General features: G+C 59.5%; 39 protein-coding genes, 2 tRNA genes and 1 pseudogene. 27 read left to right on the top strand and 15 right to left on the bottom strand.

Annotated features, from left to right (window positions below; all coding sequences use genetic code 11):
- A partial coding sequence (locus tag BM275_RS21145; protein WP_090523413.1) for an acyltransferase family protein occupies positions 1-948 on the top strand: 948 nt, incomplete at its 5' end.
- Positions 949-1,022: 74 nt separating this feature from the next.
- Here the strand turns inward: BM275_RS21145 and BM275_RS22355 are convergent.
- Positions 1,023-1,340, bottom strand: a complete 318-nt coding sequence (locus BM275_RS22355; protein WP_179486276.1) for an I78 family peptidase inhibitor — start codon at positions 1,338-1,340, stop codon at positions 1,023-1,025.
- 184 nt (positions 1,341-1,524) lie between these two features.
- On the opposite strand from BM275_RS22355, the gene BM275_RS21135 reads away from it, so the two are divergent.
- Positions 1,525-1,926 (top strand): PA2779 family protein, encoded by a 402-nt coding sequence (locus tag BM275_RS21135; protein ID WP_003298355.1) that lies wholly within the window; start codon positions 1,525-1,527, stop codon positions 1,924-1,926.
- Positions 1,923-2,876, top strand: coding sequence for a PA2778 family cysteine peptidase (locus BM275_RS21130; protein ID WP_090523407.1), 954 nt, complete (start codon positions 1,923-1,925; stop codon positions 2,874-2,876). The genes BM275_RS21135 and BM275_RS21130 overlap by 4 nt, the downstream gene beginning before the upstream one ends.
- A gap of 6 nt (positions 2,877-2,882) precedes the next feature.
- Here BM275_RS21130 and BM275_RS21125 read toward each other — a convergent pair whose 3' ends face one another.
- Positions 2,883-4,166, bottom strand: a complete 1,284-nt coding sequence (locus tag BM275_RS21125) for an NAD(P)/FAD-dependent oxidoreductase (protein WP_090523404.1) — start codon at positions 4,164-4,166, stop codon at positions 2,883-2,885.
- A 168-nt stretch (positions 4,167-4,334) separates the two neighbouring features.
- On the opposite strand from BM275_RS21125, the gene BM275_RS21120 reads away from it, so the two are divergent.
- The 9 genes from BM275_RS21120 to BM275_RS21080 all read left to right on the top strand — a co-directional run bounded on the left by BM275_RS21120 (position 4,335) and on the right by BM275_RS21080 (position 12,000).
- Positions 4,335-4,411: transfer RNA gene (locus tag BM275_RS21120), tRNA-Val, on the top strand.
- Positions 4,412-4,638: 227 nt separating this feature from the next.
- Complete coding sequence (gene thrS / locus BM275_RS21115) at positions 4,639-6,561, top strand: threonine--tRNA ligase (protein WP_090523401.1); 1,923 nt, start codon at positions 4,639-4,641, stop codon at positions 6,559-6,561.
- A complete protein-coding gene (gene infC / locus BM275_RS21110) occupies positions 6,561-7,112 on the top strand; it encodes a translation initiation factor IF-3 (RefSeq protein WP_172602761.1) in 552 nt (183 codons plus the stop codon). The genes thrS and infC overlap by 1 nt, the downstream gene beginning before the upstream one ends.
- Before the next feature lie 62 nt (positions 7,113-7,174).
- Complete coding sequence (rpmI, locus tag BM275_RS21105) at positions 7,175-7,369, top strand: 50S ribosomal protein L35 (RefSeq protein WP_003289526.1); 195 nt, start codon at positions 7,175-7,177, stop codon at positions 7,367-7,369.
- A gap of 27 nt (positions 7,370-7,396) precedes the next feature.
- Positions 7,397-7,753: a 50S ribosomal protein L20 gene (rplT, locus tag BM275_RS21100; RefSeq protein WP_003282569.1), complete on the top strand. Its 357-nt coding sequence runs from the start codon at positions 7,397-7,399 to the stop codon at positions 7,751-7,753.
- Between the two features lie 172 nt (positions 7,754-7,925).
- Positions 7,926-8,942 (top strand): phenylalanine--tRNA ligase subunit alpha, encoded by a 1,017-nt coding sequence (pheS, locus tag BM275_RS21095; protein WP_046619577.1) that lies wholly within the window; start codon positions 7,926-7,928, stop codon positions 8,940-8,942.
- 36 nt (positions 8,943-8,978) lie between these two features.
- Positions 8,979-11,357 (top strand): phenylalanine--tRNA ligase subunit beta, encoded by a 2,379-nt coding sequence (gene pheT / locus BM275_RS21090; protein ID WP_090523398.1) that lies wholly within the window; start codon positions 8,979-8,981, stop codon positions 11,355-11,357.
- Between the two features lie 3 nt (positions 11,358-11,360).
- A complete protein-coding gene (gene ihfA, locus BM275_RS21085) occupies positions 11,361-11,663 on the top strand; it encodes an integration host factor subunit alpha (protein ID WP_003282572.1) in 303 nt (100 codons plus the stop codon).
- Entirely contained in the window at positions 11,644-12,000 is a 357-nt protein-coding gene (locus BM275_RS21080) for a MerR family transcriptional regulator (RefSeq protein WP_003298372.1), read from the top strand. The genes ihfA and BM275_RS21080 overlap by 20 nt, the downstream gene beginning before the upstream one ends.
- Positions 12,001-12,135: 135 nt before the next feature.
- On the opposite strand, the gene BM275_RS21075 is transcribed toward BM275_RS21080, so the two are convergent.
- From BM275_RS21075 to imuA, 4 genes are all read right to left on the bottom strand, one after another.
- Positions 12,136-12,212: transfer RNA gene (locus tag BM275_RS21075), tRNA-Pro, on the bottom strand.
- Positions 12,213-12,523: 311 nt separating this feature from the next.
- Positions 12,524-15,604 (bottom strand): error-prone DNA polymerase, encoded by a 3,081-nt coding sequence (locus BM275_RS21070; protein ID WP_090523395.1) that lies wholly within the window; start codon positions 15,602-15,604, stop codon positions 12,524-12,526.
- Positions 15,601-17,013, bottom strand: a complete 1,413-nt coding sequence (locus BM275_RS21065; protein WP_090523393.1) for a Y-family DNA polymerase — start codon at positions 17,011-17,013, stop codon at positions 15,601-15,603. The genes BM275_RS21070 and BM275_RS21065 overlap by 4 nt, the downstream gene beginning before the upstream one ends.
- A 2-nt stretch (positions 17,014-17,015) precedes the next feature.
- The gene (gene imuA, locus BM275_RS21060) at positions 17,016-17,639 is read right to left on the bottom strand and encodes a translesion DNA synthesis-associated protein ImuA (protein ID WP_090523390.1); all 624 of its coding nucleotides are present in this window, start codon (positions 17,637-17,639) and stop codon (positions 17,016-17,018) included.
- A 363-nt stretch (positions 17,640-18,002) separates the two neighbouring features.
- Between imuA and mtnA the strand changes: the two genes are divergently transcribed.
- From mtnA to rpsA, 8 genes are all read left to right on the top strand, one after another.
- Complete coding sequence (mtnA, locus tag BM275_RS21055; RefSeq protein WP_090523386.1) at positions 18,003-19,079, top strand: S-methyl-5-thioribose-1-phosphate isomerase; 1,077 nt, start codon at positions 18,003-18,005, stop codon at positions 19,077-19,079.
- A gap of 134 nt (positions 19,080-19,213) precedes the next feature.
- A complete protein-coding gene (gyrA, locus tag BM275_RS21050; RefSeq protein WP_014820647.1) occupies positions 19,214-22,024 on the top strand; it encodes a DNA gyrase subunit A in 2,811 nt (936 codons plus the stop codon).
- A 102-nt stretch (positions 22,025-22,126) separates the two neighbouring features.
- Positions 22,127-23,212 (top strand): 3-phosphoserine/phosphohydroxythreonine transaminase, encoded by a 1,086-nt coding sequence (serC, locus tag BM275_RS21045; protein WP_041014296.1) that lies wholly within the window; start codon positions 22,127-22,129, stop codon positions 23,210-23,212.
- Entirely contained in the window at positions 23,212-24,309 is a 1,098-nt protein-coding gene (pheA, locus tag BM275_RS21040) for a prephenate dehydratase (RefSeq protein ID WP_023444760.1), read from the top strand. The genes serC and pheA overlap by 1 nt, the downstream gene beginning before the upstream one ends.
- Before the next feature lie 79 nt (positions 24,310-24,388).
- A complete protein-coding gene (gene hisC / locus BM275_RS21035; protein ID WP_046621884.1) occupies positions 24,389-25,498 on the top strand; it encodes a histidinol-phosphate transaminase in 1,110 nt (369 codons plus the stop codon).
- A complete protein-coding gene (locus tag BM275_RS21030; RefSeq protein WP_090523383.1) occupies positions 25,495-27,738 on the top strand; it encodes a bifunctional prephenate dehydrogenase/3-phosphoshikimate 1-carboxyvinyltransferase in 2,244 nt (747 codons plus the stop codon). Before hisC ends, BM275_RS21030 begins: the two co-directional genes overlap by 4 nt.
- Positions 27,735-28,424, top strand: a complete 690-nt coding sequence (gene cmk / locus BM275_RS21025; RefSeq protein ID WP_046621889.1) for a (d)CMP kinase — start codon at positions 27,735-27,737, stop codon at positions 28,422-28,424. Before BM275_RS21030 ends, cmk begins: the two co-directional genes overlap by 4 nt.
- Before the next feature lie 193 nt (positions 28,425-28,617).
- Positions 28,618-30,300 carry a 30S ribosomal protein S1 gene (rpsA, locus tag BM275_RS21020; protein WP_003302488.1) on the top strand — a complete coding sequence of 561 codons (1,683 nt, stop codon included), beginning with the start codon at positions 28,618-28,620 and terminating at the stop codon, positions 30,298-30,300.
- 92 nt (positions 30,301-30,392) lie between these two features.
- Here rpsA and BM275_RS21015 read toward each other — a convergent pair whose 3' ends face one another.
- Positions 30,393-30,836: a MarR family winged helix-turn-helix transcriptional regulator gene (locus BM275_RS21015; protein WP_090523380.1), complete on the bottom strand. Its 444-nt coding sequence runs from the start codon at positions 30,834-30,836 to the stop codon at positions 30,393-30,395.
- An 80-nt stretch (positions 30,837-30,916) separates the two neighbouring features.
- Between BM275_RS21015 and BM275_RS21010 the strand changes: the two genes are divergently transcribed.
- Complete coding sequence (locus tag BM275_RS21010) at positions 30,917-32,083, top strand: aminotransferase-like domain-containing protein (protein ID WP_090523410.1); 1,167 nt, start codon at positions 30,917-30,919, stop codon at positions 32,081-32,083.
- 39 nt (positions 32,084-32,122) lie between these two features.
- Positions 32,123-32,725, top strand: coding sequence for a glutathione S-transferase family protein (locus tag BM275_RS21005; protein ID WP_041014293.1), 603 nt, complete (start codon positions 32,123-32,125; stop codon positions 32,723-32,725).
- A gap of 45 nt (positions 32,726-32,770) precedes the next feature.
- Here the strand turns inward: BM275_RS21005 and folE are convergent, their stop codons facing one another.
- The 3 genes from folE to BM275_RS20990 form a co-directional block, all read right to left on the bottom strand.
- Entirely contained in the window at positions 32,771-33,316 is a 546-nt protein-coding gene (folE, locus tag BM275_RS21000; protein WP_003282585.1) for a GTP cyclohydrolase I FolE, read from the bottom strand.
- Between the two features lie 95 nt (positions 33,317-33,411).
- Positions 33,412-33,969 (bottom strand): Smr/MutS family protein, encoded by a 558-nt coding sequence (locus BM275_RS20995; RefSeq protein ID WP_090523378.1) that lies wholly within the window; start codon positions 33,967-33,969, stop codon positions 33,412-33,414.
- Between the two features lie 140 nt (positions 33,970-34,109).
- On the bottom strand, positions 34,110-34,706 hold the full coding sequence (locus BM275_RS20990) for a cysteine hydrolase family protein (RefSeq protein ID WP_014820638.1): 597 nt from the start codon (positions 34,704-34,706) through the stop codon (positions 34,110-34,112).
- Between the two features lie 312 nt (positions 34,707-35,018).
- Here BM275_RS20990 and prmB point away from each other — a divergent pair, with 312 nt between their 5' ends.
- From prmB to rluB, 5 genes are all read left to right on the top strand, one after another.
- Positions 35,019-35,942 (top strand): 50S ribosomal protein L3 N(5)-glutamine methyltransferase, encoded by a 924-nt coding sequence (gene prmB / locus BM275_RS20985; RefSeq protein ID WP_090523375.1) that lies wholly within the window; start codon positions 35,019-35,021, stop codon positions 35,940-35,942.
- Between the two features lie 236 nt (positions 35,943-36,178).
- Entirely contained in the window at positions 36,179-37,648 is a 1,470-nt protein-coding gene (zwf, locus tag BM275_RS20980; RefSeq protein WP_090523373.1) for a glucose-6-phosphate dehydrogenase, read from the top strand.
- Positions 37,635-38,348: a 6-phosphogluconolactonase gene (gene pgl, locus BM275_RS20975; RefSeq protein WP_090523370.1), complete on the top strand. Its 714-nt coding sequence runs from the start codon at positions 37,635-37,637 to the stop codon at positions 38,346-38,348. Before zwf ends, pgl begins: the two co-directional genes overlap by 14 nt.
- 17 nt (positions 38,349-38,365) lie before the next feature.
- On the top strand, positions 38,366-39,010 hold the full coding sequence (locus BM275_RS20970; RefSeq protein ID WP_090523367.1) for a bifunctional 4-hydroxy-2-oxoglutarate aldolase/2-dehydro-3-deoxy-phosphogluconate aldolase: 645 nt from the start codon (positions 38,366-38,368) through the stop codon (positions 39,008-39,010).
- A gap of 112 nt (positions 39,011-39,122) precedes the next feature.
- Positions 39,123-40,256: a 23S rRNA pseudouridine(2605) synthase RluB gene (rluB, locus tag BM275_RS20965; protein WP_090523365.1), complete on the top strand. Its 1,134-nt coding sequence runs from the start codon at positions 39,123-39,125 to the stop codon at positions 40,254-40,256.
- A 67-nt stretch (positions 40,257-40,323) separates the two neighbouring features.
- On the opposite strand, the gene BM275_RS20960 is transcribed toward rluB, so the two are convergent.
- From BM275_RS20960 to BM275_RS20940, 5 genes and pseudogenes are all read right to left on the bottom strand, one after another.
- Entirely contained in the window at positions 40,324-41,064 is a 741-nt protein-coding gene (locus tag BM275_RS20960) for a YciK family oxidoreductase (RefSeq protein ID WP_014820632.1), read from the bottom strand.
- Between the two features lie 86 nt (positions 41,065-41,150).
- Complete coding sequence (gene mupP / locus BM275_RS20955) at positions 41,151-41,822, bottom strand: N-acetylmuramic acid 6-phosphate phosphatase MupP (RefSeq protein WP_090523361.1); 672 nt, start codon at positions 41,820-41,822, stop codon at positions 41,151-41,153.
- The gene (ubiG, locus tag BM275_RS20950; protein WP_023444774.1) at positions 41,822-42,520 is read right to left on the bottom strand and encodes a bifunctional 2-polyprenyl-6-hydroxyphenol methylase/3-demethylubiquinol 3-O-methyltransferase UbiG; all 699 of its coding nucleotides are present in this window, start codon (positions 42,518-42,520) and stop codon (positions 41,822-41,824) included. Before ubiG ends, mupP begins: the two co-directional genes overlap by 1 nt.
- A gap of 146 nt (positions 42,521-42,666) precedes the next feature.
- Positions 42,667-44,004: a TRZ/ATZ family hydrolase gene (locus tag BM275_RS20945; protein WP_090523360.1), complete on the bottom strand. Its 1,338-nt coding sequence runs from the start codon at positions 44,002-44,004 to the stop codon at positions 42,667-42,669.
- Between the two features lie 246 nt (positions 44,005-44,250).
- Positions 44,251-44,523, bottom strand: a pseudogene (locus BM275_RS20940) (hypothetical protein); the annotation flags it as partial.

Genomic DNA, 44,523 nt, shown 5'->3' with positions numbered 1-44,523 from the left:
TTCAATGCCGGGTTGCCGATGGATGAGGCGCGATTCGTGCTGGTCGACAGCATCATCTACAGCTTTCACATTCCGCTGTACTTCTTCCTGTCGGGTTTATTCTTCTTCGATTCGTTGCAGAAGCGGGGCCGGGGCGGGTTGATCATCAACAAGGTCGACACAATCGTCTATCCCTTTATTGTCTGGTCTTTACTACAAGGTCTGTTCGAAGTCGTCCTGTCGAATTACACGAACGGTCAGGTCACCTTGGTTGAGGTGTTCTCGCTGCTCTGGATGCCGCGAGCGCAGTTCTGGTTCCTGTACGCTCTGTTTCTGGTGTTCGTAGTTTGTGCGTTTCTTTATGCGCGGGCAGATCGGCGCTATTTCTTGCCATTCGTGGTCCTGTTTGGCTTGCTGTATGTCTTCCAGCAGGATCTGACGGTAAACAACATGACCCGCTTTATCCTGGGCAATACCGTCTTCTTTGCATTGGGCGTCTGGTTCAACGAGGTCAAGGCGTTCTTCCTTGCGCGTTATACCCAGCTGACATTATTTTTTGGTGCGCTGTTCATCCTGGGGCAGTACCTGTTTCATGTGACCTTCGGTCTGAACTATGCCGATGGCGGCATGGCGGTACTCGCGCTTGCAACCATATCCATCTTTTTCATGATCGCGTTGTCGATGTGGCTAGGTCAGTTTCGCGTGGATTGGTTTCTGTTCATCGGCGCTTCGTCGATGACGATCTACCTGATGCATATTCTGGCCGGTAGCGGGGTGCGGGTAATACTCAGCAAATTCCTCGGTATTGATTCAATCACAGCGCATCTGATTATCGGAACGCTGATCGGTACGGCGGCTCCGTTGTTGGCGCAAGTCGTGATCAATCGTTACAAACTGTACTTCTTGCTTACCCCGCCCAAGCAGATTTCGGCATCTCAGTTCCATATGCGCAAGGCTGTTGCCCACTAGCGCGGCCCCGTCATGCACCGACGCAGATGCCGCTCAGCAGGCCATGCTTGCTGAGCGGTATCGCGCATGCGGTATTAGCCGCAGCCGATGCGCTCTATGGTCATATCCTTGTCGGTATAGATATTCAGTCTCTGCGAGTTGTATTCCAGCGTGACGATGTCGTCGGGCCGCAGGACCCGCGCGGTGATTGCCCCGGATTGCTCCCTTGCTCGTTCAAGTATTTCTGGCGTGACGGTTTGGCCCGTCAAGCTTGCCACGGAATCGGCGTTGCACCGTCCGACTGACTCAGTCGGGCTGCTGTTTGACGGTGCTGTAGAAGTCGTTTGACAGCCTGTCAGTACAAATGCGGCCGAGGCTATGGCAATTGGTAGGGCTCGTTTGATGCGCTGCACAGCGTCTCCTTTTTCGTCTGGTTTGTCGGAGCGCAACTACTATCAAAGATACGGGCATGCCGATAGGCCTCCATGCCAGTTGGAAAAAACAGCTGTGGATGGGAACCGAAGCGGCGTTGGCTCGTCTTAATGGCTGATGGCGCTTTGCAATCCCCTGGCTGCAAGAAAAATAAGGAGTTCCGCTATGTTCAATTCCCCCCTACTCAAGCGTGTCGCTACGGTGCTGGCTGCTCTGCACTTGCTTCTGGTAGCTCAAGTTCCGCTGGCGCAAGCTGCGATGATCGGCACGCCTGAGGTTGTTGCTGAACATCAGCAGCAGGTCGATCGGCAACAGTTGCTGACGATGCTGGATGATCAGGATGTGCAAAAGAAGCTGGAAGCGATGGGCGTCGAACGTGATCAGGTTGAAAAGCGCATCAACGGCCTGACGGCAGCGGAACTGGCCCAGTTCAATCAGCAACTTGATCAGGCCCCCGCAGGGGCAGGCGTTGTCGGCGTGATCGTACTGTTCCTGGTGATCTTCATCATCACGGACATGCTATGTGCCACTAATATTTTCAACTTCGTCAACTGCATCAATCGTTGAGCCAGCGGCTACTCATACTGCTCCTGATCGGTCTGCTCGGGGGCTGTGCGCGAACGACGGTTACGCTTGTCGATCATGCTCAGCTCCCGACAAGGGCCGAGTTGGTGGACGTTCCGTTCTACCCGCAGGAAGACTACCAATGCGGACCCGCTGCATTGGCAACCATGCTCGTCCAGCGTGACATCGAAGTAACGCCGGAAGCGCTTGTAGAGCAGGTCTACATTCCCAAGCGCAAAGGCAGCTTGCAGGTGGAGATGGTTGCTGCCGCCCGTTCTGCTGGGCTTCTTGTATATCCGCTGCAGCCTAGTCTCAGTGATCTTCTTGCCGAAGTCGCGGCGGGCAACCCGGTTCTGGTTCTACAGAACCTCGCTTTCGATCGTTGGCCTCAGTGGCATTTTGCCGTGGTGGTGGGCTATGACCTTGCAGGTCAGAAAATTGTGCTTAGGTCTGGTACTACCAAGCGTTTGGTGGTGAGTTTTCACGAGTTCGAGCGCTCGTGGCGCAAGGCGGAGCGCTGGGCCGTGCTTACTTTGCAGCCACAGCGGATACCACAAACTGCGCAAGAAACTGTCTGGCTGCGCAGTGCCAGCGATCTGGAAGAGGTTGGGCAATTGCGCGCGGCTCGGGTGGCGTACGAAGCCGGCGCGAAGCGCTGGAACTCGGCGCTCATGCAGTTTGCTTTGGCGAACATTCAGTATGCGGCTGGAGAAAAGGCTGCGGCTGAGGAATCGTTACGGCTCAGTGTTCGTCTCGACCCGGGCTTCGCCATTGGCTGGTTCAATCTATCGCAGGTAATGGCTGAGAAGGGTTGTGACGTGGGTGCTCGCCACGCACAGGCCTGTGCCGTGCGAATGGATCCGGATGATGATCGGCTCAGGGCGCCGCTGCCGGCCCTGGAGGGCAAGCGAGCGGCGCAATGCTTGCCGAGCCCGCCATGCGTGTCCAAGTGATTTCGGTCAGAAGCCAAGCCTGTCGCGCAGGTTGTAGTACATCGCTCCGAGAGCGCTGAGCGGTACCTGAAAACGCTGTCCTCCAGGGAAAGGGTAGTGAGGCAGGCTGGCGAGCGCATCAAAGCGCTCTGCCTGGCCGCTCAGGGCCTCGGCGATCACCTTTCCAGCAACATGTGTATAGGTGATGCCATGGCCGCTACAGCCCTGCGAGTAGTAGATGTTGCTGCCCAGTCGTCCCACCTGGGGCAGCCGTGAAAGCGTCAGCAGGAAATTGCCTGTCCAGGCAAAGTCGATCTTCACTTTTTCCAGCTGCGGAAAGGTCTTCAGCATCTTGGGCCGTATGATCGATTCGATGTCGGCGGGATCACGTGCGCCATACACTACGCCGCCCCCGTAGATGAGCCGTTTATCCGCTGAGAGCCGGTAGTAATCAAGCAGATAATTGCAGTCCTCTACGCAGTAGTCCTGAGGCAGAAGGCTGTTCGCGAGTTCATCATTAAGTGGCTCCGTCGCGACTACTTGTGTGCCGCAAGGCATGGATTTAGCGGCGAGCTCGGGAATCAAATTGCCAAGATAGGCGTTGCCTGCTACCACCACGAATCTTGCGCGCACGGTCCCCTTTGGAGTGTGCACCAGCGGTGCGTCGCCATATTCGATGCGAAGCGCGGGGGATTGCTCGAAGATGCTGCCTCCCAGTGATTCAACAGCTTCTGCTTCTCCGAGTGCCAGATTGAGAGGGTGGATATGGCCGCCTTGCTTGTCGAGCATACCTCCGGCATAGCTCTCGCTAGCGACCACTCGCTGTATGCCTTGTTTATCCAGTAGCTCAAGGTGCGGGTAGCCATATCTTTCCCACAAGGCCTTCTGTGCTTCGAGGTGGTGCATCTGCTTCTGATTGAAGGCGGCAAATACGCCGCCGTCTTTCAGGTCGCACTGAATGCCATAGCGTGCTACACGTTCACGGATAATTCGTCCGCCTTCGAATGCCATATCCCCGATCAGCTTCGCTGCCGAGGCGCTCGCGCTGCGCTCGATGCTGTCAAGGTCTCGGCTGTAGCTGTTGACGATCTGCCCGCCATTGCGCCCAGAGGCGCCGAAGCCGACCCTGGCTGCTTCCAATATGATTACGCTGAAACCCTTTTCAAGAAGAAACAGGGCCGTCGACAGGCCTGTGTATCCGGCGCCGATCACGCACACGTCGGCCTGCTTGTTTTCCTGAAGTTCTTGTCGAACACCTGTCGCGTTGGCCGTCGCTGCGTAGTAGGAAGCGGGATAATTGTTGTGCGGCATCTTGGATTCTCTGTTCTGAATTTTTTACGCATCCTAGCGCTTGACCCTGTAGCTCGCCAGCGTCGCAACATTGCAAGCAGGAATTTTCAAAATTTCCAGATATCAGTGAGTTAGAAGAAAAAACCGCTTGACTCTTTTTTTCTTGGCTTTAGAATGCGCCCCCATCGAAGGCACATAGCTCAGTTGGTTAGAGCACCACCTTGACATGGTGGGGGTCGTTGGTTCGAATCCAATTGTGCCTACCAATTCGAATAAAAGGGTCGCTTACGCGGCCCTTTTTTTTGGCTTGCTTGTCAGAGGTCAGGGTTTCTGAAAGCATCGCCAGTCTTGTTTTCCTCCAGTGACTTCGGTTCGGTCGGGTGAGCCTAAGGCTCCTGCCATTGTGCGGCAGGTGTGCTCGCCGAATCGCTTTACTGGCTCATCCCAACCCATGTGGCCTTTGGTACGGGTCACCACTAGGAGAGGAGGCGCCATGCCCACCATTACTCTTCCCGATGGCAGTCAGCGTTCGTTCGATCATCCGGTTACTGTGGCCGAAGTGGCTCAGTCCATTGGTGCTGGCCTCGCCAAGGCGACCGTTGCCGGCAAGGTCGACGGCAAGCTGGTCGATGCTTGTGATCTGATTGAAAAAGATGCAGCGCTGCAGATCATCACGCCGAAGGATGAGGAAGGGCTGGAGATCATTCGCCACTCCTGTGCGCACCTTATCGGGCATGCTGTGAAGCAGCTCTACCCGACCGCCCGCATGGTCATTGGGCCGGTCATTGATGAGGGCTTCTACTACGATATCGCCTACGAACGTCCTTTCACTCCCGATGACGTTGCTGCCATCGAGCAGCGTATGAAAGAGCTGATCGATCGCGACTACGACGTCATCAAGAAGGTGACGCCGCGAGCGGAGGTGATAGATGTATTTGCCTCGCGCGGCGAGGATTACAAGCTTCGTCTGGTCGAAGATATGCCCGACGAACAGGCGATGGGCTTGTATTACCACGAAGAGTACGTCGACATGTGCCGTGGTCCGCACGTGCCGAATACACGCTTTCTGAAGTCTTTCAAGCTCACCAAGCTGTCTGGTGCCTACTGGCGTGGGGATGCGAAAAATGAGCAGCTCCAGCGCATCTACGGTACGGCTTGGGCCGACAAGAAGCAGCTGGCTGCTTATATCCAGCGTATCGAGGAAGCTGAAAAGCGCGACCACCGCAAGATCGGCAAGCGTCTGGATCTGTTTCATACCCAGGAAGAGGCGCCTGGGATGGTGTTCTGGCATCCCAATGGTTGGACGCTGTATCAGGTGCTAGAGCAGTACATGCGGCAGGTTCAGCGCGAAAACGGTTACCTGGAGATCAGGACGCCGCAGGTGGTTGATCGCGTGCTCTGGGAGAAATCCGGGCATTGGGCGAACTACGCCGAAAACATGTTCACGACTGAGTCGGAAAGTCGTGATTACGCGATCAAGCCGATGAACTGCCCCTGCCATGTGCAGGTTTACAATCAGGGCTTGAAGAGCTATCGCGAGCTGCCCCTGCGGCTAGCCGAATTTGGCGCTTGCCACCGTAATGAACCGTCTGGTGCGCTGCACGGCATCATGCGAGTACGAGGCTTTACTCAGGACGATGCGCACATCTTCTGCACCGAAGAGCAGATGCAGGCTGAGTCGGCGGCGTTCATCAAGCTGACGCAAGCGGTGTATGCCGATTTCGGTTTTTCGGATATCGAGCTGAAGCTGTCGACCCGTCCCGAGAAGCGTGTCGGCTCCGATGAGCTCTGGGATAAGGCTGAAGCGGCGCTGGCGGCGGCGCTGGAAAGTGCTGGGCTGCCGTACGACCTGCAGCCGGGCGAGGGGGCTTTTTATGGCCCCAAGATCGAGTTCTCATTGCGCGATTGTCTGGGCCGTGTATGGCAGTGCGGTACCCTGCAGCTGGACTTCAATCTTCCGGTGCGGCTGGGCGCAGAGTATGTCAGCGAGAATAATGATCGGCAGCACCCGGTCATGCTGCATCGAGCCATCCTCGGTTCGTTCGAGCGTTTCATTGGTATTCTGATCGAGCATTACGAGGGCGCTTTCCCGGCCTGGCTTGCGCCGACGCAGGCGGTGATCATGAATATCACCGACAAGCAGGCCGCTTTTGCCGCTGAAGTCGAAAAAACGCTCGTCCAAAGCGGGTTTCGTGCCAAGTGCGACTTGAGAAACGAAAAGATCGGCTTTAAAATCCGCGAGCATACTTTGCTCAAGACTCCTTATCTCTTGGTTATCGGGGATCGGGAGGTTGAGACACGATCCGTTGCTGTGCGCACCCGTGAAGGCGTCGATCTGGGCTCTATGCCCCTCGAGCAGTTCGCGCAGATGTTGACACAGGCGGTTTCCCGGCGTGGTCGCCAAGAATTGGAGTAATGACTATTAAGCGTGAAATGAGACAGGATAAACGAGCTGCACCCAAGGCCCCGATCAACGAGAATATCTCGGCTCGTGAGGTCCGTTTGATTGGTGCTGACGGCGAGCAGATTGGCATCGTCTCGATTGATGAAGCGCTGCAAGTAGCTGAAGAAGCCAAGCTGGATCTGGTTGAAATTTCCGCCGATGCAAATCCTCCGGTCTGTCGGATCATGGATTACGGCAAGCATCTGTTTGAGAAGAAAAAGCAGGTTGCTGCGGCGAAGAAAAACCAGAAGCAGATTCAGGTTAAAGAAGTAAAGTTTCGTCCAGGGACGGAAGAAGGGGACTACCAGGTCAAGCTACGCAACCTGGTGCGTTTCCTGAGTGACGGGGACAGGGCCAAGGTATCTTTGCGATTCCGTGGCCGTGAGATGGCCCATCAGGAGCTGGGGATGGAGCTGTTGAAGCGGGTCGAAAACGATCTCGCTGAATATGGCTCGGTCGAACAGCATCCGAAGATGGAAGGACGCCAGCTGATCATGGTCATCGCTCCCAAGAAGAAAAAGTAACCCCCAGGGCACTGGCAGGCCTTGCGGTTATTTGTAATCACCCACAATGTGGAGTACCGAACATGCCAAAGATGAAGACTAAAAGTGGTGCTGCGAAGCGCTTCAAGAAGACTGCTAACGGCTTCAAGCACAAGCACGCTTTCAAGAGCCACATCCTGACCAAGATGTCCACCAAGCGTAAGCGTCAGCTGCGCGGTTGCTCGCAAGTGCACCCGTCCGACGTTGCAAAAGTGGAGCGCATGCTGCGCGTTCGTTGATCCGGTCAAGACTCAGAGGAATAACTCATGGCTCGTGTTAAGCGTGGCGTCGTTGCCCGTCGCCGTCACAAGAAAATTCTGAAACTCGCCAAAGGCTACTACGGAGCGCGTTCGCGTGTATTCCGCGTCGCCAAGCAGGCGGTAATCAAGGCTGGCCAGTACGCCTACCGCGACCGCCGTCAGCGCAAGCGTCAGTTCCGCGCTCTGTGGATCGCTCGTATCAATGCTGGTGCTCGTGTTAACGGTCTGTCTTACAGTCGTCTGATCGCCGGTCTGAAAAAGGCGGCCATCGAGATCGATCGCAAGGTTCTGGCCGATCTGGCAGTGAACGAAAAAGCGGCGTTTGCTGCGATTGTCGAGAAAGCCAAAGCTTCTCTGGCTTAAGCCCCGACAATCCGGACTCTCGGGTTCGTTGCAACGTCATCAATAGGGGAAGAGCCTTGTGCTCTTCCCCTATTTCGTATCTGGAAGGGGCTTTTGCAAAAATGCGTATGGCGGCGACCAATAAGGGCGTTTGACCGGCGCGGTTCTGCAAGAACCTCTGGAGGTTGTGTACATGGAAAATTTGGATGCACTGGTCTCCCAAGCGCTAGAGGCCGTGCAACAAAGCGAGGATATCGGTGCTCTCGAGCAGGTACGCGTTCAGTACTTGGGAAAGAAGGGCGAACTCACTCAGCTGATGCAAACGCTGGGCAAGCTTTCTGCTGAGGAGCGTCCGCAAGCCGGTGCGCTGATCAACGCGGCCAAGAGCAGTGTTCAGGATGTGCTGAATGCTCGCAAGGCTGATCTGGAAAAGGCTGCCTTGGATGCTAAATTGGCAGCCGAGCGAATCGACGTGACACTGCCTGGACGCGGCGAGGCGTCCGGCGGACTGCACCCGGTAACTCGTACCTTGGAGCGCGTTGAGCAGTTCTTCAGCCACATTGGTTACAGCGTGGCAGAGGGTCCCGAAGTCGAAGATGATTACCACAACTTCGAGGCGCTGAATATTCCGGGGCATCACCCGGCGAGGGCGATGCACGATACCTTCTACTTCAATGCCAACATGTTGCTGCGCACGCATACCTCGCCGGTTCAGGTGCGCACCATGGAATCACGTCAACCTCCCATTCGTATCGTCTGCCCTGGCCGCGTCTATCGTTGCGATTCCGATATCACTCACTCCCCCATGTTCCATCAGGTCGAAGGGCTGCTGATCGACGAGGGCGTTAGCTTTGCCGATCTGAAAGGCACTATTGAGGAGTTCCTGCGGGTGTTCTTTGAGAAGCCGCTAGGTGTTCGCTTCCGGCCTTCCTTCTTTCCGTTCACCGAGCCCTCTGCAGAAGTCGACATGCAGTGCGTGATGTGTAGCGGCAAGGGTTGCCGAGTGTGCAAGCAGACCGGCTGGCTTGAGGTAATGGGCTGCGGCATGGTGCATCCGAATGTATTGAGGATGTCTGGAATCGATCCGGAGCGTTATTCCGGGTTCGCCTTCGGTATGGGTGTCGAGCGTCTCGCTATGCTGCGTTACGGTGTCAATGACTTGCGCCTGTTCTTCGATAACGATCTGCGGTTTCTTGCGCAATTTCGCTAGTACCGCCGCCCGTCAACGAACTATTAGGAGAACAGGATGAAATTCAGTGAACAATGGCTGCGGAGCTGGGTAAATCCGCAGGTCTCCCGCGAGGAGCTGGTCGCTCGGCTGTCCATGGTCGGGCTTGAGGTGGATGCTGTTGCCCCCGTTGCTGGCAGCTTCAGCGGTGTGGTTGTTGGTGAGGTCCTTGAGACCGTGCAGCATCCTGATGCCGACAAGCTTCGGGTCTGTCAGGTCAGCAATGGAAGTGAAACCTTTCAGGTCGTCTGCGGAGCCCCGAACGTGCGGCCTGGCCTGAAGATTCCGTTTGCAATGATCGGTGCTCAATTGCCGGGCGACTTCAAGATCAAGAAGGCCAAGCTCCGCGGTATCGAATCCAATGGCATGCTTTGCTCGGAAACCGAGCTGCAGGTGGGGAGTGACGATAGCGGACTGATGGAGCTGGCCGGCGATGCGCCGGTCGGTACTGATTTTCGTGAGTATCTCGGTCTTGACGATGCAAGTATCGAAATCGGTTTGACCCCAAACCGTGGTGACTGCCTCTCCATCGCTGGCTTGGCTCGTGAAGTTGGTGCGATTTATGGCTCACTGGTCAGTCCGGTGCAATTCGCCGTGGCGCCTTTGCATCATGACGACACACGTCCAGTCGAGGTCCTGGCTCCCAAGGCATGCCCGCGTTATCTCGGGCGTGTTGTCCGTAATGTTGATCTGTCGCGCCCGACGCCGCTTTGGATGGTTGAGCGTCTGCGCCGCTCCGATATCCGGAGCATTGATGCCATCGTCGATGTAACCAACTACGTAATGCTCGAACTGGGTCAGCCCCTGCATGCCTTCGATCTTGCCGAGATCAAAGGCGGTATTCGGGTTCGAATGGCTGAAGAGGGCGAAAAACTCGTATTGCTCGACGGTCAGGAGATCACTCTGCGTGCGGATACGCTCGTTATTGCAGACCATCAGCGCGCTCTTGCCATCGCGGGTGTCATGGGTGGAGACCACAGCGGCGTAAGCACCGCTACCCAGAATATCTTCCTCGAAAGTGCCTTTTTCGACACCATTGCGTTGGCCGGCAAAGCTCGTTCCTACGGTTTGCACACCGATGCGTCCCATCGCTACGAGCGGGGCGTCGACTCGCAGCTCGCCCGTCAGGCAATGGAGCGTGCAACGAGTCTGTTACTGGATATCGTTGGCGGCGAGGCGGGGCCGATCATTGAGGTGGTCAGCGAAGACGACTTGCCGAAAGTCGCTCCAGTAACTTTGCGCGCTGAGCGCATCAACCAGATGCTGGGGCTGGAAATGGATGGCGCCGAAGTGGTGCGCCTGCTGACATCCTTGGGCTTGGTGGTTATCGAAGAGGCTAAAGGTCGCTGGCAAGTCGGTGTTCCGAGTCACCGCTTCGATATCAGTCTTGAGGTCGATCTGATCGAAGAGCTGGGTCGGCTGTATGGTTATGACCGCTTGCCCGTGCGTTATCCGCAGGCCCGGCTTGCACCTGAGGCAAAGCCCGAGGCTCGTGCCGAGCTTCCTTTGCTTCGGCGTTTACTGGTCGCCCGCGGATATCAGGAGGCGATCACTTACAGCTTCATCGATCCCAAGCTGTTCGAGCTGTTCAGTCCTGACATGAAGCCGTTGCAGCTTGCCAACCCGATCTCCGCTGATATGGCGGCCATGCGCGCATCGCTTTGGCCGGGGCTGGTCAAGGCGCTGCAGTACAACCTCAACCGGCAGCAACCACGCGTGCGCCTGTTCGAGGCGGGGTTGCGCTTTGTTGGTCAGTTAAAAGAGCTTGAGCAGGAAAGCATGCTGGCTGGCGTGTTAACCGGGAGCCGTCAGCCAGAGGGTTGGACGAACTCGCGCGAGGCGGTGGACTTTTACGACATCAAGGCAGATGTCGAAGCGCTGCTTGCTTTTGCCGGAAATGCTGGCGTCTATCGTTTCGTTGCGGGAGAACATCCGGCACTGCACCCGGGGCAGACCGCGCGTATCGAGCGCGACAGCCGACTGGTCGGATTCGTTGGGAGTCTCCATCCTGAGCTGGCAAGCACCCTGGGTATCGATCAGCCGGTCTACATGTTCGAGTTGAAGCTTAGCGAGATTGCCGAGGGGCGGATGCCTTCCTTCGCGGAGCTGTCGCGATTCCCGGAAGTCCGGCGTGACCTTGCTGTGCTGGTCGGGCGAGAGATCGCGGCCGAAGATATCCTGAGTTGCATTCGTGATGCTGCGGGCGAGAATCTGACAGACCTCAAGCTATTTGATGTCTATCAGGGGAAAGGTATTGATCCCCTTAGCAAAAGTATGGCAGTCGGCTTGACCTGGCAGCACCCATCGCGCACTCTAAACGACGATGAGGTGAACGGTGCGATGCAGAAAATCCTCACCTCCCTGGAAGAAAGGTTCAACGCCACGTTAAGGAAATAGCGTATGGGGGCTCTGACGAAAGCTGAAATGGCGGAACGTCTATATGAAGAGCTGGGCTTGAATAAGCGCGAGGCCAAGGAGTTGGTGGAGCTGTTTTTCGAGGAGATCCGTCAGGCGCTCGAGCATAACGAGCAGGTCAAGTTGTCCGGGTTCGGCAACTTTGACCTGCGCGACAAGCGTCAGCGGCCGGGTCGCAATCCGAAAACAGGTGAGGAGATACCTATCACGGCGCGTCGCGTGGTGACGTTCCGTCCAGGGCAGAAACTCAAAGCGAGAGTCGAGGCCTATGCTGGAACCAAGTCATAACGACGAGCTTCCGTCGATCCCCGGCAAGCGCTATTTCACCATTGGTGAGGTGAGCGAGCTTTGTGCGGTCAAGCCTCACGTGCTGCGTTACTGGGAGCAGGAGTTCCCTCAGCTCAATCCGGTTAAGCGGCGCGGCAACCGGCGCTACTACCAGCGGCAGGATGTCCTGATGATTCGTCAGATTCGTGCGCTGCTGTACGATCAAGGCTTCACCATCGGTGGCGCCAGGCAGCGCATGTCCGGCGACGAAGCGCGCGACGACACCACTCAGTACAAGCAGCTCATTCGGCAGATGATCTCGGAGTTGGAAGAGGTTCTTCAGGTGCTGAGAAAGTAGTCGATCTGGATGGGCTCAGGAATCCGGCTGTGACGATTCTGAGGAGGTGGGGGCGAAACAGAGCCTTCATGCTGTTCAGTCCGGAGCGGCCATAAAAAAATCCAATCACCTCGCGGTGATTGGATTTTTGTGTATTGGTCGGGACGGAGTGATTCGAACACTCGACCCCTTGCACCCCATGCAAGTGCGCTACCAGGCTGCGCTACGCCCCGACTGTCACCATCAGCATTGCTGAAAGCGAATAGGACTATACATTAAGCATCTGAAAATGTGAAAGTTTTTTCAGTCGTATCGGCATCAACCCATCTGGCTTGAAAGCACCCTTGATTCTTCGCTTTCTCGCGCCTCTCCAGTCAGTTGTTTATTCGGTCAGCGAGACATCCCATACCATTCAGCACGGCCAGGTCTTCCTCGCTAGGCTCGATCTGGTTCTGTCGTGACGTCCTCTGGATTGGCGAGAGAGAGGCACCCGATATGCTCGAGTGTTCTTTCCAATATCTGCGAAAACGCTCTCGTGTACGGATCACTGAAAATCGCGGCTGCGCACATCGAGCCCGGTGAGCAGGGGGGTGAGGTCGCTCAGGCGGCCGGCGATGACGTGGCGAACGCCGCTGGCGGATTCTAGGTGGCCGTCGATGCGAAGCAATTGGGACTGGATCAACGGCCGCCTTTGGCGCTCGGCCAAATCGCGCCATACCACTACGTTGACCATGCCGAACTCGTCTTCCAGAGTGACGAAGATGACACCGCTGGCGGTCTGCGGGCGCTGTCGGCCGATAACCAGGCCGGCGACGCTGACTAGGCGCCCATGTTCGATCGTGGCCAGTTCCCGTGAGTTCTGGCAGCGCCTGGCCTTGAGCTCATTTCGCAGCAGGCTCAGCGGATGCGGCCCCAGCGTAGTGCCGAGGGTCGCGTAATCGTTGAAAAGGTCTTCACTCACCGAAGGCAGCGGCAGGTAGATGGGCGTTTCCTCCATAGCGGGCAGGCCGTCAAACAGGGGTAACTGTGGTTCGATCCCTGCAACGGCCCAGCGCGCACGATGCCGATGACCGGCCAGACCGCGCAGGGCCCCGGCATCGGCGAGCTGCTCGCGTGCGCGCGGTTCGAGCTCGGCACGACGGCATAGGTCATGGATGTCCGTGAATGGCTGGCATTGGCGTGAGGCTTCGATGCGCTGGGCATCGGCTTCCCGAAAGCCGCGCACCATACGTAGCCCCAGGCGGATGGCCGGTTGTGCCTGGCGGCTTGGTTCGAGACTGCAATCCCAGCCGCTGTGCCGAACGTCCACCGGGCGTATTTCCAGCCCGTGGCGGCGAGCATCCTGCAGTATCTGATCCGGATTGTAGAAGCCCATTGGCCAGCTGTTGATCAGGGCGCAGGCAAACGCAGCCGGTTCGTGGCGCTTCAGCCAGCAGCTGGCATAGGTGAGCAGCGCAAAACTCGCAGCGTGCGATTCGGGAAAGCCGTAGCTGCCGAACCCTTTGATCTGTTCGAAGATCCGCGCGATGAAGTCGGGCTGGTAGCCTTTGGCAAGCATTCGCTCGGTCAGCCGCACGCGGTGGGGCTCAAGGTTGCCGTGGCGTTTCCAGGCGGCCATGGCACGGCGCAGCTTGTCGGCCTCGTCTGGTGTGTACTCGGCCGCCACGATCGCCAGTTCCATCACCTGTTCCTGAAAAAGAGGCACGCCAAGGGTGCGCTCGAACACCGGTTTCAGTTCTTCGGACGGGTAATCCACCTTTTCTTCGTGGTTACGTCGACGCAGATAGGGATGCACCATGTCGCCCTGGATCGGTCCGGGGCGAACGATGGCGACCTGGATGACCAGGTCGTAGAAGGTCTTCGGGCACAGGCGCGGCAGCATGGCCATCTGCGCCCGCGACTCGATCTGGAAGACGCCGATGGTATCGGCCTGGCTGATCATGTCGTAGGTGGGTTTGTCCTCCGCGGGCAGCGTGGCGATGGTCCAGCGCGTACCGCGATAATGCTCGATCAGGTCGAAACAACGTCGTATCGCGCTGAGCATGCCCAGGGCCAGCACGTCGACCTTGAGCAAACCGACTGCGTCGAGATCGTCCTTGTCCCATTGAATCACCGTGCGGTCGGCCATGCTGGCATTCTCGATCGGCACCAGGGTATCGAGTGGCTGCTCGGAGATCACGAAGCCGCCAGGGTGCTGGGAAAGGTGGCGAGGAAATCCGATAAGCGCATCGGTCAGCACCAGAACCCGGCGCAGAACCGGATTGTCCGGGTCGAAGCCGGCCTCGCACAGCCGAGAATCGTCGGGTATGTGTTCACTCCAGCGCCCGCAGCAGCTGGCCAGGGCGTTGATCTGGTCCGGCGGCAGCCCCAGCGCCTTGGCGACATCCCGCAGGGCGCCGGTTGCGCGGTAGCTGCTGGCGACGGCGGTGAGGGCGGCGCGATTGCGCCCATAGCGCTGAAAGACGTACTGGATGACTTCCTCACGCCGGTCGTGCTCGAAGTCCACGTCGATATCGGGTGGCTCGTTGCGTTCGCGGGATAGGAAGCGCTCGAACAACAGTTTGCTGCGCACCGGGTCGAGCTCGGTGATACCCAGCACGAAACAGACGCTTGAGTTAGCCGCTGAGCCTCGACCCTGACAGAGAATGCCCCGTTCGCGGGCGAAGCGGACTATGTCGTGCACGGTCAGGAAATAGCTTTCGTAATGCAGGTCGGCGATCAGCTCGAGCTCATGTTCGAGCTGCGCGCGGGCCTTTTTCGTGATGCCGTCCGGCCAGCGCCAGCTTGCGCCATCCTCGACCAGCTTGCGCAACCATGAGGTGGTGTCATGTCCGGGCGGGACCAGCTCGTGGGGATATTGATACTTCAACTGGTCGAGCTGGAAATGGCAGCGCTGACTGATGCGAAGGGTTTCAGCGAGCAGCTCGGCTGGATAGAGCTGGGCCAATTCGACGATCGATCTGAGGTGGCGTTCGCCATTGGCAAATAGGTGACATCCTGCTTCGGCCACTGGCAGATGGTGGCGGATGGCGGTCATGCAGTCCTGCAATGCCCGACGACCGCGGGCATGCATGTGCACATCGCCGCAGGCCACCGCGGGTATGCCCAGGCGTGAGGCCTGCGCCAGGCTTTGCCGCAGCTGCAGCGCGTCGTCCGGCCCCCGATGCAGTTCGATGCCGAGCCACAGCCGCTCGGGAAAACGCTCGCGCAGCCACTGGCCTTCGGCATCGGCGCCGGTGTGGGCGGGCAGCCAGATTGCCAGCAGACCCTCTAGTGGCCACTCGCTCAGGTCTTCGCGCAGCGCCTGGTAACGGCCTTTCTCGGCTCGTCGGCGGGCACGGGTTATCAATTGGCAGAGTGCCTGGTAGCCGGTCAGGTTTTCCACCAGCAAGACCAGCTTGGGCCCGCCCTCGATCTGCACCTCGCTGCCGATGATCAGCGGCAGGCCGGTGTCCTTCGAGGCCTGCCAGGCGCGCACGATACCGGCCAGACTGCATTCATCGGTGATCGCCAGAGCGTCATAGCCCTGGCGTTTGGCGCGTTCGAAGAGTTCGCTCGCGCTGGATGCACCCCGCTGGAAGCTGAAGTTGGACAGACAGTGCAGCTCGGCATATTCGGCGTTCATGCGAACCAGCCGTGCAGCAGCAGGGGGCCTCCGGCGAGGGCGCGAAACGCCCAACCCTGTTGGCCGGTAGCGGTTTGCACCCGGTAGTAGTCGCGTCGCGCGTCGGCACCATCCCACCAGCCGGACTCGATGCGCTCGGGGCCGGTCAGGGTGAGCAGACCCTCTTCGCGCAAGGGTTGCGGGGTACTCAGCAGCCAGCCGGGGCGCAACCCCACGTGAGGCAATGGTTCGGTGCGGGCGAGGCTGCTTTCCCGCCAGGCATATTCGGGACGGTGGTCCGCTCGTGCGCTCAGCGAGACCACGGCATCGTCGCCCAGTCGGGCGCGGAGGCGTTCGCGCAGTTGCTCCCAGGGCACATTCTGCTGCGGGCGCTCGTCGAACAAGGCCTGATGGGCCGGCGTGAAGGCTGGCAGATCACAAGCCAGCAGACGCACGGCCAGGACGGGGGCCGGCAGTTGCAGGTGCTCGAGGCGGCCACGGGTCAGTTCGAACAGCATGGCGGGCTCGCGTTCGGTACTGAGTAGGCCGACCGCTACCTCGCTGTCGGGCAGGGTGCGATGTTCCAGGTACAGGCTGAAACGCTGGACGCCGCTGTCCCGCCCGGCGAGAAAGGCGGCCAGGTCGGCGGTCAGTCTGCGCAATGGAAACAGCAGAGCCTGATGGGACTCGACCTCGAAATTCAGTTCGATGCGGGTGTCGAAGACATCCGGTGGACGGTAGAACTCCAGAGGCAGCGGCCGATGCCCGAGCAGGGTGTCGAGCTGGGCCAGCACTTCTTCCGGAAAGCGTCTGGCCAGGCTGTCGCGCGGCAGGGCGAGCAGTTGATGAAGATGGCGCAGGCCCATGCGTACCAGCGATGTGCTGACTTCTCGGGGCAGGCCGAGGCGCTCGATCGGCAGTACCCCGAGCGCCTGATGCAGCGTGGCTGTATCGGTCACGGCCAGCCCGTCATGGGCATTGGCGAGGATGCGCGCGGCCGCCGGGTTGGGCGCCAGGGTGATGCGGTGGCGGAAGCCCAGAGCCGTGAGCTCCTTGCGTAGACGCGTCTCGAATCGTGGCCAGGGGCCGAACAGGCCGAGGCTGGAATGCACCTCCAACAGCAGGCAGCGCGGGTAGTGCAGGCTGACCTGGGCGCTGTAGCCGTAACCCCAGGCCGCCAGAAACCGCTGCCAGCGTTCGATCATCAGCTGGTCGTAATCGGCGGTGGCGAAGTCGTGGGTCAATGCCTGGGCTGCGATCAGCGATTGCCCTGGCTTGAGGCCGAGCTTGCGGGCGGCTGCGTTGACGGCCTGCAGCACGCGGCGCTGTGGCGGGCCGGCGAGCAGGGCCAGCGGCGCGGCGGCATCGTCGCGGTGGCGCAAAACGCCGTCCATGGCCAGTTGCGGCAGCAGAATGCAGGCCCAAAGCATCGTCACGCCTGTTGCCAGGCGCTGACCGGGAGCGCCTGTCCTGGAGCCAGGCCGCCGCGGCACTTGATGACACGTAGCTGCGCCGGCTGGGCCTCGATGGTCAAGCGTAGTGCCGCCGGTGATGGGTTATTTGCTTCACGCAGTGACCGATAGACGAAGCCCAGGGTTTGGCCGGATTCAGCAGCAATCTGCAAGCGCCTTAAGGCACGGTCATCAGCTTGTTGCGGCCAGCACAGCACGGCGGCACAACTGCCGGAACGTAGGCATTGTTCTGCAGCCCACAGCGCATCGCGGCCCTTTGCCTGGATGATGGTCAGCCACTGCAGGTCTACACCCGCGGCCAGCCAGGCCTGGGGGTAAGGTCGATGAGGGGGCGTTATCAGCACCACCCGCTCGCCGGCGGTGGTCAGTCGTGCAAGGGTCGGCCACAGCAGATTCAGCTCGCCAATGCCCGTGGCCGCGACGAGGAGCTCGCTGATGGCCGACTCCGGCCAGCCGCCGCCGGGCAGGAACTCATCCAGTGTGGCATTTCCGGTCGGCTGGACGGCCGTGCGAGACGTTATGGCCTGACCACGCCAGACGCGACGTGTATCCAGCAGGCTATCGAGGGCGACCACTGCGGTCATGAAGAGGCATCCAAAATAACTGTATATAAATACAGTATTTGGCCTGCCGCGAGTTGGTCAAGCACGACGCGATGAGTGAGCGCGACACTTCATCTGTTCGAGCGCATGCTCTCTCCGTGGAAGGCGAGGCCAGTCTGAAAGCTGCTCGGCCATTAGGCGTCGCCAAGCCCTGATCACTGCTTGTGCTCGGAAAAACCGTCGATTAGCATTCGCGCCCGGGATAAGAGGCCGCAGTGCTCATGTTTGCTGCTTCCCGGCCATATCGAGATTGGAAAGCCCGGTTCGCCCGCGATCCGGGCTTTTTCTTTGCTGTTCGGGGCGCATGATGGTCCTGTGTCGACGAAGCTGAACGAGGGAAATGCCATGCGCGAGCGTTTGTTGGCTGCGGAAAAGGTTAAGTCGATCGAATGGCTGGACGGGCGCCTGAACCTGCTCGATCAGCGCAAGCTTCCTGTCGAAGAGATTTGGTGCAGCCATGATTCTGCGGCGTCGGTCGCTGCGGCGATTCGGGATATGGTCGTGCGCGGTGCGCCGGCAATCGGAATCAGCGCAGCCTATGGCCTGGTCCTTGCCGTGCGTGCCCGTATCGCCGACGGCGGTGATTGGAGGCAGGCCCTGGAGGAAGACTTCAAGGTGCTGGCCGATTCCCGTCCCACCGCAGTCAATCTGTTCTGGGCTCTGAACCAGATGCGCGAACGACTGGATCGCCTCAAGCCGGGTGAAGACCCGTATGCAGCGCTGGAAGCCCAGGCCATCTCCATCCATGACAGCGATCGCGAGGCAAATCTGGCGATGGCGCAGTTTGGCGTCGACCTCATCCGCCGCCATCAGGGCAATCCGCAGAACCTGCTCACCCATTGCAATACCGGCGCCCTGGCGACCGGCGGTTTCGGTACGGCGCTCGGGGTCATCCGGGCGGCGCATCTCGAGGGTCTGGTGGAGCGGGTATACGTCGATGAGACCCGGCCTTGGTTGCAGGGCTCCCGGCTGACGGCCTGGGAACTGCTCGGTGATGGCGTTCCGGCCATGGTGAATGCGGACTCGGCGGCTGCTCATCTGATGAAATCCAGAGGCATCTCCTGGGTGATCGTCGGTGCGGATCGCATCACCGCCAATGGCGATGTGGCGAACAAGATCGGTACCTACCAGCTTGCGGTCCTGGCGATGCACCACGGCGTGCGTTTCATGGTGGTGGCGGCAAGTTCGACCATCGACATGGCGCTGGAGAGCGGCGAGGAGATCCAAATCGAGGAACGCGCCGGCAGCGAGCTGCTTGAGGTCGACGGTCGGCGCTTCGCGGCTGACGTTGAGGCATTCAATCCGGTGTTCGACGTGACGCCGGCCGATCTCATCGATGCCATTGTCACCGAGAAAGGCGTGGTCGAGCGGCCGAGTGCCGCGAAGATGACCGAACTGATGAGCCGCAAGCGGCTGCACTGAGCAACGATCGGTCGCGCTCGGGTGTGCTGTGCAAGCCGGTTTTGCTCCGTGCAAGGCTCAGTTTATAGCAGTCGTCTGTGTTACCATCCCGCGCTTATTACAGGACCCTGCTGACTATAAGGAACCAGGCTTCCATGGGCGAACTGGCCAAAGAAATCCTCCCGGTCAATATCGAAGACGAGCTCAAGCAGTCCTACCTTGATTACGCGATGAGCGTGATCATTGGCCGTGCGCTGCCGGACGCGCGCGATGGCCTGAAACCGGTACACCGCCGCGTACTGTTCGCCATGAGCGAACTCGGCAATGACTGGAACAAGCCGTACAAGAAATCCGCCCGTGTGGTCGGTGACGTGATCGGTAAATACCACCCGCACGGCGATTCGGCGGTATACGACACCATCGTGCGTATGGCGCAGCCATTTTCGCTGCGCTACATGCTGGTCGACGGCCAAGGTAATTTCGGTTCGGTTGACGGCGATAGCGCTGCGGCGATGCGTTACACCGAAGTGCGCATGGCCAAGCTGGCCCATGAGCTGCTGGCCGACCTGGAAAAGGAAACCGTCGACTGGGTGCCCAACTACGATGGCACCGAGCAGATCCCGGCGGTCATGCCGACCAAGGTTCCCAATCTGCTGGTGAACGGCTCCAGCGGTATTGCGGTAGGCATGGCGACCAACATCCCGCCGCATAACCTAGGCGAAGTGATTGATGGTTGCCTGGCGCTGATCGACAACGCCGATATCACTATCGACGAACTCATGCAGTTCATCCCGGGCCCCGATTTCCCCACTGCCGGTATCATCAATGGCCGTGCTGGCATCATCGAGGCCTACCGCACCGGCCGTGGCCGCATTTATATCCGTGCTCGCGCCGATATCGAAGATATCGACAAGGTCGGCGGCCGCCAGCAGATCGTCATCACCGAGCTGCCTTACCAGCTGAACAAGGCACGGCTGATCGAGAAGATCGCCGAGCTGGTGAAAGAGAAGAAGATCGAAGGCATCACCGAGCTGCGTGACGAGTCCGACAAGGACGGCATGCGCGTGGTCATCGAGCTGCGCCGCGGCGAAGTGCCGGAGGTGATCCTCAACAACCTATACGCCCAGACCCAGCTGCAGAGCGTCTTCGGTATCAACGTGGTTGCGCTCATCGATGGCCAGCCACGTACGCTGAACCTGAAAGAGCTGCTGGAAGCCTTCGTTCGCCACCGCCGCGAAGTCGTTACCCGCCGTACCGTCTACGAACTGCGCAAGGCGCGCGAGCGTGGGCACATTCTTGAAGGGCAGGCGGTCGCGCTGTCCAACATCGATCCGGTCATTGCGGTGATCAAGGCTTCGCCAACTCCAGCCGAGGCCAAGGATGCGCTGATTTCCACTGCCTGGGAATCGAGCGCCGTTGAAGCCATGGTCGAGCGCGCAGGGGCTGATGCCTGTCGCCCGGAAGGCCTCGATCCGCAGTTTGGCCTGCGTGACGGCAAGTACTTTCTGTCGCCGGAACAGGCGCAGGCGATTCTTGATCTGCGTCTGCACCGCCTGACCGGCCTCGAGCACGAGAAGCTGCTCAGCGAATACCAGGAAATCCTCACCCAGATCGGCGAGCTGATCCGCATCCTGACCAATCCGGTTCGCCTGATGGAAGTCATCCGCGAAGAACTGGAAGGCGTGAAGCGCGATTTCGGCGATGCACGGCGCACCGAGATTCTCGAGTCGCGTCTGGACCTGACGCTGGCGGACCTGATCACTGAAGAAGAGCGCGTCGTCACCATCTCTCATGGTGGTTATGCCAAGTCGCAACCGCTGGCCGCCTACCAGGCGCAGCGCCGTGGTGGTCGCGGCAAGGCTGCGACTGGTGTGAAGGAAGAGGATTACGTCGAGCATCTGCTGGTTGCCAACAGTCACACCACGCTGCTGCTGTTCTCCAGCAAGGGCAAAGTGTACTGGCTGAAGACCTACGAGATTCCCGAAGCATCTCGCACTTCGCGTGGCCGCCCGCTGGTCAACCTGCTACCGCTCGATGAGGGCGAGCGCATCACCGCCATGCTTCAGGTCGATCTGGAAGCGCTGCGCAAGCAGGCCGCCGAAGGTGAGGACGACCTGGACGAAGCAGAAGGCCTGGTCATCGAGCATGATGATGCGGACGACGTCGAAAGCGATGACGCCGACAGCGACGAGAAAGACGAGCCGACCGGCTCCTACATTTTCATGGCTACCGCCAATGGCACGGTCAAGAAGACACCTCTGGTGCAGTTCAGCCGTCCGCGTACGTCCGGCCTGATCGCGCTCAAGCTGGAAGAAGGCGACACCCTCATCGCTGCGGCCGTCACCGATGGTGCCCAGGAAGTGATGATGTTCTCCGACGGCGGCAAGGTCATCCGTTTCAAGGAAAGCAAGGTTCGCATCATGGGCCGCAATGCCCGCGGTGTACGCGGTATGCGTCTGCCCGAAGGGCAGCGCATCATCTCCATGCTGATTCCGGAATCGGGTGCTCAGATCCTTACCGCATCTTTGCGTGGCTACGGCAAGCGCACCGCGATGGAAGAGTTTCCACGCCGCGGTCGCGGTGGTCAGGGCGTCATCGCCATGGTCACCAACGAGCGTAACGGTCCATTGATCGGTGCCGTGCAGGTGCTCGAGGGCGAGGAGATCATGCTGATCTCCGATCAGGGCACGCTGGTCCGGACCCGCGTCGACGAGGTGTCATCGCTGGGGCGCAATACTCAGGGCGTCACCCTCATCAAACTGAGCAAGGGCGAGCATCTGGTTGGTCTGGAGCGCGTGCAGGAGCCATCCGAGGAAGACGTGCTGGAAGACATCGAAGCGTTGCTCGATGACGACGCCCTCGAGAAGGAAATGCCTGTACTCAGCACTGAGCCGAGCGAGGATGAACTGCTCGGCGGGGCTGGCGACGTATCTCCGGATGTGGTGCCGACAGACGACGAAGACTGATCGGCGAAAGCAATCCGCAATCAGGTGGTAGCGCGGCGGACGGTAGAGGTACCGGTCGCCGCGCCGCGGGATTCAATATCGAGCAAGAGCGAGAGAACAGCAGTGAGCAAACGCGCTTTTAACTTCTGTGCCGGTCCGGCTGCGCTTCCCGAAGCCGTCCTTCAGCGTGCCCAGGCGGAGCTTCTCGACTGGCATGGCAAGGGCCTGTCGGTCATGGAGATGAGTCACCGTAGCGACGAATACACCGCTATCGCCGAAAAGGCCGAACAGGATCTGCGCGACCTGCTGGCGATTCCGTCGAACTACAAGGTGCTGTTCCTGCAGGGGGGCGCCAGCCAGCAGTTTGCCGAGATTCCGCTGAACCTGCTGCCGGAAGATGGTGTTGCCGACTACATCGATACCGGCATCTGGTCGCGCAAGGCGATCGAAGAGGCGCGTCGTTTCGGTAACGTCAACGTGGCGGCCAGCGCCAAACCCCTCGATTATTTCGCCATTCCAGGACAGAACGACTGGCAGTTGAGCGAGCGCGCAGCGTACCTGCACTACGCGAGCAATGAGACCATTGGCGGCCTGCAGTTCGATTGGATTCCGGATCTCGGCGATACGCCGCTGGTCGTCGACATGTCCTCGGACATTCTGTCGCGGACCATCGACGTCTCGAAGTTCGGCCTGATCTACGCCGGAGCGCAGAAGAACATCGGGCCATCCGGGCTGGTGGTCGTCATCGTTCGTGAAGACCTGCTCGGCCATGCGCGTTCCGCTTGCCCGACCATGCTCGACTACAAGATCGCGGCGGATAACGGCTCGATGTACAACACGCCGGCAACCTTTTCCTGGTATCTCTCGGGGCTGGTCTTCGAGTGGCTGAAGGAGCAGGGCGGCGTCGAGGCGATGGAGCAGCGCAACCGCGCCAAGAAGGACATGCTCTACGGTGCCATCGATGCCAGCGATTTCTACACCAACCCGATCGCCATCAATGCGCGTTCGTGGATGAACGTTCCGTTCCGTCTGGCCGATGAGCGTCTGGACAAGGCGTTCCTGGCCGGCGCCGACGCGCGTGGCCTGTTGAACCTCAAAGGGCATCGCTCCGTGGGTGGCATGCGTGCTTCTATCTACAACGCCGTAGGACTGGATGCGGTCGAAGCGCTGGTGGCCTACATGGCCGAGTTCGAGAAGGAGCACGGCTGATGAGCGACGCCGATCAGTTGAAGGCCCTGCGGGTTCGAATCGACAGCCTCGACGAGCGCATTCTCGATCTGATCAGCGAGCGCGCCCGCTGTGCCCAAGAAGTCGCCCGGGTCAAGACCGCGGCGCTGGCCGAGGGCGAGTCCGCGGTGTTCTACCGTCCGGAGCGCGAAGCCTGGGTGCTCAAGCACATCATGGAGCTCAACCGCGGGCCGCTCGATAACGAGGAAATGGCGCGTCTGTTCCGCGAGATCATGTCGTCCTGCCTGGCCCTGGAACAGCCGCTCCGGGTTGCCTATCTCGGCCCAGAGGGCACCTTCTCCCAAGCTGCGGCGCTCAAGCATTTCGGCCATGCGGTGATCAGCACGCCAATGGCAGCCATTGATGAGGTGTTTCGCGAGGTTGTGGCGGGAGCCGTGAATTTCGGCGTAGTGCCGGTGGAGAACTCCACCGAAGGTGCAGTCAATCACACGCTGGACAGCTTCCTCGAGCACGACATCGTGATCTGCGGCGAAGTGGAGCTGCGTATCCACCACCATTTGTTGGTGGGCGAGACGACCAAGACCGATCGGATCACGCGCATCTACTCCCACGCGCAATCGCTGGCACAGTGCCGCAAGTGGCTTGATGCCCACTACCCGAATGTCGAGCGCGTAGCGGTTTCCAGCAATGCGGATGCGGCCAAGCGGGTCAAGAGCGAGTGGAATTCGGCGGCCATCGCCGGCGACATGGCTGCCCAGCTCTACGGTCTGACCAAGCTGGCCGAGAAGATCGAGGACCGCCCGGACAACTCCACGCGATTCCTGATCATCGGTAGCCAGGAAGTGCCGCCGACCGGCGATGACAAGACCTCAATCATCGTCTCGATGCGCAACAAGCCAGGCGCCTTGCACGAGCTGCTGGTGCCGTTCCATGCCAACGGCATCGACCTTACTCGAATCGAAACGCGGCCGTCGCGCAGCGGCAAGTGGACCTACGTGTTCTTCATCGATTTCCTGGGTCACCACCAGGATCCGCTGATCAAGGATGCGCTGGAGAAGCTCGGGCAGGAAGCTGTGGCCCTTAAGGTGTTGGGTTCCTACCCCAAAGCGGTTCTTTAATTGCGGCTTCCGGTCGCGGCAGTGGGGCAGGCGACCGGCTTGTACCTGCCGCCTGAAGCCTGCAGCCTGAGGTTTTGTTATGAGTTGTGATTTCCTCGCCCTGGCGCAGCCAGGGGTGCAGAAGCTGTCGCCGTACGTACCGGGCAAGCCGGTTGAAGAACTGGCGCGCGAGCTGAGTTTGGACCCCGCAGGAATCGTCAAGCTGGCCAGCAACGAGAACCCGCTGGGGCCAAGCCCGAAAGTGCTTGATGCGATCAGGGCTGAGCTTTCGGAGTTGACCCGCTACCCGGACGGCAACGGCTTCGCGCTCAAGCAGCGACTTGCCGAGCGCTATTCGGTCGGAATCAATCAAGTCACCCTGGGCAATGGTTCCAACGACATTCTTGAACTGGTTGCGCGCGCCTATCTGGCTCCGGGACTCAACGCCGTGTTCAGCGAGCATGCCTTCGCTGTCTATCCGATCGCGACGCAGGCGGTCGGGGCCGAGGGACGTGCCGTGCCGGCCAGGAGCTGGGGGCACGACCTCGACGCAATGGCGGCGGCCATCGACGAGAATACCCGCGTGGTTTTCGTCGCCAACCCCAACAATCCCACCGGAACCTGGTTCGATGCTGCTGCGCTGGGTGGATTTCTCGCGCGCGTACCGGAGCGTGTTCTGGTGGTGCTGGACGAGGCCTACATCGAATATGCCGAAGGGCAGGAGTTGCCGGATGGCCTGGCGTTTCTGGCCGACTATCCGAACCTGCTGGTTTCGCGCACCTTCTCCAAGGCTTATGGGCTTGCTGCGCTGCGGGTCGGCTACGCGATCAGTTCGCCGGTGATCGCGGATGTGCTGAATCGCGTCAGGCAGCCATTCAACGTGAACAGTCTGGCGCTGACGGCGGCTTGCGCAGCGCTGGATGACGTCGATTACCTGCTTGCCAGCCGCAAGGCGAATGATGCCGGGATGCTTCAGCTGGAAACGGGTTTCCGTCAGCTGGGACTGGAGTGGATCCCTTCGCGGGGCAACTTCATCGCGGTGGACTTCGCCCGTGACGCTGCGCCGATCAATCAGGCGCTGTTGCGCGAAGGGGTGATTGTGCGTCCTGTGGCCGGATACGGTATGCCAACATTCCTGCGTATCTCAATTGGCACCGAGCAGGAAAATGCACGCTTTCTCGATGTGCTGCGCCAGGTACTCGCTCAGTGAATCACGCTCGTCACGCGCAACAGCCTTCGCCGATTGTGAATCGCCTGGTTGTGATCGGCCTTGGCCTGATTGGCGGCTCGTTCGCCAAGGGCTTGCGTGAGGCTGGCCTTTGTCGCGAGGTGGTCGGCTTCGATCTGGATGCACGCTCGCGTGAGCTGGCGGTCGAACTGGGCGTGGTGGATCGCTGCGCCGACACGCTCGCCGAGGCTTGTCATGGGGCTGACGTAATTCAGCTTGCGACGCCTATCCTTGCGCTGGAGCGGCTGCTTGGTGAACTGGCGAAGCTCGAACTGGGCGACGCAGTGATCACTGACGTCGGCAGCGCCAAGGGCAATGTCGTGCGCTGTGCGCGTAAAGTGTTCGGCAACATGCCACCAAGGTTCGTGCCTGGCCACCCCATCGCCGGCTCCGAACTCAGTGGCGTGACGGCGGCGAACAGCACGCTGTTTCGACGGCACAAGGTGATCCTGACGCCGCTGGAAAATACCGATCCGCAAGCGCTCACCCTGGTGAGTAAGCTCTGGTCGGCGCTGGGTGCGGATGTCGAGCATATGGAGGTGACGCATCACGATGAGGTGCTGGCTGCCACTAGTCATTTACCGCATCTGCTGGCCTTCGGACTGGTTGATTCGCTCGCCAAGCGCCATGAGAATCTCGAGATATTCCGCTACGCGGCAGGTGGTTTTCGCGATTTCACCCGTATCGCCGGTAGCGATCCGGTGATGTGGCACGACATCTTTCTCGCCAACCGCGAGGCAGTGCTGCATACCCTGGACGATTTTCGTGCCGACCTCGACGCGCTGCGCGCCGCGGTCGATGAAGGAGACGGGCACAAGCTGTTGGGCGTTTTCACTCGCGCCAAGGCTGCCCGGGAACATTTCAGCAAAATACTGGCTCGCCGAGCCTATGTGGACGTTATGCATTCCAATGACCTCGTTTTCCTCGCCAACCCTGGCGGCAGCCTGACCGGCCATCTGCGTGTGCCAGGCGACAAATCCATTTCTCATCGCTCGATCATGCTCGGCTCCCTTGCCGAGGGCGTGACGGAAGTCGAAGGCTTCCTGGAAGGCGAAGATGCTCTGGCGACCATTCAGGCGTTCCGGGACATGGGCGTCGTCATCGAGGGTCCGCATCAGGGGCGCGTGACGGTCCATGGTGTCGGTCTGCACGGCCTCAAGGCCCCGCCCGGGCCGATCTACCTGGGCAACTCAGGAACCTCCATGCGGCTGCTGTCCGGTTTGCTCGCGGCGCAGCCGTTCGATACGACGTTGACGGGTGATGCGTCCCTCTCCAAACGGCCGATGAATCGCGTCGCCAAGCCGCTGCGCGAGATGGGGGCCGTGATCGAGACGGCACCGGAAGGGCGTCCGCCGCTGACCATTCGCGGCCGCCAGCGTCTGTCCGGCATGCATTACGAAATGCCGATGGCCAGCGCGCAGGTCAAGTCCTGCCTGTTACTGGCCGGCCTGTATGCAGCTGATCAGACCTCGGTAACCGAACCGGCTCCGACGCGTGATCACACCGAGCGGATGCTTCGCGGTTTCGGCTATCCGGTGACCGTCAAGGGCAGTACTGCGGTTGTCGAGCCAGGGCACAAGCTGCGTGGTACTCATATTGAAGTGCCTGCCGATATTTCTTCAGCGGCATTCTTCATGGTGGCGGCGAGTATTGCGCAGGGTTCGGAGATCGTGCTCGAGCATGTCGGCGTGAATCCGACCCGTACAGGGGTGATCGACATCCTCAAGCTGATGGGTGGTGACATCTCTCTAGAGAATCCGCGCGAAGTGGGCGGTGAGCCGGTAGCAGACATCCGTGTCCGTGGCGCTCAGCTCAAGGGTATCGACATTCCCGAGGACCTGGTTCCGCTGGCGATCGACGAGTTCCCGGTGCTCTTCGTGGCTGCGGCCTGCGCGGAAGGTCGTACTACGTTGCGCGGTGCCGAAGAGCTGCGGGTCAAGGAGTCTGACCGCATCCAGGTCATGGCGGACGGGCTGCAGACACTGGGGGTCAAGGCTGAACCGACCCCGGACGGAATTGTCATCGAAGGTGGTGCGATCGGTTCCGGTGAAGTCTGGGCGCATGGCGATCACCGCATCGCGATGTCCTTCAGTGTGGCTGCGCTGCGAGCCAATGGCCCGATTCGAATCCATGATTGCGCCAACGTGGCGACGTCGTTCCCCAACTTCCTCTCCTTGGCGCAGCGCGCCGGCATGCAGGTACATTCGGAGGGTGATTCATGATCAGGCCCGTTCCGGTCATCACCATCGATGGGCCGAGTGGCTCGGGGAAAGGCACAGTTGCAGCCTTGCTCGCGGGCAGGCTTGGCTGGAATTTCCTCGACTCCGGTGCCTTGTATCGCCTGCTGGCATTCGCAGCGCGCAATCACGGGGTCGATCTGACCAACGAAGAAGCGCTGAAGGTGCTCGCCGAGCACCTCGATGTCCAGTTTGGTGCCGCACGCGATGGGCACGGCATGATCATCATTCTGGAGGGGGAGGAGGTCACCGAGTCGATCCGTAACGAGCAGGTTGGCGCCGGCGCATCCCAGGTCGCAGCGTTACCGGTGGTTCGCACCGCCTTGCTGCAGCGACAGAAGGCCTTTCGCGAGGCGCCGGGACTGGTCGCGGACGGGCGTGACATGGGTACTGTGGTATTTCCCGACGCGCCGTTGAAGATATTCCTCACCGCGAGTGCGGAAGAGCGTGCTCGCAGACGTTACTTGCAGTTGAAGGCACGAGGCGATGATGTTAATCTCGCGAGTCTTCTTGAGGAGATTCGGGAGCGCGATGAGCGCGATACCCAACGTGCGGTGGCCCCGCTGAAGCCGGCAGATGATGCCGTTCAACTGGATTCCACTACACTCTCCATTGATGAGGTGTTGCAAAAGATTCTGAGCGAAGTCGCCGACCGCGATTTGGCTGGATGATCGGAACGCCGAAAGGCGGCCAAACGGATCTTGAGTAGGCACAGCCAGCAGGCTGCGCATCTCGGGGCCGTTAACAAGGAGGCATGTGGGAGACCAGATCCAGTCCCGCAGGCCTTTTTTTATATGAATGAACCCACATTGTCTGGAATGTGGAGATTGGGCGGATTCTCGCCTGAAAACAGCAGGAATCAACATGAGCGAAAGCTTCGCAGAACTATTTGAAGAAAGCCTTAAATCCCTCGACATGCAGCCGGGTGCCATCATCACCGGCATCGTGGTCGACATCGACGGTGACTGGGTCACCGTGCATGCCGGCCTCAAGTCCGAGGGCGTCATCCCGGTCGAGCAGTTCTACAACGAGCAGGGCGAGCTGACCATCAAGGTGGGTGACGAGGTCCACGTTGCTCTGGACGCGGTTGAAGATGGCTTTGGCGAAACCAAGCTGTCCCGTGAAAAAGCCAAGCGCGCGGAATCCTGGATTGTTCTGGAAGCGGCTTTCGCTGCAGAAGAAGTGGTCAAGGGCGTCATCAACGGCAAAGTCAAAGGTGGCTTCACCGTCGACGTCAACGGCATTCGTGCGTTCCTGCCGGGTTCCCTGGTCGATGTCCGCCCTGTGCGCGACACCACCCACCTGGAAGGCAAAGAGCTCGAGTTCAAGGTCATCAAGCTGGACCAGAAGCGCAACAACGTTGTCGTTTCCCGCCGCAGCGTACTGGAAGCCGAGAACAGCGCCGAGCGCGAAGCTCTGCTCGAGTCTCTGCAGGAAGGTCAGCAGGTCAAAGGTATCGTCAAGAACCTCACCGACTACGGTGCGTTCGTTGACCTGGGCGGCGTCGATGGTCTGCTGCACATCACCGACATGGCCTGGAAGCGTATCAAGCATCCGTCGGAGATCGTCAACGTTGGCGACGAGATCGATGTCAAGGTTCTGAAGTTCGACCGCGAGCGCAACCGTGTATCGCTGGGCCTGAAGCAGCTGGGCGAAGACCCATGGGTTGCCATCAAGGCTCGTTACCCGGAAGGCACCCGTGTTCAGGCTCGCGTCACCAACCTCACCGACTACGGCTGCTTTGCCGAGCTGGAAGAAGGCGTCGAAGGTCTGGTACACGTTTCCGAAATGGATTGGACCAACAAGAACATCCACCCGTCGAAGGTCGTACAGGTCGGCGACGAAGTGGAAGTCATGGTTCTGGACATCGACGAAGAGCGTCGTCGCATCTCCCTGGGTATCAAGCAGTGCAAGTCCAACCCATGGGAAGACTTCTCTGGCCAGTTCAACAAGGGCGACCGCATCTCCGGCACCATCAAGTCGATCACCGATTTCGGTATCTTCATTGGTCTGGACGGCGGCATCGACGGCCTGGTTCACCTGTCCGACATCTCCTGGAACGAGCCGGGTGAAGAAGCCGTTCGCCGCTTCAAGAAGGGCGACGAGCTGGATACCGTCATCCTGTCGGTCGATCCGGAGCGTGAGCGCATCTCCCTGGGCATCAAGCAGCTGGAAGACGATCCGTTCTCCAACTACGCCGCCGTCAATGACAAGGGCAGCATCGTTCGCGGTACCGTGAAAGAAGTTGACGCCAAAGGCGCCATCATCGATCTGGGCAACGATATCGAAGCCACTCTGAAAGCTTCCGAAATCAGCCGCGACCGCGTTGAAGATGCGCGCAACGTGCTGAAGGAAGGCGACGAAGTTGAAGCCAAGATCATCAGCATCGACCGCAAGTCCCGCGTGATCAGCCTGTCCATCAAGTCCAAAGACGTCGAAGACGAAAAGGATGCGATGAAAGAGCTGCGCACCAAGCAGGACGTAGAAAGCACTGGCCCGACCACCATTGGTGATCTGATCCGTGCTCAGATGGAAAACCAGAACTAAGTTCGGGTTCTTCATGAAAAAGGGCGACTTCGGTCGCCCTTTTTTTTGCCCGCGATTCCGGCGTGGTGAAGCGGCCCGCCTCTTGAGGGCTGCTAGCCTCTGGCTTTCTCCATAGCGAGCGCTTGGTTGACCGCGAGCCAGCCGTCTACCGCTTGTTCACCCACATCATCGAAAGCCCTTTGCAGCAGACGGACCTGCTCTCTGCGCAAGGCCTGCTCCAGCTTCGCCCCCTCTGTGGTAAAGCGCAGCATGCGCTTTCGCTTGTCATCCTCTGCAGTCAGGCTCTCCACCAAGTGCATTTCGATCAACTGGCGTAGCGGTGTATTCAGTGCCTGCTTGGAGACACCGAGATAGCTCAGCAACTCCTTAACGCTCAGGTCCGGGTAGCTAGCGATAAAGAAAAGAATGCGGTGGTGCACACGGGACAGGCCGCGGCGGGCGAGCATTTCGTCAGGCTTGGCCGTGAAGGCCTGATAGCCGAGAAAGAAACGCTCCATGATCTGGCGCTGCACTGCGCTTTTTTTTAGGTCAGGCATATTGACGTATTTATCGTGAGAGGCGTAATTTCGGTCAAGAAGTTTGACTTATTTTGCAGCGCCTCGCATCTGGTATGGAAATGGCCTTCTCCGAACGTATTACTCGCCTTAAAAGCTCTCTCATTCGTGAAATCCTCGCTGCAGCCCAGCGCCCGGAAGTGATGTCCTTCGCTGGCGGGTTGCCGGCTGAGGCGATGCTGCCGATCGTTGATTGGGCAGAGCTGCCCGCAAGCATGGGGCAGTATGGGATGAGCGAAGGCGAGCCCGCTCTCCGTGAACTTATTGCCGCCCAGGCGCGGGCGCTTGGCGTGCCTTGCGAAGCCAGTCAGGTGTTGATCGTCAGTGGCTCGCAGCAGACGCTGGATCTCGCGTCGAAGCTGTTTATCGACTCGGGGACAGAGGTACTGGTCGAGGCGCCAACCTATCTCGCTGCTCTGCAGTCCTTTCAATTGTTCGGAGCTGAATGTCTGGCAGTTCCCCAGCAGGCGGATGGTCCGGATTTGGCTGCCCTGCGCGCAACGCTGGAGCAGCACGAGCCTGCTTTCGCCTATCTGATTCCTACGTTCCAGAATCCATCCGCCATTCGCTACAGCGAAGCCAAGCGTGATGCTGTCGCAGCATTGCTGGATGAGTTTGGCGTGACGCTGCTCGAGGACGAGCCATATCGTGAGCTGGTATTCGATCAGGGCAGTGCCAAGCCGATCGTCTCGCGTCTGAAACGTGCTAGCTGGATCTACACTGGTACGGTGTCCAAGACGCTGCTGCCTGGCTTGCGGGTGGGGTATCTGATCGCCTCGCCGGATCTGTTCCCTTATTTGCTACGACTGAAGCAGTCGGCTGATCTACATACCAACCGCATTGGGCAGTGGCAGGCGCTGCAGTGGCTGGGTAGCGAGCGGTATCAGGCGCATCTGGCGGAGCTTCGCGATTTCTATCGCGTTCGTCGTGATGCCATGCAGGCTGCGCTCAGCGAGCACTTCGGTGATCTCGCGACCTGGCAGCTGCCGCAGGGAGGGCTGTTCTTCTGGCTGACGCTGAAGCAGCCGCTGGATACGCGAACCCTGCTTGATCGGGCGCTCGCCAATGATGTGGTGTTCATGCCTGGTGAGCCCTTTTTCGTGGACCCGGACGCTAATCCCGGTTATCTGCGGCTGAACTTCAGCCATGTGGCTGCTGAGAGAATGGAAGAAGGGGTGCGTCGTCTGGCGCAGGTCATCCGCGAAGGTAAAACGCTGGAAGCCGCCTGAGGTATCGCTGACCTGCGTTGTGGGTCGATGGGAGGGAGCATGTTGAAAGTCTATGGTGATTTCCGGTCGGGTAATTGCTACAAGGTCAAGCTGATGCTGCACCTGCTGGACCAGTCGTACGAATGGATTCCGATCAATATCCTTCGTGGTGAGTCCCGCTCCGAGGAGTTTCTCAAGAAGAACCCTAATGGCAAGATTCCGGTTCTTGAGTTGGAGGATGGCGCCTGCCTGTGGGAGTCCAACGCAATCCTCAACTATCTGGCCGACGGCAGCGAGTTTCTGCCAGCGGACCCGCGGCTGCGTACCCAGGTGCTGCAGTGGCAGTTCTTCGAGCAGTACAGCCATGAGCCGTTCCTGGCTGTCGCCCGCTATATCAAGGTGTATCTCGGCATGCCCGAGGATCGCCGTGAGGAGTACGAGGCCAAGCAGCTCGATGGCTACCATGCGTTGAACGTTATGGAGCAGCAGTTGCTACGCACGCCCTACCTGGTGGGTGAGCATTACTCGATTGCCGACGTTGCGCTGTATGCCTACACGCATGTGGCTGAAGAGGGAGGGTTCAGCCTCGAAGGCTATCCCGCAATTCGCCGATGGCTGCAGCGTGTCGCCAGTCATCCGCGGCATGTCGGCATGTACGATTGAACGAAAAACAGGGCCGCAAAGCCCTGTTTTAATGTGGGCTCGGTGCTATTTCACCAAGCCGAGAAACTCGCTACGGGTCGCGGCGTTATCGCGGAACTGACCCAGCATCACCGATGTGACCATGGACGAGTTTTGCTTCTCCACGCCGCGCATCATCATGCACATGTGCTGGGCTTCGATGACCACTGCAACGCCAGATGCGCCGGTAACCTGCTGCATCGCCTCGGCGATTTCACGGGTCAGGTTTTCCTGAATCTGCAGGCGGCGCGCATACATATCCACAATACGAGCGACCTTTGACAGGCCGAGTACCTTGCCATTGGGAAGATACGCAACGTGTGCCTTGCCGATGAAAGGCAGCATGTGATGCTCGCACAGTGAGTACAGCTCGATATTCTTGACCAGCACCATCTCGCTGTTATCTGACGTGAACAGCGCGCCGTTGGTGACTTCCTCGAGGGTTTGCTGATAGCCCTTGCACAGGTACTGCATGGCTTTGGCGGCGCGCTTGGGCGTGTCGAGCAGACCTTCGCGGCTAACGTCCTCGCCGAGTTGGCCGAGGATCGCGGTGTAGTGTTGTTCCAGGGACATTGAGCTACCTGTCAGGCTTCATGGGGTCGCGAACGCGAAGGGTAGGGGGCCGCCGCTCGGCTGGCAAGTATGGCGAGCGAGACGCTGGCCTCGGCTCATTCGTCCCGGCCTTCAAGCATGGTGCGTTTGAGCATCACGTAAATGGCGCCGGTGCCGCCATGGCGTGGCAGGCAGGAGGTGAAGCCAAGCACTTGCGGATGCTGCCGCAACCAGGTGTTGACGTGGCTCTTGATCAGTGGCCGCTTGCCGTCGAGCCTTGCCGCCTTGCCATGGGTCACGCGAACGCAGCGCACTTCGAGGCGCGTCGCTTCGGCGATGAAGTCCCATAATAGCTCCCGGGCTTTCTCGACGCTCATGCCATGCAGGTCGAGACTTCCCACGAATGGGATCTGGCCGGCTTTGAGCTTGCGGACCTGACTGTCCTGAACCCCGTCGCGGGCCCAATAAAGCTCGTCCTCGGCACCTACATCGATGACGAACTGATCCGATAATCCGTCGACGCGCGTGGTTTCGTTGCTGACGGTGGCGTTGCTGCGGCGAGTCGCGATCTGTTCGCGATTGCTGCGCACTTTGCCGGTTTCGGCGCGGTCGTGCTTGATCGGCTTGACGCCGCGCACAGCCGATTGGAAGAGAGAGAAGTCGTCGTCTTGCATGGGGCCTCCAAACAGGATGGCAGTTTACCCCAGCCACAGCGCCTGGCGGACGAGCTTCCATCCAGGCGTACTTTTGCTTGCATCATGCAGAGAGTGTCTGGAAAGGCTGCCAGCTCGTTCGACGTTCGGGTAGTGGGTCTTCAGCGCGCCAGCGCCGCAGCGTCTTGCACGCAAACGGCAAAGTTGTCGGCAAGAATGGTCATCTCGATGCGGTGCACCTGTTCGGCATCGATGCTGCCTTCGCCCATCGGCAGATTGCGTGTGGCACAGGCGCTGTCCACCAGTGTGCAGCGATAGCCGTAATCCTTGGCGGCGCGAACCGTTGTGCTGATGCTGGAGTGGGTCATGAAGCCGCAAACGATCAAATCCAGGCGACCCAGTTTCTGCAGCAGTTCGTGGAGCTCGGTGCCGGAGAAAGCGTTCGGCAGGCGTTTGGCAACCACTGCCTCACCGGGCAGTGGTGCAGCCTCCGGCATGATCTGTCCACGGAAGCCCTGCGGATCGAAAAGACCACCGCTGATACCCAGGTGATGCACGTGCACGATCGGCGCGCCAGCTTCGCGCGCAGCTGCCAGTAGACGGGTGATTTCCGGAAGTGCCCGATCCAGGGCAGGCAGGGCAAGAACACCACTGCGGTACTCTTCCTGCACATCGATGACCAGCAAGGTGGCATTCGTCAGCGTCGCCGGGTTGTAGCTGCGGCCACTGAGCTGAAGCATGGTCTGTGGCTTGGTCATTTTCGGCTCCTTGTGCTGTGAGGGGGCCGATTGTGGCGCCAGAATGCGCCGATGTGAACCGTCCGGCTCATGTTTCGCTGGTCGTTGTGCTGACTGCTCGGTCGAACTGCATGGGCGCACGATATGTCGGAGATATCGAGTCCCGACTGCGAACCGAAGGGTAATGCCGGTCGCACGCCTGGTGTTGAAACGAATTGAGTATTTACAGCCCAAGTGGATGGCTCGAGAGCCTTGCTCGCGTGGCCTTAGCAGACATGGCTCGGATTTTCGTATGCCTGCTACACTCGCGCCCTTTTTACAGGAGATGCCCTTGTGACCGCTTCGCTCTCCCGCTTGCGTACGCTGCGTGACCATATCCGCTGGGCCGTCAGCCGGTTTCAGGCGGAGCAGTTGTTCTTCGGCCATGGCACCGACAATGCCTGGGATGACGCGCGCCAGTTGGTGCTGGGTGCGCTACACCTGCCATGGGAAATGGCTGACAGCTATCTGGATTGCCGCCTCGAGCTCGACGAGTGCGAGCATTTACAGGAACTGCTGCGTCGCCGTATTGAGGAACGCGTGCCGACCGCTTATCTCCTCGGGCAAGCCTGGTTCTGCGGCTTGCCCTTCATCGTCGACGAGCGCGTGCTGATCCCACGTTCGCCGATTGGTGAGCTGATCGAGCACCGCTTCGAACCCTGGCTGCCTGGCACGCCCAAGCGGATTCTCGATCTGTGCGCGGGGTCGGGCTGCATCGGCATCGCATGCGCTTACGAGTTTCTCAAGGCCGAGGTGGTGCTCGCTGACCTGTCGTTCGATGCGATCGAGGTCGCCAACCAAAACATCGAGCATCACGGACTCGAAGAGCGGGTTTATACCGTGCAGAGCGATGGCTTCAACGGGCTGCCAAATCAACGTTTCGATCTGATCGTTTCCAATCCTCCATATGTCGATGCCGAAGATTTCGACGACATGCCGGCTGAGTTTCATCACGAGCCGGCTCTTGGCCTGGCATGCGGTGAAGACGGGCTGGATCTGGTGCGACGTATGCTCGCCGAGGCCGCGGATCACCTCACTGACGATGGCATCCTGATCGTCGAAGTGGGAAATAGTCAGGTTCATGTCCAGGCCCTTTATCCCGAAGTGGATTTCACCTGGCTGGAGTTCTCGCGCGGCGGGCATGGTGTCTTCCTGCTTGCGGCGCAGCAGTGCCGTAAGCATCAAGCCCTGTTCCGTGCACGCGTCGCGGGAAGCTGACTCGCTCCGTGCCCTTTAACGACCGAGCTGTCGCGCTCAGGTGTTTGCGCTGTTCCTGTGGGCACGGGCAACCTTGGGATTTTCCCGTCGACTGCTGAGCATTTGAGCCGCTGAGTGGTCTGTAGCATGTGGCGTCTGATCGGAAGGCGAGGAGCGCGATATCCTCGCTATCGTTGACCGATCATCGTCGTGCTCGCGCTGCACGTCATTGAACCCTGCATTCAAGCGGACGGATCATGCCAGGCATTACGGTAGAACCCATCACATTCGCGTTGTTCGGTGCCTTGGGCGACCTTGCGTTGCGCAAGCTGTTTCCCGCGCTGTATCAGTTGGATCGCGCCGGCCTGCTACATGCCGATACCCAGATACTGGCGCTATCGCGTGAGAGCGCCGAGCCGGCCACGCACAAGGCGCGAATCGAGCAAGCATTGCGTACGCGGGTTCCCAAGGGCGAGCTCGATGAGCAGGCGCTCAGTCGTTTCAGCGCCCGGCTTCACTATCTGGCGATGGATTTTCGTCGAGCTGAGGATTACATGGCGCTGCGTGACTGCGTGCCGGCCGAGCAGCCCCTGATCGGCTATTTCGCGACACCCGCGGCGGTCTACGGTGATATCTGCAGGTTCCTGGCTACGGCAGGGCTCGCCGAGCAGGCGCGCGTCGTTCTGGAAAAGCCCATCGGTCATGACTTGGCTTCTTCGCGTGTCATCAACGATGCGGTCGCCGAGCACTTTCCCGAGAGCCGCATCTATCGCATCGACCACTATCTCGGCAAGGAAACGGTACAGAACCTCATCGCGCTACGCTTCGCCAACAGCCTGTTCGAGACGCAGTGGGACCAGCACCATATCTCCCATGTAGAAATCACCGTGGCCGAAACGGTCGGCATCGAAGGACGCTGGGGTTATTTCGACCAGGCCGGACAACTGCGCGACATGGTTCAGAACCATTTGCTGCAACTGCTCTGCCTGATCGCCATGGACCCGCCGAGCAACCTGACTGCGGACAGCATCCGCGATGAAAAGGTAAAGGTCCTCAAGGCGCTGGCACCGATCACTGCCGAATCCCTTCATCAGCGGGTGGTGCGGGGCCAATACGCAGCCGGCAACGTTGCTGGTGTCTCGGTGCCTGGCTACCTGGATGAGGAGAACTCGAATGCCGAAAGCAGTACGGAAACCTTCGTCGCGTTGCGTGCCGATATCTGCAACTGGCGCTGGTCGGGCGTGCCGTTCTATCTGCGAACCGGCAAACGCATGGCGCAGAAGCTTTCGCAGATCGTGATTCATTTCAAGGAGCCACCCTTCTATATCTTCGCGCCCGAGCAGCGAGCGCTGATCAGCAATCGCCTGATCATTCGACTGCAGCCTGACGAGGGCATCTCGCTGCAGGTGATGACCAAGGAGCAGGGGTTGGACAAGGGCATGCATCTGCGCAGCGGACCCTTGCAGCTGAACTTCTCCGAAACCTACAAGAGCACGCGCATTCCAGACGCCTACGAGCGCCTCCTGCTTGAGGTCATGCAGGGCAACCAGAACCTGTTCGTGCGCAGAGATGAAATCGAGTACGCATGGCAATGGTGCGATCAGCTGATCGAGGGCTGGAATCGTCTCGGCGCAGAGCTCAAGCTTTATCCCGCTGGCTCCTGGGGGCCAGTCGCTTCGATTGCACTGATCACACGCGATGGGAGGGCGTGGTATGGCGATCTCTGAACTGGATCTTCCTACCGGTGTGGTGGCGCATAGTTCGGCCAATCCGCAGCTGCAAGCTGAACTGATGGCTGACAATGTGGCCAAGGCCTTGGCGTACGCGGTACAAACCCATGGCATCGCCAGTCTCGTCGTATCCGGTGGGCGTAGTCCGATTGCATTCTTCGAAGCCCTGTCGATACGAGAATTAAACTGGTCGAAGGTGCAGATCAGCCTGGCTGACGAACGCTGGGTACCTGCGACCAATCCGGCCAGCAACGAAGGCTTGGTGCGGCGCCATTTGCTGCAGAACGCGGCACGTGAGGCGTGGCTGATCGGGCTGTACCACACGGCCGAATCCCTCGAGCAGGCCGCATCACTCGCTGATCAGGCCTTGGCGCAGCTGCAGCGGCCTATCGACGTGCTGATACTGGGAATGGGAGATGACGGTCATACGGCCTCGTTGTTCCCCGGCAACCCAAGGCTGGCGCATGCGTTGCGCGATGACTGCCTGGAGCAGTGCCTGCCGATGCAGGCGCCGGTCGATCCGCAGGCACGTCTGACAATGACCTATCCGCTGCTCGCTGGTGCTCGAATGCAGTGCCTGGCTATCCAGGGTGCTGACAAGCTCGAAACCCTGCGCGCGGCGCTGAATGTCGATCCGCTGCAGATGCCGATTCGCGCATTCCTGCATTCCCCGCTCGAAATCTATTGGTGCCCGTGAGGCCCGAGGACTTCCGCATGACCATGGACCAGAAGAACGCTCTGATTGAACGAATCTGTGTAGAGTCGAGGATTCTGCCGGTCATCACCATCGGTAGCGAAGAGCAGATCCTGCCTCTTGCTGATGCATTGGCTGCTGGCGGCCTTCGTACACTGGAGATCACCCTGCGATCCAGTCATGGCCTGACAGCCATTCGACGGCTACGTGAAGAGCGTCCTGATCTTTGCATCGGCGCTGGTACCGTTCTGGACCGACGCATGATGGATGAAGTGGAGGCGGCAGGGGCGCAGTTCATCGTCACACCCGGTTCCACGCGGGAAATCCTGGAAGCGGGGGTGAGCTGCTCGGTGCCACTGCTGCCAGGCACCAGTAGCGCATCGGATGTTATGGAGGGCTACGCGCTGGGTTATCGCGGCTTCAAGCTCTTCCCGGCAGAGATCTGTGGCGGCATCGCTGCGCTGAAGGCGCTCGGCGGCCCCTTTGCCGACGTGCGTTTCTGCCCGACCGGCGGCGTGAACGCAGCAAATGCCGCGCAATATCTGTCCCTGGCGAACGTGATGTGCGTCGGTGGTACCTGGATGATCGTTGGTGCGAGCCTCAGTTCGGGCGACTGGGCCGGTATTCAGCAACGCACTGTTCAGGCGCTGGCCGCACTGGGGTGATCTCGCCAGCGCACGTCGGGATCACTGCTACGCCGTGGTTGGTGCGTAGCTGCAGCGATGCGCGTATAATTCGCGCCCTTTCAATCGGATTGCCACACCGGGAGGTGCCCAGATGACCGAGCACGAAGAAACAAGCACTCACGTTACTCACGGCGAAAAGCTGCAGAAAGTCCTGGCCCGTCTGGGCATGGCTTCGCGCCGCGATGTCGAAAAATGGATTTCCGAAGGCCGTGTCAAGGTCAATGGCGCGGTTGCGAGCCTGGGCCAGCGCGTCGATTCTCATGATGCGATTGCAGTCGACGGTCGCCTGCTCAAGCGGGAAGAAGTCAGCGAAGTAGTCCGCCGCGTACTGATCTACAACAAGCCGGACGGCGAGATCTGCACACGCAACGATCCGGAAGGGCGCACGACGGTATTTGATCGTCTGCCGCGCCCGAAGGAGGGGAGGTGGATCAATATCGGTCGCCTTGACATCAACACCACCGGCCTGCTGCTGTTCACCACCGACGGCGAACTGGCCAACCGCCTCATGCATCCATCCTATGAGATGGACCGCGAGTACGCGGTGCGGGTGCGTGGGGAAGTCGACGACGAGATGATCGAAAGGCTGAAGACCGGCGTGATGCTCGAAGACGGTCCGGCACGCTTCACCGACATCCAGGAGGCGCCCGGCGGTGAAGGCTTCAACCATTGGTATCACTGCGTGGTGATGGAAGGCCGTAACCGCGAGGTTCGCCGTCTCTGGGAATCGCAGGGACTGGTCGTGAGTCGATTGAAGCGTGTGCGTTTCGGTCCGGTCTTCATGACCTCCGATCTGCCGATGGGACGCTGGCGTGAAATGTCGCAAACCGAGGTGGACATTCTCAGCCAGGAAGTCGGGCTAAAGCCGGTTGCACTGCCGAGCATGAAAGCGAAGGCCAAGGAAAAGATCGACCGCATGCAGCGTAAGGTGGCGAAGCCGCTGAGCCGCGGTGAGCGGCGACCTCGGGTGCTGCGTTCGTCAAGCGAGGCCGATGTGCCTGTGTCGGAAAAGCCGCGGGCACCGAGGGGTAGCGAAGGCGGGCGCAAGCCGCGTGTCAGCGACGGGCGTAGTGAGAAGCCTCGCGGAACGCCGGTCGCTGAGCGTCCGGGCGAGACGCGTAAAGGTGGTAAGCGTAGTGACGGGGCAGGGCGTCCGTCGGGGCCAGGTAAAAGGCCGGCCGGAGATGGTCAGCGTCCAGGCTTCGGGCGTAGCAAACGCACCTGATCGTTGTATCCAGCGCTGCGCAGTGGGGGCGAAGCCGCTGCGCAGCGTTTTGTTTTGGAAGGCTTGGTTATTGCGCGTCCAGCGCCTGACCATTCACCCCGATGCTGTCCGGGCCCATCAGGTACAGATAGACAGGCATGATTTCCTCTGGGAGCGGGTTCACCAGCGGGTTCTCGCCGGGATAAGCCTTCGCGCGCATGTCGGTACGAGTGGCCCCCGGATTGACGCTGTTGGCGCGGACCGCAGCGGTGTCATCCAGTTCATCCGCCAGCACCTGCATTAGCCCTTCGGTGGCAAACTTCGATACGGCGTAGGCGCCCCAATATGCACGCCCCTTGCGGCCGACACTGCTCGACGTGAAGATCACCGAAGCGTCCTTGGCTAGCTTCAGCAGCGGCAGCAGTGTGCTCGTCAACATGAACATTGCGTTCACATTCACCTGCATCACGCGCATGAAATTGTCGCCGGACAACTGCTCGAGCGGCGTCCGCGGACCAACGATCGCCGCGTTATGCAAAAGGCCGTCGAGATGACCGAACTCGCGCTCGATCATGGCGGCCAGTTCGTCGTACTGGTGCGGCAGCGCGGTTTCCAGATTGAACGGAATAACGGCAGGACGAGGATGGCCCGCGGCTTCGATGTCATCGTAAACCCGGTTCAGGTTGTCTTCATTCTTGCCAAGCAGCAGTACGGTTGCTCCGTGTGCCGCATAGGCTTTCGCGGCAGCTTCGCCGATGCCGCGGCCGGCTCCCGTAACCAGAATGGTGCGCCCAGCGAGCAAGTCGGGGCGGGCGGAATACTCGAACATCGGATGCCTCTTGAATCGATGGTAGGTGGCGCCCGGACGAATGTTCGCCGGACGATAAAGCTAGGAAGGTTTGCGCTGTCGCCGTTTCAGCAACTGCACAGTGCTCTATCCAGGACTTGCCGGAGCTCCAGCGGGTGGTCTACCACCACATCAGCGCCCCAGTTTCCCGGGTTGTCTTCGGGGTGAATGTAGCCGTACCGCACTGCGGCTGTACGACTGCCTGCCGCGCGGCCTGATTCGATGTCTCGCAGGTCGTCGCCGACGAACAGAACCGCGGATGGGTCAAGGTCGAGCTGGCTGCACGCCAGAAGCATGGGTTCGGGATCAGGTTTGCTCTTGGTGACATGATCAGGGCAGATCAGCACAGCGGAGCGGGAAGCCAGGCCCAGCTGAAGCATGATCGGTTCGGCGAAGCGCAGCGGCTTGTTGGTCACTACGCCCCAGATCAGGTTCGCCCGTTCGATCTCGTCGAGCAGTTCGGCCATACCATCGTAAAGATGACTGTGCACCGCGCAGTTCTCCTGATACCGAGCAAGGAACTCGAGACGCAGCTCTTCGAACTCAGCCGATAGTGGGTCGACCTCGAAAGCGCTGAGTACCATGGCCCTCGCGCCGCCTGACACGACATCACGAACCTGTTGTTCGGAAACCGGTGCCAGCCCTCGGGCGGCTCGCATGGCTTGCACGACGGCAATGAAGTCAGGAGCGGTATCGAGCAGAGTACCGTCCATGTCGAACAGAACAGCGCGCAGGCGCATCATGCCTCCTTGATGGTCTGGACCATGTAGTTGACATCGACGTCCGCAGCCAGCTTGTAGTGCTTGGTGAGCGGATTGTAGGTAAGGCCGATGATGTCTTTGACGGCCAGGCCCGCATCGCGGCTCCAGGCACCCAACTCCGAGGGGCGGATGAACTTCTTGAAGTCGTGGGTACCGCGCGGCAATAGTTGCAATACGTACTCAGCGCCAATGATGGCGAATGCATAGGCTTTCGGGTTGCGGTTGATCGTCGAGAAGAAGACTTGTCCGCCTGGCTTGACCAGTGCACAGCAGGCCTGGATGACCGACGCCGGGTCCGGCACGTGCTCGAGCATTTCGAGACAGGTGACCACATCGAACTGCTCGGGAGCCTCCTCGGCCATGGCTTCGGCAGTGATCTGCCGATAATCGATTTCGAGTCCAGATTCCAGCAGGTGTAAGCGCGCTACCGAAAGCGGCGCCTCACCCATGTCTATACCGGTGACCTGAGCGCCTCGCTGAGCCATGGCTTCGCTGAGAATGCCGCCTCCGCAACCGATATCGATTACCTTCTTGCCCGCCAGAGCAATATGCTCGTCTATCCAGTTCACTCGCAGTGGATTGATCTCGTGAAGCGGCTTGAACTCGCTTTCGCGATCCCACCAACGATGTGCAAGGGCTTCGAATTTGGCGATTTCAGCGTGGTCGACGTTGCTCATGATCCGGTCCGTTTGAAAGCTTGAGGGAGAAGCTTGAGCTGCAAGGGCTCATGTTGCCAGCTTCAGCTAAGGTCGGGGCATCGTAGCCGCCGTGGTTCGTATGTCATTTGGTCGCGCAGAAGCTGTGTATGGTCGGTTTCACACCTTTAATGTTGATCGGTGCTCGAAATTCTCTCGCCCCATTGGCGAGCGTTCGCAATCACTTGCTGCTCATCCATTCGCGTAAGGCGGCCGCTCTCCAGCAGCTGCTTACCGCTTACCCATACATGTCGCACCGCGTCTCTACTGGTGGAGTAGATCAATTGGGATACCGGGTCGTATACCGGTTGTTGCGCCAGGCCGGAAAGATCCAGCGCGACCAGATCGGCGAACTTGCCTATCTCTAGAGAGCCGGTGTGCTCATCGATGCCCAGCGCTCGGGCGCCATTCAGTGTGGCCATGCGTAGAGCGCGATGGGCGTCCACTGCCGTGGCCGAGCCGGCGACGGCCTTCGCCAGCAGCGCAGCCGTACGAGTTTCGCCTAGCAAGTCCAGGTCGTTATTGCTTGCCGCCCCATCCGTGCCAACTGCCACGTTGATTCCTGCTTCCCAAAGGCGCTCGACCGGACAGAAGCCACTGGCGAGCTTGAGGTTGGATTCTGGGCAGTGAATAACGCTGCAATTATGCTCTGTGAGCAGCGCGAGATCGTCATCATCGACCTGGGTCATGTGCACTGCCTGAAAACGCGGCCCTAGCAGCTGCAATCTCGCTAGTCGCGCCAGCGGCCGCTCACCGTGTTTCCTCAGCGCCTCCTGGACTTCATGAGCGGTTTCATGGACGTGCATATGGATGCCTGCATCCATCTCCGCTACCAGAACGCGAATGCTTTCAAGTTTGTCGTCCGCAACCGAATAAGGAGCATGAGGCCCGAAGGCGATCGTGATTCGGGGGTGATGCTTGAGATCGTCGAACAGCGCTACACCGTTGCGTAGCGCTTCATCCGCATCGCGAGCGTCGGGAACCGGGAAGTCAAGAACCGGGATGGTGATCTGCGCTCGCACACCGTGCTTGTGTACCAGCTCGCTGACGACGCTGGGATAGAAGTACATGTCAGAAAAGCAGGTGATCCCACCTTTTAATTGCTCGGCGATTGCCAACTCGGTGCCACAGCGAACGAAATCCTCATCGACCCAACGCGACTCGGCTGGCCAGATGTGATCTTTAAGCCAGCGCTGCAGGGGCAGGTCATCAGCAAGTCCACGAAAAAGAGTCATCGCGGCATGGCCATGCGCATTGGTCAGACCTGGAGCGAGAAGCATACCCTCGAGCTCTCGCGTTTCTATCGCCTGATACTTGAGTGCTACGGCACGCGGAGCGATGAGCGCAATGCGTCCATCTCGAACGCCGAGGCCGTGCCCCTTCAACACCACGCCAGCCGGCTCCACCGGAACTAGCCAGGTCGGAAATAAAAGCAGATCGAGCGGTGCATCACTTTGCCGGGACATGTGAAGCCATGACTGAGGAGAAGAGGGCTAGTGTAATGGCTGGTGGCGTAGGATTGAAGAAACGAGATAGTCGCGATTTTTGCCGAGCATCCTTATATATAGCTGTGGCTGGTATCGCTCGTACGGACGGTACTTTTTGACTCGCTTGGCCGTCATCTGAATAAAACTGAAATAAACGGTTGACGTTGATTTTCAGGCTCCTATAATGCGCACCACTTCCGGCGCAGTCCTTAAGCAAAACCTGTTTTAAATCAAAAGGTTAGCGAAATAAAAGGGTTGCACGGATGGCGGATTCGAGTAGAATGCGCCGGGCTGGCAGGGTGGTGGTTGAATCCTGTTGGCGGCTTCGGTCGGGTTGATCGGAAGCGATTGAAAGAGGTGGTTGACAGCGGTTTTGAACGCTGTATGATTCGCCTCCCGCTGACGAGAGGCGCAAGTTGATCTGAAGCGCAAGCGGTTGAGAAGAAAGAAAAACTTCTTCAAAAACAGCTTGACAGGTAACAAGGCTGCTGTAGAATG

This window comes from Stutzerimonas kunmingensis (assembly GCF_900114065.1).
Taxonomy (GTDB): Bacteria; Pseudomonadota; Gammaproteobacteria; order Pseudomonadales; family Pseudomonadaceae; genus Stutzerimonas; species Stutzerimonas kunmingensis.
The sequence above is the reverse complement of the archived record's forward strand: the minus strand, read 5'-3'. Positions and strand labels throughout refer to the sequence as shown.

What these genes read in the sequence shown, in the direction of transcription:
- hisC (WP_046621884.1), top strand. Translation starts at nt 24,389, where the DNA reads ATGAGTTGTGATTTCCTCGCCCTGGCGCAGCCAGGGGTGCAGAAGCTG.
- rluB (WP_090523365.1), top strand. Translation starts at nt 39,123, where the DNA reads ATGACCGAGCACGAAGAAACAAGCACTCACGTTACTCACGGCGAAAAG.
- imuA (WP_090523390.1), bottom strand. Translation starts at nt 17,639, where the DNA reads ATGACCGCAGTGGTCGCCCTCGATAGCCTGCTGGATACACGTCGCGTC.
- BM275_RS20960 (WP_014820632.1), bottom strand. Translation starts at nt 41,064, where the DNA reads ATGTTCGAGTATTCCGCCCGCCCCGACTTGCTCGCTGGGCGCACCATT.
- folE (WP_003282585.1), bottom strand. Translation starts at nt 33,316, where the DNA reads ATGTCCCTGGAACAACACTACACCGCGATCCTCGGCCAACTCGGCGAG.
- zwf (WP_090523373.1), top strand. Translation starts at nt 36,179, where the DNA reads ATGCCAGGCATTACGGTAGAACCCATCACATTCGCGTTGTTCGGTGCC.
- ubiG (WP_023444774.1), bottom strand. Translation starts at nt 42,520, where the DNA reads ATGAGCAACGTCGACCACGCTGAAATCGCCAAATTCGAAGCCCTTGCA.
- BM275_RS21015 (WP_090523380.1), bottom strand. Translation starts at nt 30,836, where the DNA reads ATGCCTGACCTAAAAAAAAGCGCAGTGCAGCGCCAGATCATGGAGCGT.
- BM275_RS21070 (WP_090523395.1), bottom strand. Translation starts at nt 15,604, where the DNA reads ATGAACGCCGAATATGCCGAGCTGCACTGTCTGTCCAACTTCAGCTTC.
- pheT (WP_090523398.1), top strand. Translation starts at nt 8,979, where the DNA reads ATGAAATTCAGTGAACAATGGCTGCGGAGCTGGGTAAATCCGCAGGTC.
- pheS (WP_046619577.1), top strand. Translation starts at nt 7,926, where the DNA reads ATGGAAAATTTGGATGCACTGGTCTCCCAAGCGCTAGAGGCCGTGCAA.
- BM275_RS20995 (WP_090523378.1), bottom strand. Translation starts at nt 33,969, where the DNA reads ATGCAAGACGACGACTTCTCTCTCTTCCAATCGGCTGTGCGCGGCGTC.
- infC (WP_172602761.1), top strand. Translation starts at nt 6,561, where the DNA reads ATGACTATTAAGCGTGAAATGAGACAGGATAAACGAGCTGCACCCAAG.
- rplT (WP_003282569.1), top strand. Translation starts at nt 7,397, where the DNA reads ATGGCTCGTGTTAAGCGTGGCGTCGTTGCCCGTCGCCGTCACAAGAAA.
- rpsA (WP_003302488.1), top strand. Translation starts at nt 28,618, where the DNA reads ATGAGCGAAAGCTTCGCAGAACTATTTGAAGAAAGCCTTAAATCCCTC.
- BM275_RS21005 (WP_041014293.1), top strand. Translation starts at nt 32,123, where the DNA reads ATGTTGAAAGTCTATGGTGATTTCCGGTCGGGTAATTGCTACAAGGTC.
- BM275_RS21135 (WP_003298355.1), top strand. Translation starts at nt 1,525, where the DNA reads ATGTTCAATTCCCCCCTACTCAAGCGTGTCGCTACGGTGCTGGCTGCT.
- mupP (WP_090523361.1), bottom strand. Translation starts at nt 41,822, where the DNA reads ATGCGCCTGCGCGCTGTTCTGTTCGACATGGACGGTACTCTGCTCGAT.
- pheA (WP_023444760.1), top strand. Translation starts at nt 23,212, where the DNA reads ATGAGCGACGCCGATCAGTTGAAGGCCCTGCGGGTTCGAATCGACAGC.
- gyrA (WP_014820647.1), top strand. Translation starts at nt 19,214, where the DNA reads ATGGGCGAACTGGCCAAAGAAATCCTCCCGGTCAATATCGAAGACGAG.
- cmk (WP_046621889.1), top strand. Translation starts at nt 27,735, where the DNA reads ATGATCAGGCCCGTTCCGGTCATCACCATCGATGGGCCGAGTGGCTCG.
- BM275_RS21125 (WP_090523404.1), bottom strand. Translation starts at nt 4,166, where the DNA reads ATGCCGCACAACAATTATCCCGCTTCCTACTACGCAGCGACGGCCAAC.
- thrS (WP_090523401.1), top strand. Translation starts at nt 4,639, where the DNA reads ATGCCCACCATTACTCTTCCCGATGGCAGTCAGCGTTCGTTCGATCAT.
- ihfA (WP_003282572.1), top strand. Translation starts at nt 11,361, where the DNA reads ATGGGGGCTCTGACGAAAGCTGAAATGGCGGAACGTCTATATGAAGAG.
- pgl (WP_090523370.1), top strand. Translation starts at nt 37,635, where the DNA reads ATGGCGATCTCTGAACTGGATCTTCCTACCGGTGTGGTGGCGCATAGT.
- BM275_RS21010 (WP_090523410.1), top strand. Translation starts at nt 30,917, where the DNA reads ATGGCCTTCTCCGAACGTATTACTCGCCTTAAAAGCTCTCTCATTCGT.
- mtnA (WP_090523386.1), top strand. Translation starts at nt 18,003, where the DNA reads ATGCGCGAGCGTTTGTTGGCTGCGGAAAAGGTTAAGTCGATCGAATGG.
- BM275_RS21065 (WP_090523393.1), bottom strand. Translation starts at nt 17,013, where the DNA reads ATGCTTTGGGCCTGCATTCTGCTGCCGCAACTGGCCATGGACGGCGTT.
- BM275_RS20970 (WP_090523367.1), top strand. Translation starts at nt 38,366, where the DNA reads ATGACCATGGACCAGAAGAACGCTCTGATTGAACGAATCTGTGTAGAG.
- rpmI (WP_003289526.1), top strand. Translation starts at nt 7,175, where the DNA reads ATGCCAAAGATGAAGACTAAAAGTGGTGCTGCGAAGCGCTTCAAGAAG.
- BM275_RS20945 (WP_090523360.1), bottom strand. Translation starts at nt 44,004, where the DNA reads ATGTCCCGGCAAAGTGATGCACCGCTCGATCTGCTTTTATTTCCGACC.
- BM275_RS20990 (WP_014820638.1), bottom strand. Translation starts at nt 34,706, where the DNA reads ATGACCAAGCCACAGACCATGCTTCAGCTCAGTGGCCGCAGCTACAAC.
- BM275_RS21080 (WP_003298372.1), top strand. Translation starts at nt 11,644, where the DNA reads ATGCTGGAACCAAGTCATAACGACGAGCTTCCGTCGATCCCCGGCAAG.